Consider the following 57,671-nt stretch of genomic DNA (forward strand, 5'->3'; position numbering starts at 1 on the left):
GCCTTGATGAACCCGCGCTGGAAGTCGGTGTGGATGACACCGGCGGCCTCGGGGGCGGCCGGGGTGCGCGGCGGCTCGGGGGCGCGCTGCGGCGGCTGCTGCTCGGCCGGGCGGTTCACCTTGCCCAACTCGCTCTTGGACGGCGGCTGCCCGCCGTCGAACCCGGCCGCGATGACGGTGACGCGGACCTCGTCGCCGAGCGCGTCGTCGATCACCGCACCGAAGATGATGTTGGCCTCGGGGTGCGCGGCCTCGCTCACCAGCTGCGCGGCCTCGTTGATCTCGAACAGGCCGAGGTCCGAGCCGCCGGAGATGGACAGCAGGACGCCGCGGGCGCCGTCGATGGACGCCTCGAGCAGCGGGCTGGAGATCGCCATCTCGGCCGCCGCCACCGCGCGGTCGTCGCCGCGCGCGGAGCCGATGCCCATGAGCGCGGAACCGGCCTCCGACATCACGGACTTGACGTCCGCGAAGTCCAGGTTGATGAGGCCCGGCGTGGTGATGAGGTCGGTGATGCCCTGGACACCGGACAGCAGGACCTGGTCGGCGGAGCGGAACGCGTCGAGAACGCTGACCTGGCGGTCGGAGATCGACAGCAGACGGTCGTTCGGGATGACGATCAGGGTGTCGACCTCGTCGCGCAGCTGCGCGATGCCGTCCTCGGCCTGGTTGGCGCGGCGGCGTCCCTCGAAGGTGAACGGGCGCGTGACGACGCCGATGGTCAGGGCACCGAGGTTGCGCGCGATGTTCGCGACGACCGGTGCGCCGCCCGTACCGGTGCCGCCGCCCTCGCCCGCGGTCACGAAGACCATGTCGGCCCCCTTGAGGACCTCCTCGATCTCCTCGCGGTGGTCCTCGGCGGCCTTGCGGCCCACCTCGGGATTGGCCCCCGCGCCGAGTCCGCGCGTCAGTTCGCGGCCGACGTCGAGCTTGACGTCGGCGTCGCTCATGAGCAGCGCCTGCGCATCGGTGTTGATCGCGATGAACTCGACGCCCTTGAGACCGACCTCGATCATGCGGTTGATGGCGTTGACACCGCCACCGCCGATGCCTACGACTTTGATGACTGCGAGGTAGTTCTGGGGTGCTGCCACGCCGAAGGCCTCTCGCCTCGAGTTCCGGTCGACACGCCGTGGTGCGGCGTGCCGACATTGCCGACCAGGGGAAGTCTCGGGACTCGGCTCGTGATGAGCCCCCGAACCCTCACCCTCAGGTATAGAGTTAGGGCCTGCGCCATACGAAAACCGCGTCAACCTGGGGCTACGCAGGACACTAGGTGCCGGAAGGGCCCGGTTCAACGAACACGCCGAGCCATCCCCCCTTCTTTTTGCCGTGGTGTTTTTATCGCATCGCCGCGCCCCCGGCTCACGGCGACCCCGTATCGGGCTCACGGCCGGTCCCCCACGGACCTGCCGCCGCCCCCGAACGGACCCTTACAGCGGGGTGTTCCGAGTCGCCGGCGCCTCGGGGACGCTGACGTCGTACACCTTCGCCTTGAGCTTCATCAGGGCGACCAGCACCTCGGCCTTGCGCGGGGAGTCCCCCGCGCCGCCCCACATCACCAGGACCCCGTCGTCCAGGGTCATGACGATGTCGTCCCTCGTCCGCGCGGTGATGTCGCGGACCCGGGGGGCGACGGTGGGCGGCAGCGCGCCGATGACCTCCACGACCCCGCGCAGTGTCCTGTCGTCCACGGTGGCGGGATCCGCCTTGATCACCGGTACCCCTTGCGGCACCGCGTCCACCGTACCGAACCGTACGCCGGTTTTGTCGATCTCCGCGAAACGCCCGGAATCCGGCATCACCGCGGCGACTTGACGTTCCGTCACCCGGATCTTGACGGTGTGCGGCCAGTCGCGCGTCACGCTCACCGACGCGACGCGCGGAAGCGCCGCGACCCGCCGCTCGATCGCGCCCAGGTCGACACGCGCGAGCGGCTTGCCGACCGGGACCTTTGCCGCGTCGGTGATCTGCGCCGGGGTGAGCACCGCCGTGCCGCGGACCGACACCTTCTCGGTGTCGAACAGCGGCGAGTACATGACGGTGCCCCACACACCGCCCGCGAGCACGAGCACGACGATGATGACGATCGCCGGCCTGAGGTTCGTCCACCGGCGCCCCGTGCGGGACTTGCCCGGCCCGGCAGGCCGGGGCGGCCGGGCGGCACCGGGCGCCCGCTGCCGTCCCGGTCGTTCCACCGTGGCCTGACGGTCCCTCACGTCCTGCGTGTCTCCTCGGGCTGGGTCTCCTCGACTGCGCGCGAATGTCAGGTACGCGCCGCCGCGATCGCCTCGTGCACCATGCGCACCAGAGTCTCGTCGGCGTCCCGACGGCCGAACTCGGCCGCCGCGCGCCCCATGGCGTACAGGCGCCCGGGGTCGGTGAGCACCGGCAGCACGTTCGCGGTGATCCACTCCGGGGTCAGGTCGGCGTCGTCGACCAGGAGGCCGCCGCCCGCCTTGACCACGGGCTGGGCGTTCAGCCGCTGTTCGCCGTTGCCGATCGGCAGCGGCACGTAGGCGGCGGGCAGCCCGACGGCCGACAGCTCGGCGCAGGTCATCGCGCCCGCGCGGCACAACACCATGTCGGCCGCGGCGTACGCGAGGTCCATCCTCTCCACGTACGGCAGCACGACGTACGGCGGCGCGCCGGGCGGCGGTGTGATCGTCAGCTCGTTGTTCGGCCCCGCCGCGTGCAGCACCTGCACGCCGGACGCGAGCAGCTGCTCGGCGGTCGCGGACAGCGTCTCGTTGAGCCGCCGCGCGCCCTGCGACCCGCCGAACACCAGCAGCGTCGGACGCATCGGGTCGAGCCCGAACGCGGCACGCGCCTTCTCGCGCTCTGCCTCGCGGTCGAGCGTGGAGATCGCGCGGCGCAGCGGGATGCCGATGTAGCGGGCGTTGCGCAGCTTGCTGTCCGGGGTGCTGACCGCGACGAACTGCGTGTAGCGCGCCCCGATCTTGTTGGCCAGGCCGGGCCGCGCGTTGGCCTCGTGCACGACGATCGGGACGCCCTGGCGCTTGGCGGCGAGGTATCCCGGCAGCGCGACGTACCCGCCGAAGCCGACCACGACCGACGCGCGCGTGCGCTCCAGCACCGCGGCGGCCTCGCGGATCGTGCCGCGCAGACGACCGGGGACGGTCATCAGCTCGGGGGTTGGCTTGCGCGGCAACGGGACCGCCGGGATCAGCGCGAGCTCGTAGCCGCGGGCCGGGACGAGCTTCGTCTCCAGGCCTTTGGACGTGCCCAGCGCGGTGATGCCCACATCGGGGTTCTCGCGCCGCAACGCATCAGCGAGGGCGAGGGCCGGCTCGATGTGCCCGGCGGTTCCACCGCCGGCGAGGACGACATGCACCTGTTTCACCGCTCCCTGCGCGGCAGGATCCGCGCGAACGCACGGCGGACCGCCCCGGGACCCTGGGCCGCGAGCTGCTTCTGTGCTCCCGGTTCGGTACGGGCGAACGAGAGCAGCATTCCCACGGCGAACATGGTCGGAAGCAAGGCGGAGCCTCCGTAGGACACCAACGGCAAGGGCACACCGGCGATCGGCAGGAGACCGAGCACCGCACCGATGTTGATCGTGGCCTGGGCCGTGATCCACGCGGTGGCGCCCCCCGCGGCAAGCCGTACGAAGGGGTCCTTCGTGCGGCCTGCGACGCGGATACCCGCATAGCCTAGGGCCGCGAAGAGGGTGAGTACCGACAGCGTCCCCACCAGTCCCAGTTCCTCGCCGATGACGGCGAAGATGAAGTCGGTGTGGGCTTCGGGAAGGGTGCCCCATTTCTCATAGCTCGTCCCGATTCCGCTGCCGAACAACCCGCCGGTCGACAGCGCGTAGATGCCGTGCGCGGCCTGGAGGGTTTCACCCTGGGGATCGGAGAACGGGTCGAGGAACGAGCCGAAGCGGGCCGCCCGGTGCGGCTTCATGAGCACGAAGACGGTCGTCAACAGCGCCGCGGCACCCAGCGCGAGGACGAACAGCCGGCCGGGCGCCCCGGCCACCCACAGCAGTGCCAGCACGACCACCGTGATGATCATCGCGGTGCCCATGTCGCCGCCCATCATCACCAGGCCGAGCACCAGCAGCGCGCCGGGGAACAGCGGGATGAACAGGTGCCGCCACTGGCCCAGCAGCCGCTGCTTGCGGGTGAGCAGGTCGGCGCCCCACAGTACGAGGCCGAGCTTGGCGAACTCGGACGGCTGGATCTGGAACACGCCGCCGAGCGCGATCCAGTTGCGGTTGCCGTTGACCTCCATGCCGATCCCGGGCACCAGCACCAGGCACAGCGCACCGATCGCGCCCAGCAGCAGCGGGTACGCGAGCAAGCGGTACGCCCGCACCGGCAGCCGCGCGCCCAGCCACATCAGCGGCAGCCCGATGCCGATCGCGATCGCCTGCTTGAGGAAGACCGCGCTGAAGTCGCCGTACGTGACCCGCGAGAAGATCTGCGATGCGGACAGCACCATGACCAGGCCGAGCACCGACAGCAGCAACCCGGCGCCGAGCAGCAGGTAGTACGACGCGAGCGGCCGGTCCAGGGCCTGCCGGATGTCGCGCATCCGCGACCGCTCCGGTCCACGGCTGCCGGACCCGCGGGCGGCCGGCACGGCGGCGGCCGCGCGCGCTCTCCCCCACCACGCGGCGGGCCTCTGCGCGCTCTTGCGTGCCTCCTTCGTCGCCCCGGGCATGGTGGGCCGCCCCGTCAGGAAACGTCGCCGGAGAGCCTGTGCACCGCCTCGGCGAACGCGTCGCCGCGCGCACCGTAGTTGCTGAACATGTCCATCGAGGCACACGCCGGGGCGAGGAGCACGGTGTCCCCCGGACGGGCCAGTTCCGCCGCCTTGCGCACCACGAGATCCATGGCCCCAGTGTCGGTCGCGTCGACCTCGGAGACCGGGACATCGGGGGCGTGTCGCGCCAGTGCGTCGCGGATCACAGCGCGGTCGGCGCCCAGCAGCACGACGCCGCGCAGGTGGTCGCGGGCGCCCGCGACGAGTTCGTCGAAGGACGCGCCCTTGGCCAGGCCGCCCGCGATCCACACCGTCGACGGATACGCCGCGAGCGACGCGGCCGCCGCGTGCCCGTTGGTGGCCTTGGAGTCGTCGATGTACGTGACGTCCTCGACGGTGGCGACGTGGGCGATGCGGTGCGCGTCGGGGCGGAAGGCCCGCAGGCCCTCGCGCACCGCCTCGGGACCGACGCCGTACGCCCGGGCGAGCGCGGCGGCGGCCAGCGCGTTGGCGACATTGTGCGGCGCGGCCGGCACGACGTCGGCGACCTGGGCCAGTTCGGCGGCCTCCGTGCGGGGGTCGGCCACGAACGCCCGGTCGACGAGCAGGTCCTCCACGACACCGAAGCCGCTCGGGCCGGGTGCGCCGAGGCCGAAGCCGATCGCCCGGCAGCCTTCGGTGACGTCGGCCTCGCGGACCAGTTCCTCGGTCGCGGGGTCGGCGAGGTTGTAGACGCAGGCGACCTCCGCGCCGGCGAAGATCCGGCCCTTGTCGGCGGCGTAGGCCTCCGAAGAGCCGTGCCAGTCCAGGTGGTCCGGGGCGATGTTGAGGACGGCCGCGGCGCGCATGCGCGGGGCGCGGGAGCCCTCCTGCCACGGGCTGAGCCAGTGGAGCTGGAAGCTGGACAGTTCGAGGGCGAGGACGTCGTACGCCTGGCCGCCCCGCTCGTCGCGGGCCAGCACGGCGTCCAGCACCGGCGTCCCGACGTTGCCGACCGCCTCGGCGCGCAGCCCGGCCGCGGCCAGGATGCTCGCGAGCATGCGCACGGTGGTGGTCTTGCCGTTGGTGCCGGTGATGGCGAGCCAGGGGGCGGCGCCTTCGCGGGGGCGTACCCGCCAGGCGAGTTCGACGTCGCCCCACACCGGGATCCCGGCCTTCGCGGCGGCGGCGAACAGCGGCGCGTCCGGGCGCATGCCGGGCGACGTCACGACGACGTCGACGCCGTCGGGCAACGTCGTGTCGTCGCCGAGGCGCACGGTCGCGCCGATCGCGGTCAGGTCCGCGGCCCGGGAGCGCGCGTGCTCGTCGTCCGCGCCGTCCACCACCACGACCCGGGCGCCGAGTTCGCGCAGCGCACGGGCGGCCGAGGCGCCGGAGATCCCGGCGCCCACGACGCAGGCGGACAGCTCGCCCCACGGGGCGTCCAGGTGGTCGAACGCGCCGAGGTCGGGCGCCGTCGCACGGTGGCCCGGCACGGGGCGTTCGTCTGTCATCCGGCGGTCACCCGTCACTTGGCCGTCACCCAGCCCGCGTAGAAGATGCCGATGCCGAGGATCACGCAGAGGCCCGCGATGATCCAGAAGCGAACGACGATGAGTACTTCGGGCCAGCCTTTCAGCTCGAAGTGGTGTTGCAGCGGAGCCATGCGGAAGACACGCTTGCCGGTCATCTTGAAGAAGCCGACCTGGATGATGACGGACAGCGAGATGATCAGGAACAGGCCGCCCAGCAGCGCGGACAACAGCTCGGTCTGGGTGCAGATCGCCAGGCCCGCGAGCGCGCCGCCGAGGGCGAGGGAGCCGGTGTCGCCCATGAAGATCTTGGCGGGCGAGGTGTTCCACCACAGGAAGCCGAAGCAGGAGCCCATCATCGCGGCGGCCACGATCGCGAGGTCGAGCGGGTCGCGTACGTCGTAGCACGCGGCACTGGCCGACGCCTCGAACGCGCAGCTCTGGCCGTGCTGCCACACGCCGATGAAGGTGTACGCGCCGAACACGATCACCGACGCGCCGGTGGCGAGGCCGTCGAGGCCGTCGGTGAGGTTGACACCGTTCGAGTGGCCGGCGATCAGGATGTACGCCCACACCACGAAGAACACCGGCGTCAGGTCGAGCGCGGTGTCGGTGACGAAGGACAGGTTCGTCGACGCGGGCTCGAAGCCGCGGTCGTTGGGGAACTGCAGGGCCAGGATCGCGAACGAGATGCCGACGAACGACTGGCCCGCGAGCTTGGCCTTGGCGCGCAGGCCCAGGCTGCGCTGCTTGACGATCTTGATGAAGTCGTCGACGAAGCCGACGAGTCCGAGGCCGGCCATCAGGTAGAGCACCAGGATCGCCGACGCGGTCGGCCGTTCCAGGGTGATGGCCTTGGCCCCCGCGTACCCCAGGAGCGCGGCCAGGATGATGACCGCACCGCCCATGGTCGGGGTGCCGCGCTTGCTGTGGTGGCCCTGCGGGCCGTCGTCCCGGATCAGCTGGCCGTAGCCGCGCTTGACCAGGATGCGAATCGCGAGCGGTGTGCCGATGAGCGACAGCACCAGGGCGATTCCACCGGAGAGCAGAACCGCCCTCACCGGCGCACCTCCCCGGCGGCCGCCGCGTCGTGCACGCCGCCCGTGCCGCCTGCCCCGCCCGCGCCGTCCGCTCCGTCGTCCAGCAGGGCGAGGGCGACGCGCTCCAGCGCCGCACCGCGCGACGCCTTCACCAGCACGACGTCGCCCGCGCGCAGCTCGGACCGCAGCAGGTCGACGGCCGCCTGCGTGTCGGGTACCAACACCGACTCCTCACCCCAAGAACCCTCGTTCTTCGCCGCAATGTCCATCCATGCGGCCTCCCTGCCCCCTACCGCCACCAGGCGGCCGATGTTCAGCCGCACCGCGAGGCGGCCGATCGCGTCGTGCTCGGCCAGCGAGGCGTCCCCCAGTTCGCGCATCTCTCCGAGCACCGCCCATGTGCGGCGGCCGCCCGCCATCGCCGCGAGCGCCTTGAGCGCGGCACGCATCGAGTCGGGGTTGGCGTTGTACGCGTCGTTGACCACCGTCACGCCGTCGGCGCGCTCGGTCACTTCCATGCGCCAGCGCGACACCGATCCGGCCTCGCCGAGCGCGGTCGCGATCTCGCCGACGCCCATGCCCAACTCGCGTGCCACCGCCGCGCAGGCGAGGGCGTTGGCCACGTGGTGCTCACCGTACAGGCGCAAGATCACCGGCGCATCGCCGTCCGGTGTGCGGAGTGTGAAGGAGGCGCGTCCGGCGGGGTCGAGTCGTACGTCTTGGGCGCGGATGTCCGCACTCGCCCCTTCGCCGAAGAACACCACGCGAGCGCGCGTGCGTTCGGCCATCGCGCGCACCAGCGGGTCGTCGGCGTTGAGCACCGCGACGCCGTCGGCCGGCAGGGCCTCGACGAGTTCGCCCTTGGCCTTGGCGATCGTCGCGCGGTCGCCGAACTCGCCCAGGTGGGCGGTCCCGACGTTGAGCACGACACCGATGCGCGGCGGTACGACGCCGCACAGGTAGGCGATGTGGCCCACCCCGCGCGCACCCATCTCCAAGACCAGGTGACGGGTGGCCAGTTCGGCGGACAGCGCGGTCAGCGGCAGTCCGATCTCGTTGTTGAACGAGCCGGGCGGCGCGATGGTCTCGCCGGCGTGCGCGATCACCTGGGCGATCAGGTCCTTGGTGCTGGTCTTGCCGGACGAGCCGGTGATGCCGACCACGGCGGTCTGCGGCAGGCGGTCGGTGACGTGCCGGGCGAGGCGTCCCAGCGCCTCGACGACCGCGCCGGTCCCGTCGGCCGCGGCGTCGCCCGCGGTCTCCGCCACGATGATCGAGGGCACGCCGGTCTCGCGGGTCGCGAGCACCGCGACGGCACCGTCGCGCACCGCTGCCTCGGCGAAATCGTGGCCGTCGGCGTGCTCGCCGACCACCGCCGCGAACAACGAACCGGGGGTCACCCGGCGCGAGTCGACGACCACCTCGGCGGTGATCAGCGCCTCGGGGTCCGCGCCCCCGGCAAGCCGCCCGCCGACGGCCGCGGCGGCGTCGGCGAGTGTCGTGGCAATCACTGTTGGGTCTCCTCAAGCGGCGACACAGACGGCGCCACGGCGCGGTCGCCCGCGGCGGCGTGCGCCGCGCGATCGGTGGTCGGGGCGGAATCGGTGCGCGGTGTGCGTCCGGCGGTCGGGGCCGGGTCGGTGGTCGGAGCGTAGGTGGTCGGAGCGGCCCCGCCGGGCTGTGCCTCGCTGCGCGGGGCGGCCTCGCCGGGCGGGTCGGCGTCGATCCTCCCACCGGCCCCCGGTGCCGGATCGGGCGCCCCGGAGGCGGCACTTCCGGACGCCCCGTCGGCTGGGGCGGAAGGAGCGGCAGGATCGGCGGGACCGATGCCGGGGCGGACGCCCCCGCCGGGCCGGGGGCCGCGGTCGCGGTCGAGACGGCGGCGCAGGGCCGCCCGCAGTTCGACGCGGTCGTCGAACGGGCGCACCTCGTCGCCGATCTTCTGCCCCTGCTCGTGGCCCTTGCCGGCGACCACCACGACGTCGCCGGGGCCGGCGTGCTCCACGGCCCACGCGATCGCGGTGGCCCGGTCCGGCTCGACCACGAGTTCGCCGTGCGGCTCGGCGACCGCCGAGACGCCCTCGACCATCTCGCCGAGGATCGCCAGCGGGTTCTCCGAGCGGGGGTTGTCGCTGGTCAGGACGGCGACGTCGGCGAGGCGTACGGCGGCCGCACCCATCAGCGGACGCTTGCCGCGGTCCCGGTCGCCGCCGCAGCCGAGCACCGCGAACAGCCGGTTCGCGGTGACCTCGCGCAGCGCGCCGAGCAGCGTCTCGACGGCGTCCGGGGTGTGCGCGAAGTCGACGACGGCGGTGAACGGGGCGTCCTCGTCGACGCGTTCCATGCGGCCGGGCACACCGGGCACGCCGGCCACCCCGGCGACCGCGACGTCCAGCGGGATCCCGGCGGTGACGAGGGTGACGACCGCCAGCGCGGCGTTGGCGACGTTGAACGGGCCGGGCAGGCGTACCGACGCATCCGCCTTCACGCCGTCCGGGCCGACCAGGCGGAAGCGGCTGCCGTCCGGGCCCAGCTCGGTGTCCTCGACCCGCCAGTCCGCGCCGCGGGTGCCGGAAGGGGACACCGTCGTGATCGGGATCGCGGGCGCCTCCGCGATGCGGCGGCCGTACGCGTCGTCGACGTCGACCACGCCCGCCTTCGCCCGCCGCGGCGTGAACAGGTCGGCCTTCGCCCGGAAGTACTCCTCCATCGTGCCGTGGAAGTCCAGGTGGTCCTGCGTCAGGTTGGTGAACAGCGCGACGTCGAACACCGTGCCGTCCACGCGGCCCATCGCGAGAGCGTGGCTGGAGACCTCCATCGACGCGGCGGTCACGCCCTTCTCCGCCATGACCCCGAACAGCGCCTGGAGGTCGGGGGCCTCGGGCGTCGTCATGGAGCTGGCCACCACCGCGTCGCCGATCCGGGTCTCGACCGTGCCGATCAGGCCCGTGGTGTGGCCGCCGGCGCGCAGGCCGCCGTCGAGCAGGTAGGCGGTGGTCGTCTTGCCGTTGGTGCCGGTGACCCCGAAGAGGGTCAGCGCGCCACCCGGATGGTCGTAGACCCATGCGGCCACCTCGCCCAGCCTGGCGCGCGGATCGGCGACCACGAGCACCGGCAGGCCGGTCGCGCGGGCCCGGTCGGCGCCGTCCGGGTCGGTCAGCACGGCCGCGGCGCCGAGGCCCGCCGCCTGCGCCGCGAACTCGGCGCCGTGCGCGCGGGTGCCGGGCAGAGCCGCGTACAGGTCGCCCGGGCGTACGGCACGGGAGTCGTGCGTCACACCGGTGAGTGCGGTCTCCCCGGCCGTCCCCGCCGGGCCGGCGGCCGCCCCCAGGAGGTCGTACAGGCCGGACAGCGGTCGCGGGCGCACACGGGCGGGACGGCGGAGAACTCGATCGGGCACGGCGGTGAGGCTACCTGCTTTTGCGGCCTGTCGAAGCACGCCGGGCGCGCCCCCGGGAGCGGCGTCGGGAGCCGTCACGGCTTCCACTCCACGGGAATGTCCGGCGACTTCGTGCCGGCGGGCGGGATCTTGCGGGTCTGGAGTGCGAACGACATGACGTCCTTGAAGACGGGCGCGCACAGGGTGCCGCCCCACTTGCCGTTGACCGGTGCCTGGATGGTCACCGACACCACGATCTGCGGGTTCTCGGCGGGTGCGAAGCCGATGAACGACGAGGTGTAGCCGTTGTAGCCGCCGACCTTCGGGTCCACCCGGTTGGCCGTGCCGGTCTTGCCGGCGACGCGGTAGCCGGGGATCTGCGCCTTGTTGCCGGTGCCCTCGTCGTCGGCGACGACGGACTCCATCATGTCGGCGACCATCCGCGCGGTCTCGGGGCTGACGACCTCGGTACGCCCGGGCGCGGGCGCGGGCCGGACCTTGCCGTCGGGACCGGTGGTGCCCTTCACGAGCGTCGGGTTGATGCGTACGCCGCCGTTGGCGATGGTCTGGAACACGCTCGTGGCCTGCAGCGAGTTGAGCGAGAGGCCCTGGCCGAACGGGATCGTGTACTGCTGCGCGCCGTCCCACTTCTGCGGCGGCGGCAGCAGGCCCGCGGTCTCGCCCGGGAACCCGATCCCGCTCTTGGAGCCCATGCCGAACTTGCGCAGGTACTCGTCGAGTTTCGCGTTGGCGGCCGCCTGGTTCGGCCCGAGCTTCTCGGCGGCGAGGATCGTGCCGATGTTGCTCGACTTGGCCAGCACGCCGTTGAGCGTCAGGTACCAGGTGCCGTGGTCGACGTCGTCGTGGAAGACCCGGTCCGCGCGCGGCAGCGTGCCGGGGACGACGACCTGCGTCTCGGGGCCGGCCTTGCCCTCCTGGATGACCGCGGCCATGGTCATGACCTTGCTGGTGCTGCCGGGCTCGTAGGCCTCCTGCATCGGGCGGTTGCCCATGTCGGCGGCGTTGGCGGCACCGAGGTTGTTCGGGTCGAATCCGGGGGCGGTGGCCATCGCGAGGACTTCGCCCGACTTCACGTCCTGCACGACGACGGTGCCGCTCTCGGCGCCGGCTTCGGCGACCTTCCGCGCGATCATCTGCTCGGCGTACCACTGGATGTTCCGGTCTATGGTCAGCTGCACGGTGTCGCCGGAGACGGCGTCCTTGCCCTTCTTCCCGGCGGTGGGAATCTGCCGGCCGAGCGAGTTCTCGTACGTCACGCTGCCGTCGCGTCCGGCAAGCTGCTTGTCGAGGGCGAGTTCGAGGCCGCCGGCGCCCTTGTCGGAGGCGTTGACGAATCCGACGAGATTCGCGGCGACCGAACCCGCGGGATATACGCGCTTGCTGTGCGGGCTGGCGTAAATGCCGACGAGGTCGTCGCGCTTCTCGTCGGACAGTCTCTTCTGCGCTTCCTTGATCTTCGTCCACACGGCGGGGTCGACCTGCTTGGCGAGGACCACGTAGCGGGATTTCGGGGTGCGCAGTTGTTCCTCGATTTTGACGGGGTCGCCGGCGACGATCGGCGCGAGCGCGAGAGCCGTTGCCGTGGGGTTGTACTGCTGGACCTGGGTCGGGTCGGCGGTGATGTCGTACGCGTCGACCGATGACGCGAGGGTCACGCCGTTCGCGTCCACAATGGCTCCGCGATCGGCTGGCAACCGAACGGTTTGCATGCGCAGGCTGTTAGCGTCCGCCGCGTACGCGGAGGCGTCGAGCGCCTGCAACTGGACAATGCGGCCCACGAACAACGTGAGCACGACGCCGAGCCCGATCAGGCCGAACCGCAGGCGCCGTTTCGGGTCGCCGAGGCGCAGCGTGCGCACGCGGACGGGTCCGCGGCGGACTTCGCGCGGTACGTCGCGCTGCGACTCCCGGAGAGTTTCCCGGCGGACTTCGCGCCGCACCGGGGGACGGCGTTCGGCACCGGTCCCCGCAGCGCCGACGACACCCGGCCGTACGACGCGGCGGGGGCGGCCGTCGGGGGTTGCCGGAGGGACGCTGCGCAGCCTCGGCCGCCGGGGACCGTCGGGGGCGACCGGAGAGCCGTCACCGCGCACCACGCGCCTGCGCGCAGCGCCTTCGGCGCGAGCGGGGTCGCCGGGCGGACGCCGGAAGCCGCGGTCGTCGGCAGGGCGGCGCCCCCGCGGCCCGCCCGCGCGCCCGTCGTCGGCGAACCGGCGGCCACGCGGGTCGCCCGGCCGCCCGTCGCGGGCACGGCGTGCGTCCTCAGCCCGGGCGCGCTCACGGTCGGTCGAACGCCCGTGCTGATCAAGGTCGTCGGTGTCGGCGGCGCGGGGGTCGGCCGGGCGCCCGTCCTCTCGGCGCACAGGCGGTTCGCCGCGGCTGCCGGTCCGCCGGTCGTCCGTGCGTCCTGCGTCGGGGGGGCCGCCTTCCGGTGCGCGCCGGGGACCGCCAGGGCGCTCGCGCCGGTCGGCGCCCTCGCGCGGACCGCTCGTGCGGCCGTCGCGGGCAAACCGGCGACGCGGGTCACCCGAACGCCGCTCCTCCGGACCGCCGTTCCCGTCGCGTCCGGTCGTACCGCGGCCGTTCGCGCCGCGGGCACCTGGTGTCGGCCTGGGGGCGCCGGGCTCACGCGCCTGGCCGGCCTGCCGGTCATCCCGCGCGGCGTCGGAACCGCCTGCCCGCCTGGGGTCGTCGGGACGGCGTACCCGGGCACGGTCGTCGCGCCCATCCGGACGGCCCCCGCGACCGCCGGGCCGCCGGTCGTCCGGCAGGCGCGGACGGCCCGGCGATGCCCCACGCGGCTCGCGCTCCCCCGCGTCACGTCGGCTCTCGCGTCGCTCGGCGCCCTCACCGCGACCGCTCGTGCTCCGGCCGCGCTCCCCGTCACGGGGACGCGGTCGCCTGACCCGGCGGTCCCCGTCCCGGCGTGGGTCCCCGTCCCGGCGTGGGTCGCCGCCGCGGTCCGTCGGGAGATCCGATGGGCGGTCCGCCGAAGTGCCGGGCCGGTCACGGTCGTCGGCGGCTCCCGCGTCGCGGGACGCGCCGTCGCGCGGAAGCGGTCGCCCGCCGCGCACGCGCCTCTCGGCACCGCGATCCGTTCCGTCGGTGCCGCCGAGGAGGCGGCGTGCCCACGCCCCCGCGCCGGAGGCCGCCGGGCGGCCGCCTGCGGGGCGGGCGGGACGCCGCGGCGTGCCGTCCGGCCGACGCTCCGCGTCCCGCGCGTCACCGCGCGGCTCGTCGTCCCCGTCGCGCCCACGCCCGTCTTGCATCTCGCCTCTCCCGACCTCACCGGCAGTCCGCCACGCACCAACCAACGCCCCCGAGCCGGGCGTCCGCCACCCGACGCGCCGTCCCGCGCGCACATCTCACGCACGCCGCACGTGCGACGACGCGCGGTTGCCGCGGCGTGCCGAGCCGTCGAGGACCGTCACGCCCCGCGGCCGGACGCCGGTTCCGGGCGGGCCGCAACGTACTCCGATCGGAGCCGTACCGGCCCCGCCCCGAGCACGGGGCCGGTGGGCTCCTTCACCGCCGTGGCCCCGGGGCCACGGCGCGCATTGGGGTGGCCGCGGGTTCGTCCCGGAGCACGGTCCGAGCGCCGCGGTCTGCTGCTCTAACGAGGCGGTGGGGCCTGACCGGTGGCCCCGGCCTGCGGACCGGCGGCGGGCGCCTGGCCGGTGGCCTGCGGAGTCGTCTGCGGTGTCGCCTGCGGGACGGCGGGCGGCGCGGTCCCGGTGGCCGGCACGGCGCCCGGCGTCGTGGCCGCGGGTGCCGGACTCACGCCCGGCAGCACGGCGGGCGGCGGCACCAGGGTCGGGGTCGGCCGCGGCGACGCGGGCTTGGGCGAGCCGAGCACCTGTCCGGTCACCGGGTCGATGAAGACCGGGGTGGTGCCGGGCACCATGCCCAGTTCCTCCGCCTTGCGGGCCAACTCGCCGGGGGCGGACACCGCCTCCAGTTCGCGGCGCAGTGCCTGCTCCTCGTCGCTGAGGCGGGCGTTCTGCTTCTTGAGCCGGGACTGCTCGAACGAGCCCTGGTTGAGCGCGGTGTTGAGCAGCAGCAGGCCGAGCAGGCCGCCGCCGAGCAGCAGCACCATGAGCAGCACGAAGGGCGTACGCGACGTGGGCGCGCGCGAGGAGTCCCGTACGGCGGCGCTGTCCGCCTGGTCGCTCGTCAAGAATCCTCCCGTACACGCTCGGCGGCCCGCAGCCGCGCCGACGCCGCACGCGGGTTCTGCCGGACCTCCTCCTCGGTCGCACCTTCGGAAGCGCGGGTGAGGAGCTTCAGGGTGGGCTTCAGTTCGTCGGGCACGACCGGCAGGTCCGGCGGCGCCTTGCTGGTCGCGCCCACGGCCAGGGCCCGCTTGGTCATGCGGTCCTCGAGCGAGTGGTACGACAGCACGACGATCCGGCCGCCGACGGCCAGCGCCGCGATCGCGGCGGGCAGCGCGCGCTCCAGGACCGGGAGTTCCTCGTTGACCTCGATGCGCAGGGCCTGGAAGGTGCGCTTGGCCGGGTTGCCGCCGGTGCGCCGGGTGGCCGCCGGGATGGCGTTGCGTACCAGGTCGACCAGGCGGGCGCTGTCGGTGAACGGCTCCCGCTCGCGCTCGCGCACGACGGTGTCGGCGATCCTGCGGGCGAACCGCTCCTCGCCGTAGACCTTGAGGATCCGGGCGAGGTCCGCCGCCGGGTAGGTGTTGAGCACCTCGGCCGCGGTGATGCCCCGGGTCGGGTCCATGCGCATGTCGAGCGGGGCGTCCTGGGCGTAGGCGAACCCCCGCTCCGCCTCGTCCAGTTGCAGCGACGAGACGCCGAGGTCGAACAGGATGCCGTGGATGCGCGGCACGCCGAGCCGGGTCAGCACCGCCGGGAGCTCGTCGTACACCGCGTGCACGGGGGTGAAGCGCTCGCCGAACGGGGCGAGGCGGCGGCCCGCCCGGGCCAGGGCCTCGGGGTCGCGGTCGAGACCGATCAGCCGCGCCTCGGGGAACCGGGTGAGCAGGGCCTCGCTGTGGCCGCCCATGCCGAGCGTGGCGTCGACGACGACCGCGCCGGGCCGGTCGGCCAGCGCCGGGGCGAGCAGGTTGACGCAGCGGTCGAGGAGGACGGGGACGTGCGCGTGGCCGCCCTGGTCGGGTGCTCCCGCCGCCGTGGAGGCTCCCGTAGCTCCCGCGGCTTCCGCGGCTCCCGAAGAGGACGAGGTACCGCCGGGCGCTGCGGGAGGCTTGGCGGTCGCGTTCATCTCGACCCTTTCGGTGGTGCTGCCGCCGTCGGGGCGGCGGGCTCGGGTGCCGCCGGGCCCGGCGGCGCGCGGTCGGAGTGCCGCGGGGCAAGACTGCCACGGATGGCGCGCGGCGCCGGGGAGGTCCGGACCGTACGTACCGTCAGGTCCCCGCCCGCTCGTCTGGGGAAGTGACGTTCTGGCACCGGGGAAGGAGTGCCAGAAAGCTCGGAGCGGGTGGAGACCTCACGGCACGTCCGTCAGGACAGCACCTCCTCGGAGAGCTCGGCGAACGAGTCCTCCTGCTCTTCCAGGTAGACGCGCCACGCCTCGGCGTCCCAGATCTCCACCCGGGCGCCCGCTCCGATCACGACGCACTCGCGTCCCAGGCCCGCGTACGCACGAAGCGCCGGGGGGACCAGGACGCGGCCCTGCTTGTCCGGGACCTCGTCGGAGGCGCCCGCGAAGAACACCCGCATGTAGTCCCGGTGGGCTTTGGAGGCCAGCGGGGCTTCGCGCAGTTGCTCGGTGATGCGCTCGAACTCGGGGAGGGGCCACACATAGAGGCAGCGCTCCTGCCCCTTGGTGATCACTAGGCCCTCCGCCAATTCGTCACGGAACTTCGCCGGAAGGATCAGCCGACCCTTCTCGTCCAACCGGGGCTCGTAGGTGCCCAAGAACACAGGGCACCTCCGCACCGTTCGAGTTCTTGCTTTCTCACGGCCCCATTTCCCGCCACTCTACTCCACCAAACCCCACGGTCAACCCTCAGCGGACCCGCCACACGCCCCCCAGCGGCCACAAAAGCGCAGGTCGGAGGGGGTGGGGCAAAGTGGAGGGCGCGTACGACCGACTCACACGCGCCCCCTGCGTCCGAGTGGTGCCGGCCGCCCCTCGCCCACCCCCGCCGGTCCGGAGCGCGCGGTTCACCGCGCGGAATCGGGATCGCGCTCTTCTCGTGCGGTACCGGTAACACGGCGTCGCTAGCTTGTTGACCATGACCGACACAGACACCCCGCCGATGAACGCCGACAGCAAGCGGCGATTCAACGAGGTCGTCGACGGCCTGGTGGCCAAGAACGCCCGTTATGCCGCTGATTACACCGATCCCGGAATGTCCGCCCGGCCCGTGCAGCGGGTGGCCGTCGTCACCTGCATGGACGCCCGCCTGGACATCCACGAGCTGCTCGGCCTCGAACTCGGCGACATCCACATCATCCGCAACGCGGGCGGTGTGGTCACCGACGATGTGATCCGCTCCCTCACCATCAGCCAACGGCACCTCGGCACCCAGGCCGTCGTGCTCATCCACCACACCGGTTGCGGCATGCTCACGGTCACCGAGGATTTCCGGGTGGAGCTGGAGGTCGACACCGGCATACGCCCCTCGTGGGCGGTCGAGGCCTTCGCGGACCTCGACGGCGACGTTCGTCAGTCCATGAACCGGGTACGTACTTCACCGTTCCTTCTGTGCGCCGACAACGTGCGCGGCTTCGTGTACGACGTGCACACCGGTCTGCTGCGTGAGGTCCCCGCCGTCGCGGAAGCTCCCGACCCCGCCGCGGCGACGCCGATCGTGGCCGGGAATCCCCCCGACCTCATGTCCGGTGCCCCGAAGGTGCAACCGAACCGACCGGGATCCGACTCCTAAGCCCCGAGGCTGATTGGGTGCATTGGCCGGCCGTCCGGAAACGATCACTCGACCGAGTGACACGAACGGCCGTTCACCTGTGACAATCGGCCTGTGGTCCCGTCTCGACGGCGGGGCGTCATGGGGCAGGGAGGGCACGGGTGTCGACGTTCAACGATCAGGCCGGTCTCAAGGAGCTGGCGGCTACCGCCGCGCGCATCCGGGGGGCCATGGAGAGCGTGATCGAAGGCAAGCCCGAGGTGGTGAGGCTGGCACTGACCGTGCTGCTCGCCGAGGGCCACCTGCTGGTCGAGGACGTACCGGGTGTCGGGAAGACGATGCTCGCGAAGTCCCTGGCCCGCTCGGTCGACTGTACGGTCCGGCGCGTGCAGTTCACGCCGGACCTGCTGCCTTCGGACATCACGGGCGTCAGCGTCTACGACCAGGAGCGGCGCGAGTTCGAGTTCAAGCCGGGCGCGATCTTCGCGAACATCGTGATCGGCGACGAGATCAACCGGGCCTCGCCGAAGACCCAGTCGGCGCTGCTGGAGTCGATGGCCGAACACCAGGTGACCGTCGACGGCACGACGTACGAGCTACAGGCCCCCTTCATGGTCATCGCCACCCAGAACCCGGTGGAGATGGAGGGGACGTACCCCCTGCCCGAGGCGCAGCGGGACCGCTTCATGGCCCGCGTGTCGATGGGCTACCCGTCGCCCGAGGCCGAGCTCGAGATGCTCGGCGTGCACGGGGCCGGCTCGCCGCTCGGCGCGCTCGACCCGGTCGCCGACGCACGGGACATCGTGAAGCTGATCGAGGCCGTGCGCGAGGTGCACGTCTCCCCCGGCGTCGCGCGCTACTCGGTGGACCTGGTCAACGCCACCCGCAACTCCCCCGAACTTCGCCTGGGTGCGTCGCCGCGCGCGACCCTGCACCTGGTGCGGGCCGCCAAGGCCGCCGCGGCCCTGGACAACCGCGGGTACGTGCTGCCGGACGACCTGCAGGCGCTCGCGGTGCCGGTGCTGGCACACCGCCTCCTGCCCACCGCCGAGGCCCAGATGTCGCGGCGCTCGGCCGAGCAGGTCGTACGCGACATCGTGCGCTCGGTCCCGGTGCCCGGGGCGCCCGGCCAGTCGGCGCCCGCCGCCTCGCCCGCACCGCAGCAGCACAACCAGTACCAGCCGCAGGCGCAGTCCCAGCCGCACGGACAGCCGCAGCCCGCCCAGCAGCCCTACGGTCCCCCGCCGAGCGCGTACGCGACCCGGCAGCAGCAGTCCTACCCGGGGTCCACCCCGCAGGGCGGCCCGTACGGCGCGCCCGGCGGCCCGTTCTACGGCAACGGCCACGGCCCGGCGCGCTGACATGCGTACCGCCCTGTCCGGGCTGACCACCCGGGGACGCTCCTTCCTCGCGGCGGGCATCGCCGCGGCGGTCTGCGCGGTGGTCCTCGGCCAGCGCGACCTGCTCCGCGTGGGCTTCCTGCTGGCCGCGCTGCCGCTGGTCGCCGTCCTGGTGGTGGCGCGCACGCGGCACCTGGTCACCAGCACGCGCGGCCTCGAGCCCGCACGCGTCGCGGCGGGCCACGAGTCCCAGGTGCGGCTGCGCGTCGACAACGTGTCGCGCATCCCGACCGGGCTGCTGATGCTCGAGGACCACGTGCCCTACGTGCTGGGCTCGCGCCCCCGGTTCGTGCTCGACCGCATCGAGCCGCACGGCTACCGGCAGGTCGCCTACCGCGTCCGGTCCGATCTGCGCGGCAAGTTCACGGTCGGCCCGCTGCGGCTGCGGCTGGCCGACCCGTTCGGCATGTGCGAGCTGACGCGCTCGTTCGCGGCCCGGGACACCCTCGTGGTGACGCCGGTCGTGCAGCAGCTTCCGGCCGTCGACCTGGGCGGCGAGTGGACCGGGTACGGCGACGGCAACTCCCGCAGCCTGGCCTCGGCCGGCGAGGAGGACGTCGTCCCGCGCGAGTACCGGCACGGCGACGACGTGCGCCGCGTGCACTGGCGCTCGACCGCGCGCCGCGGCGAGCTGATGGTCCGCCGCGAGGAGCAGTCGTGGCAGAACCAGGCGACGCTGCTGCTCGACACCAGGCTGTCGGTACACCGGGGTGAGGGCCCCTCGTCGTCGTTCGAGTGGGCGGTCTCCACCGCCGCGTCGATCGGCGTGCACCTGTGCCGGCGCGGCTACACGACCCACCTGATCGCCGCCGACGGTCGCCGGCTCGCCGGGCCGCCCGAGGGACTGCGCACCGCCCCCGCCGAAACCGAGAGCTTCCTGCTGGACGCACTCGCCGTGGTCGACGCCAAGCACACCGAATCGCTGGACGGCGCCGAGATGACGCTGCGTCAGCCCGGCGGCGAGGGCATGGCGGTCGCCGTGCTGGCCAACCTGACCGAGGACGACACCCGCCGCCTCGCGCGGGCCCGCAGCACCGCCGGGCGCGGCCTGGCCATCGTCCTGGACACCGCCGCGTGGGAGTCCGTCCCGATGCCGGGCGCGCTGCCGCACGAGGTGGCGGTGGGCATGCTGCGCCAGGCCGGATGGCGCGTCCTGCCCGCCTCGGCGGCGACGCGCCTGCCGGATCTGTGGCGCGGCGCGGGCCGCTCGTCCGAATCGCCCGTACGCGGCGCCTCCTTCGGCACCTACGGTACGTCCCTGTCCGGATCGGAGTACCGCGCATGACCGGCCGCCTGCGGATGGCCGTCGCCGCCGCACTCGCCACCGCCCTCACCGCGTCGTCGCTGCTGCCCCTGGTCAACAAGGGCGAGTGGATCGGCCAGTCGATCGGCGCGATCGTCATGGTCGCGGTGACCGGGGAAGTGGTCCGGCGCCTGTCGGTGCCGCGCCCGTTCATCGGCGTGATCCAACTGGTCATGCTGATCCCGTACCTGCTGGTGGTGCTGGTCCCCGACGTCGCGGGGCCGCTGCCGACGCCCGACGCGTTGCGTGCGTACGGCGAGCTGCTCGGGACCGGCGGCGACGACATACAGAGCTTCGCGCCGCCGGTGCCCGCCACCGACGGCATCGGCGCGATCCTGGTGACGGTGGTCGCGGGCGTCGCCGTCATGGTCGACACGATCGCGGTGACGTACGCCCAGGCCGCGCCCGCCGGGCTCCCGCTGCTCGCGCTCTACAGCGTGCCCGCCGCGCTCGCCGAATCCGGCCTCGGCTGGACGGTGTTCCTGCTGTCCGGCCTCGCGTACATCATCCTGCTGCTCGCCGAGGGCCGCGAACGCCTGCTGCGCTGGGGGCGGCCCCTGGTGCCGCCGGGCATGCGCGGTCCCGAGTCCGGGTCGCCGCGGCCCTGGGCGCGCGGCGGCGGACGCATCGGCCTGGCGACCCTGGCCGTCGCCGTCGCGGTGCCCGCGATCGTGCCGATGACCGCGAACCGCCTCGCGGACCGCGACTCTGGCGGCGGCAAGGACCGGCTCACGACGATCAATCCGATCGTGGACCTGCAGGACGAACTCAACCGGCCGGAGAACGTCGACGTCCTCAGCTACACGACGAACTCGCCCAACCCCAGGGGCTTCTACCTGCGGCTGGCGGCCCTGGACATGTTCGACGGGAACGCCTGGAAACCGACCGGGCAGACGCTCACCGAAGTGCCGCGCGGGCCGTTCCCCACCCCGCAGGGGCTGAACGCAGCGATCAAGGCCGACACGGTCACCACGACCGTGAAGGTCGAGAAGAACTTCCGCCAGACCTCGCTGCCGATGCCGTACGCCGCCTCCGCGGTCGACGTCAAGGGCAAGTGGCGCTACGAGCACGAAGGCCGGCTGCTCTACGGCGACGACGGCCAGACGGTGTCGAACCTGAAGTACCAGGTCACCAGCCTGGACATCAAGCCGACCGAGGAGCAGCTGCGCAACGCGGGCGGGGCGCCTCCCTCGATGAACCGCTACCGCGACGTGCCCTCCGAGGTGGAGAACGTGCTCGGTCCGATCGCGCAGCGGGTCGCCGGGCGCGGGCAGACCGCGTTCGACAAGGCCGTGCTGCTGGAGAAGTGGTTCACGGAGTCCGGCGAGTTCACGTACGACACGAAGGTCCCGCCTGGGACCGGTGCGTTCGCCCTCGAGAACTTCATGAAGAACAAGGTCGGCTACTGCGAGCAGTTCGCGTCGGCGATGGCGGTCATGGCCCGCATCCTCGGCATCCCGGCGCGCGTCGCGGTGGGCTTCGTCCCGGGCAACTTCGTCGGCGACAACACGTACCGGGTCGGCAGCCACGACGCACACGCCTGGCCCGAGCTGTACTTCCAGGGTGCCGGCTGGGTGCGGTTCGAGCCGACGCCGGCGCGCGGCACCACGCCCGACTACTCGCGCGTGCAGCCGGCGCCGAGCGCGAGCACGCAGGCCCCCACGACCGCGCCGACCGAGAGCAGTTCCGCCCCCGCGCCCGAGCAGTCGGAGCGGTGCCGCATGGACGACTGCCCGTCCGAGTCGTCGAGTGCGGCGCCGGTGGCGGCGAAGGACGACGACAACACGTGGCTGTCCGGGCTGCTGATCGGCACCGGCATCGCCGTCGTCGTGCTGCTGGTGCTGGCCGCCCCCATGCTGCTGCGGCAACGCGTGCGCAGACGAAGGCTCACCGCGCTGAGCCGGGACGCGGCCGCCGACGGGGTGGCCCGAGAACCCGGGGACGCGGTGCTCGGGGCCTGGTACGAAGTCCTGGACACCGCACGGGACCTGGGCATCCGTACCGAGGACCACGAGACGCCGCGCCAGTTGACGGTGCGGCTGCTGGAGGCGATCCCCGAGGACGCCACGCAGGCCCGGGAGGCGCTGCCGCGCATCGCGCTCGCCGCCGAGCAGATCATGTACGCCCCGGAGGCGCCGCAGCGGACCGTCGGCCTCGCCGAGGACGTACGCGTGGTGCGGGCGACGCTGCTCGCGTCCGCGACCCGGGGCACCCGGATCCGCGCGGCGGTTCTCCCGGCCTCGGCGTTCCGCCGCCCGGAGTCCGGCCCGCTGGACCGGTTGCGCAACGGGCGGGACGCGGAGCCGGAGCCGGGCGCGGCCCCGGGGTGACGCGGTCGGCTGACGGCTGAGGATGTGTCGGAGGCGGTGTGCCGGGACCGGTATTCGGTCCCGGCACACCGCCTCTTCGCACCGGTCGGGCAGGTGCGTGCCTGGTGAGTGTCCGGTCAACGCCCTTTCCGTGCCTGGTCCGTGTCTTGCACGTGCCTTCCAGGTGTCTCCGAGGTGGCCGTGTCGGCGCCTTTTCGCCGCCGCAGCCGCGCGCCATACACCTACATTGCGGGGCATCCAGGGGTGAATTTCGGCGCCAAGCCGGGCTCTTCGCGCACCCGGCGCATGTTTCGCGTTTGGGGGAAGTCACTCACTGCTTGAGCAGTATCCCCGTACGGTGACCATGAAGGCGTAACGCAGGCGGAATCACCAGCCTCACACCGGGGGGATGCCTCGTGGCCCGCGTCTACCAGGCCGTACTCCACGGATCCGGCGAGCACTTGGGCCGGGCACTGCGCCGCAGCTTCGCGGCGGCATCCGGCGTGCCGGACGACGGCTCCACCGCGCTGCGGCACTTCGCCGACGGCGAGTCCGTCACGCTGGACGAAGGACCCACCTGCGGCCGCTACACGGTCGGCGGGCTGTCGGCGTTATGGGGCCCGTCGTCGCCCACCCCGCCCGCGGCGTCGACGCCGTCCCCGCCGACGGCTTGGGCCGTCGTCGCCGTGGACGCGGCGGCCGTCGAGGCCGCGGACCTGTCCCGGGCCGTGGCCACCGTGTCCGGACTCCTCGACGCGGAACGGGCGTTCGACGGCGCCATCCCGTTGGAGACGTCGCCGCTGGACGTGGACACCGACCACGTCGCCGAACTGCTCGGCCGACTGCTCGACCCCCGGCGCCGCGTGCCGATCGTGGTGCTGAGCACGGACGAGCACCAGGCCTCGCTGCCCGCGAGCCACGCCGCCTACCTCGCCCGCCGTCTGGCGGGAACCGCAGTGGTGGCCCGGCTCTGCGACAAGGTGGCGCAGGACCGCCTGAACGCCGCGCTGGGGCCCGGCTTCGGTGTCTACGGGGGTGCGCTGCGCACGTACCTCGCCGAGTTCGACCCCACCACGGAGGACTATCCGCAACGGCATCCGGTCCGCAGCGGATCCGCACTCCGGGACCTCGGCAGGCGCGCGCTCGACGTCGTGGTCACCGGCGTCACGGGTGACGGCGTACGCAGGCCGCTGCCACCGGACGCGCGCCGGGGCATGCGCCTGGTCCCGCAGATCCTCGACCGCGGGCTCGACTGGCCCGACGTCGTCGTCCATCCCGGAACACCACCGGGGCGCACGACTGCCGGAGCCGCGTCCAGCGCACCGACCCGCTCGGCAGCGCCGACCCCACCGCCACCCCCTGCCCTGGTGCGGCGGCACCTCGAACCGGTTGCGGATGCGGATGCGGTTGCGGATGCGGGTGCAGGTGGGGACAAGGCGGGAGGTCCGGGTACAGGGGCGGGGCCAAACCCGGGTGCCGCCTCCGCCGCCGGGACCTGCGTACCGCTCCGCCCCGGGGACCTGGCAGCCTTGGCCGCCCGGAACACCACAGCCCGCCCCACCGGCGCGACACGAGCGGCACCGGAGGCCCCGCACTCCCCGCAGACCGGGCACGGGCATCCGGGACGCCCCACGCTCCCCTCCCAAGCGGCCAAGGTGAACGGAAGTTCGGCCACGCACACGCCCCCCGGCCCCGCCCGCGCCGACGACCCACGCCCGGTTCCCGGCGAACCCGCCTCGGGGTCCGGGACGGCGGCGGTGCCCGGCCCTTCGCGGACTCCCGGTTCTCCCGTACCCGCACCGCCCGCCGCCTGGGTCGCCGAGGTGGCCCGGCAGGTGGTCGGCGAACTGGCCCAGGCCACCGAGGCCAGGAAGGCCCTCGCAGAACTCGCCGAACTCGTCCGCGACCTGCGCGGAGTCGCCGACTCACTGGGCGTGCCCCGGCGCGACGCGGCCGAGTCCGAGGCACTGGCCGCCGAGTTGGCGCGACTGCGGTACGACTACGACCTTCTCGTCCTGCAGTACGAGGAACTGGCCGAGGAGTCGCGGCGCTCCGACGACCGCATCCGCCGTCTCGACGGCCTGCTCGCGGAACGCCCCCTCGACGCGGCGCCCGTCAACGACATGTGGATACCGGAGTGCCTGGCGGACGTCCTGCTCCGCGCCCGGGCCGAACTGCCGCACGTGAGCCTCCCCCACGCGCTCGATGCGGGCGCCTCCGCCCTCGACAAGGGAGAGCCGGGGCACACCCGGGTGTGGGCGGGCGCGGCGTGGGACGCCCTGCGCGCGCTCAACGCGTACGCCGCCGCCCGGTCGGCCAACACCTTCCGCGGAGGTTTCCGCGACTGGTGCCGCAATCCACCGCACGGCGCCTACGCGCTCTCCCCCAAGAAGTTCGCGATGAAGGAGTCCGACGCGGTGGCGGGCCGCGCCAAGTTCCGCCGCGCCCGGACCTTTCCGGTGCCTCCCGAAGTCGCCCCTGAGCAGGTGGTCTTCATGGAGGCGCACGTCAAGCTCCGGGGCATCGGCAACCCGGCGCCCCGCATGCACTTCCACGACGACGCGGCGGGTGTCACCGGCCGGATCCACATCGGCTACCTCGGCCATCACCTGGACAACACCCGGACGAACTGACCCTACGGTCGGCTGCCGTACCGTCAGCGGCCCTACGGACGGCGGCTCTGCGGACGGCGGCTCTGCGGGCGGCGGCCGAGGCCCCGGGGCCACCTCGACCGCCGCCCGGACACACCCCGCTCAGTCCACCGGGCGGCCGGCGCCGGTACCGCCGGTGCCGGTACCAGCGCCGGTGCCCGCGTAGTGCTCGGCGATGTCGTCGCTCGTCGTCAGCCACACGCCTTCGTGGTTCGCCACGTACTCCAGCGCTTCGTCCAGGTACTTGTGCCGGAAGGCCTGGCCGATGACGAACGGGTGCAGCGCCAGGGCCATCACGCGTCCGCTGTCGGCCGAGTCCTCGTACAGCTGGTCCAGTTGGTCCTTGACGATCCGGACGAACTCCGGTCCGCTCGTGCTCTTTCCGACGAAGAGGCTGATGTCGTTGAGCTCCACGGAGTACGGCACGCTCAGCATCCCGGGCACGTTCAGCCGGTAGGGCTGGTCGTCGTTCGTCCAGTCCAGGACGTAGTCCAGCCCCAGTTCGGCGAGCAGTTCCGGGGTGTTGAACGTCTCGGTCAGCGCCGGTCCCATCCAACCGCGCGGCCGCCTCCCGGTGGCCCGCTCGATGGTGCCGACCACGTCGGCGAGGTAGGCGCGTTCCTCGTCCCGGGTCATGTCCGCCTGGAAGACCGAGTTGTTCTTGCCGTGCGCGAGCCACACCCAGTCCCGTTCGCGCCCGGCCTCGATGATGCGCGGATAGCGCTCCGCGACATCGGAGTTCAGCAGCACGCTCGCGCGGATCCCGTGCCGGTCGAGGCTCTGGGCCACCCGCCAGATGCCCACCCGGGGCCCGTAGTCCCGCCAGCCGTAGTTCAGCGGGTCCGGGGTCAGCCCCGCGGTCCCGGCGAACGTGCTGGTCGAAGGGCGGTCGATCCGGTAGTGCTCGACGTTGAGTCCGACATAGAAGGCGACGCGGGCACCGCCCGGCCACCGGACCGCCGCACGGTCGACCATCGCGCTGTAGTCGTAGAGCCGGTTGTCCATCGGGGCGCTCCTCACGTAGGCGACGCACCTGCCGTACGGCTGTCCGCCGGGGCCTGCGGTGCTGTTCCCTGTACGCTCGAACCATCACATCTATGTGAGGGTCAAAGCGGGACGGGCGTGAGGTGGGTCACATGCGGATCGGCGAGCTGTCGGAGCGTACCGGCACGTCGCGCCGCCTGCTGCGGTACTACGAGGAGCAGGGGCTGATCGTGGCCGACCGCGCCCCCAACGGCTACCGCGACTACGACGACCGCTACGTCGACCGGGTCGTCCAGATCAGGGGCCTGCTCGACGCCGGGCTGCCGACCCGGATCATCAAGCAGATCCTGCCCTGCCTCGACAAGCCGCGGGCCATCTACTTCCCGGACGCGACCCCGGAGATGCTGGCCACCCTGGAACACGAACTCGACCGCATGACCGAGCGGATCCGCTGCCTGTCCCGCAACCGGGACGCGGTGGCCGAGTACCTGGACGCGGTCCGCGCCTACGATCCCGCGGAAGCGGAAGCGGCACCCGACCCGGCGGGAGCGACACCGGCACCGGACCGGGCAACGGCAGTGGCCGACGGATGAGTTGACCGCCTCGGGCAGCACCAAGCCGGGCCTCCGTCCAGCGGAGAACCCGGCTTCGTGGCAGTACGTATGAGCCTGCCAGGACGGCACGTCGGACGTGCGCCCGAGCGTGTCAGGCTTGTTCGTCGCGGCGGCGCTTCCAGCGCTCCTCGATGCGGTTCATCATCTTGGCGCGGCGCGGGCGCGGTGCCCGTCCCGTGCTCCCCGAGCCGCCTTCCGCCTGCGCCTGCCCCGGCGAACGGCGCCAGCCGGTGACGGCGAGCACGGCACCCGTGAGCATCAGCAGGAAGCCGACGACACTGATCCAGATTGCCGGCAGCATGACGCCGGTCATGAGCAGAACGAGGCCGACGACGAAACCGGCGATCGCCCAGCCCGTCCGACGCCGGGTATGCGTGCGCATGCCGGCACCCTCGAGCGCTGTCGCGAACTTGGGGTCTTCGGCGTACAGCGCTCGCTCCATCTGCTCGAGCAAGCGCTGCTCGTGCTCTGAGAGCGGCACGGCGTCCTCCTTCGTCGGCCGCGAGGCGACCGGTGCGGCCCTTTCAGGATAGGCAGGTAACCGCCATCGTGAAAGCCACCCGCGAAAGACGACTCGGCCACATCTGCCGCCATGTCGACTTGCGTACGCGGGTGACGTCTCCGTCGACGACGGGTTCCCCACCTTCCCCATGCATTCCCTGTCCGGTGCGCGGTCATGTCAGATCGATACGACCGAGCGGCGGGAGCTGAACAGGGGTGCGGCGACCGGCGTACGGACACCGGCCGCTTCCAGGATGATATGCGTCCCCGACCATTCCCACACCGCTGACGAACGTGATCAGCCGCGGGTTCCCGGCGGTCGCCCGGACGATCCGCCGAGCAGGCTCGCGGGCGCCAGCGCCTGGCCGCCGAAACGGTCCCGCACGGCGTCGGCGGCGCGCTCCACCTCCGCCCAGCCCCGGGCCCGTTCGCCGAGCACCATCTGACGGGGGCGGTCGCCGTCGACCAGGTGCTCCATGCGCACCCCGACCAGGCGCAGGCGGGCGCGTTCGAGTCCGAGGCCGGCGTGCAGGGCGCATGCGGTCGTGTAGATCTCGCGGCCCACGTCGGTCGCCTCGCGCAGGGTCTTCGACCTGGTCAACGTGGTGAAGTCGGAGAAGCGCACCTTGATGGAGACGGTACGGCCGGCCAGCCCGGCGGCGCGCAGGCGGGCACCGGTGCGGGTGGCGAGGCGGAGCAGCGCGCGGCGTACGACCTCGGGGTCGTCGACGTCCGCGGGGAAGGTCTCCTCGTGGCCCATGCTGCGCTCGGGTTCGGACGGAACCACCGGGCGCTCGTCGCGTCCCCAGGCCAGCGCGTGCAGAGTGCGGCCCGCGGCTTGGCCCAGGGCCCGGCAGAGCGTCGCACGCGGGGTGTGGGCGATATCACCCACGGTGTGCAGTCCCAGGCGGGTCAGGACGGCTTCGGTGCGTTCTCCCACCCCCCACAGCCGGGAGACCGGGAGGGGGTGCAGGAAGGCGACGGCCTCATGGTCGTGGACCAGGCAGAGACCGTCCGGCTTGACGGTGGCACCGGCCAGCTTGGCGACGAACTTCGTGCCCGCGACGCCGACCGAACAGGTGATGCCCTGCTCGTCGGCGATGCGGGCGCGGATCATCTCGCCGACGCGCACCGGGTCGCCGCCGAGGCGGCGCAGCGAGCCGCCGAGGTCGAGGAACGCCTCGTCGAGGGAGAGCGGTTCGACGGTCGGGGTGATCGAGCGCAGCATCGCCATGACGTTGTCGGACACGCGCGCGTACTCGTCGTGATCGGGCGGGAGGTAGACGGCCTGCGGGCAGAGGCGACGGGCGCGGCCGACCGGCTGGCCCGCGTGCACGCCGTACGCGCGGACGTCGTGCGTCGCGGACAACACGACCCCGCGCGCGCCCAGCGCCCCGACGACGACGGGCCGCCCGGCCAGTTCGGGACGGCGGCGGATCTCGACGGACGCGTAGAAGGCGTCCATGTCGACGTGCATCACGGTGGGCGGGGTGGTGGGGTCGGAGGTCATGGGCTCACCACCCCGGGCCCGCGCTGCGCCTGGCGTCCCGCGCGTGCGGGTACCCGGCGTACCCCGGGCGCGCTACTTGTCGGCGAGCAGGTGGATCTGGGTCGCCAACGACCGGTACTCGGGCAGTTCCGCCGCGGCCCGCTCCAGGTCGAGCAGCGCGTCGAACGACGCGGGGTCGTCGACGAGCACACCCGGCACCAGGTCCGCGAAGACCCGGACCGCGTGCACCGGTCCCGGCCGCAGGCCCACCTTGGTGAGCAGCGCGGTGAGTTCGTCGACGGAGAACCTGCGCGGCAGCGCCGCCGGGTCGGCGAGCGCCGCGGCGGCCTGGGCGAAGTGCCCGGCCAGGGCCCGTGCCAGCACGGCCCCGGTGCGGTTCGCGGCGAGCAGGCTGAGCGTGCCGCCGTCGCGCAGCGACGCCGCGACGGTGCCCAGCGCATCGTCGGGCTCGTCGACGACCTCCAGGACGCCATGGCACAGCACGATGTCCGCGGCCTCCCGCTCGACCACGTCGAACAGGTTCTGGGTGTCGCCCTGGTACGCCTTGACCAGGTCGGTGACGCCGGCCTCGGCCGCCCGCCGCTCCAGCGCGGCCAGCGCGTCGGGGCTGGGGTCGACGACGGTGACCCGGTGCCCGAGCCGGGCCAGCGGCACGGCGAAGTTGCCGGTGCCGCCCCCGGTGTCGAGGACGTCGAGCACATTCCGCCCCGCGGCCCGCGCGCGGCGGTCCAGCGCGTCGCGCAGCACCTGCCACACCACAGCGGTACGCATCGAGCTGCGGCGTCGCATCTGGTCGGACACGGGAGGCCTCCTGTCGTCTGCCGGGAGCTCCACCCTAGTGCCGGATTGACGCGGATTCGCCCGGCCGCGAGCGCCGTGGACAGCGTCTTGGGCGGCGCCTCGGGCGGCTCAAGCATCGGTTCGGGCATCGGTTCGGGCATCGGTTCGGGCATCGGCTCGGGCATCGGCTCGGGCGGCTTGCCGGGCAGCACGCCGGGCGGCGCTTCGGGCGGCGTCATCCCGAACTCCCCGGGCTCGCGTGCCACAGTTTGCGCGGCGCGTCCTTGGTGGGAGTGCCCGGCGGGCGCAGGTCGGCGTACGGCGACACCTTGAACCCGCTCGCATGCACCAGCACGCGGTGCATCACCGGTCGGGTCGAACGGCTCGCCGCGGCGCCCTCGACGGCCTCCTCGGTGACCCCGGCAGTCGCGCCCGCAGCCCCGGCACCCGCCATGAGTGCGTGGACGGCTTCGGTACCGCCCTCGCACCAGGCCTCGTGCAGCGCGCCCATCTCCCAGCAGCCGGTCGCGCGCAGCGACACCCCGCGCGGGCCGGTACGCCGGAGCACGCCGCGTACGACCAGGAGCCAGGAGTGGAACAGCGTGGCGGCGTAGGGGCCCTGGGCGTCCTCGAAGAACGTCGCGTCGACCGGCCCCGTCGCGTCGTCGAGGGTCAGGAACACGACGCGGCGGCCGGACCGCACCGGCGGGGTCTGGGTGGCGACCTTGACGCCCGCGACCAGGATCTCGCTGCGCGACCGCCGGGCGAGCAGGTCGCGCGAGCGCGTCACGCCGATCGCGTCGAGGAAGTCGTCGTAGAAGCCGACCACATGCCGGTCGGCGTCCATGCCCAGGATCTCCAGTTCGGCGCGCACCCGTTCGGCGGGTGTCATCTCCGGCAGGCCGGTCACCGCGGGCGCCTCGTTGTCGGCGAGTCCGAAGGCGAGTTGGGCGGCGGACGCCCCGGAAGGCCACGTCCCGGCTCTGTTTCCGGCTCTGTTCCCGGCTTTGGTTCCGGGCCCGGGCCCGGGCGCGTTGCTGTTGCTGCTGCCGGTTTTGGTTGCGGTTCCGGTTCCGGCCGTGGCCACGGCTCCCGGCCGGCCGCCGGCCCCCGCCGCACGTCGGCCCTTGGCCGGCGCGACCTCGCGGCCGTATCGGTCCAGGTCGGTCAGTTGCAGCAGCAAGTCCCGCCGCGTCGGCCCGCCGCCGCCCGTACCGATGCCGTGCACCGCGTCGAACGCGCCGACCAGGATCAGGCGCTCGGTCACCGGCCGGGACACCCCGGTGCGGTGCCAGAAGTCGGCCAGGGAGGTGAACGGTCGTACCCCGAGGATGCGTTCGACCTCGGCCTCGCTGATGCCCTTCACCTCGGCCAGCGCGATGCGGATGCCCTCCTGTCCGCCGGCCTCCTCGACGCGGTAGACGGCGTCCGAGACGTTGACGTCGACCCCCAGCACCGGGACCCCGAACTGCCGTGCGTCGTCCAGGATCAGACGCTTCGGGTACATCCCCGGGTCGTGGGTCAGGAGACCCGCGACGAAGGCCGCCGTGTGGTGCGCCTTGAGCCACGCGGACTGGTACGTCGGCACCGCGAAGGCCGCCGCGTGCGCCTTGCAGAACCCGAACGACGCGAACGCCTTGAGGACTTCCCACACCCGTTCGACGGTGGCCCGGTCGTACCCGCGCCGGTCCGCCTCGACGCAGAACCAGTCGCGGATCGCGACCTGCCCGTCGACCGTGCCCAGCGCGCGCCGCGCGACGTCAGCCCGGGCGAAGTCGCAGCCCGTCATGGTCGCGACCATGCGGATCACCTGCTCGTGGAACACCACGACGCCCTCGGTCTCGGCGAGCGCGGGCCACAGGTCGCGGTGGATGACGTCGGGTGCGGACCAGCCCTGACGGGCGTTCAGGAACGGGGTGACCATGTCGCTCTTGACCGGCCCCGGCCGGAACAGCGAGATGTCGACGATCAGGTCCTCGAACGTCTCGGGGGCGAACTTGCCCACCAGTTCCCGCTGTCCGGGCGACTCGATCTGGAAGCAGCCGAGGGTGCGCGTCGACCGGATCAGCTCGAAGGTGTCCGGGTCGTCGAACGGCACGGCGTCCAGGTCGATCCGCCCGCCGCCGGTGCGCTCGACCTCGTCGAGGGCGTGCGCCATCGCGGACTGCATGCGTACGCCCAGCACGTCCAGCTTGAGCAGCCCCAGGTCCTCGACGTCGTCCTTGCCGAACTGGCTCATCGGGAAGTCCTGCGCGCTGGTCTCCACGGGCGTGCGGTCGAGCAGGCTGACGTCGGACAGCAACACGCCGCACGGGTGCAGCGCCAGGTGGCGCGGCAGCCGGTCGAGGCGTTCGGCGAGCGTGAGCAACGTGCCGAAGCTCCCCTCCGTGATGCCGGAGGCGCGCAGTTCGGGCAGGTCGCGCAGCGCGGCCCGGACGTCGCGGGCGCGGATATGCGGGAACGCCTTTGCCACCGCGTCGATTTCACCGGGCGGCAGGCCGAGGGCGGCACCGACGTCGCGGATCGCGTGGCGTGCCTTGTACGTCTCGGTCATCGACACCATCGCGCAGCGCTCGGCGCCGAACTTCTCGAGGATGCGCTCGTACACGTCGGTGCGGCGGGCCGATTCGACGTCGACGTCGATGTCCGGCAGTGCGGAGCGGCGGTCGGAGACGAAGCGCTCCATGATCAGGCCGTACCGCATCGGGTCCACGCCGGAGATGCCGATCAGGTGGTTGACCAGGCTGCCCGCCCCCGAGCCGCGCGCCGCGCAGCGCACGCCCATCTCACGGATGAGGTCGACGACTCCCGCGACGGTCAGGAAGTACGACGGCAGTCCGAGCCGTCCGATCAGGTCGAGTTCGTCGTCAAGGCGCTTGCGTACCTTCGCGGTCGGTTCCATCCCGCGCAGCCCGAGCCCCGCCTCGCAGCGGTGCCGCAGCTCCGCCGCGGCCTCGTGGGACGCCACTCCGACGACCTCCGGCTCCGGGTAGAACACCTTGCCCATGCCGAGGTCTTCGCGCGGATCGAGCACGAGCGACTCGGCCAGGTCGCGGGTACGGGCCAGCAGCGCGCCCGCGGTTCCGCGGTCGGCGTGCAGGGCGATCTCGGCGGCCACGCGGACCATGTCGAGGGCCGGCTTCAAGTAGCCCTCGCTGCCCACCCGGTCGAGATGGCGGTGACCGAGCGGCACCAGGCGGCGGGAGGCGTCGAGGACGTCGGCGACGGGTGCGTCGCCGCGCTCGGCGTACCGGACGGCGTTGGTCAGCACGGCCGGGACGCCGAGCGCGTCGGCCGCAAGCAGCATGCGCGCGGCGAGGGTGGTGGACATCGGACCGCCGGACGGGCCGAGGTGGCTGACCAGTTCGACGTGCAGCGCGCCGGGCGGGAGGGCGTCACGGTACGCGGTGAGCAGGTGCGCGGCGTGGGCGTCGCGCCGGGCCGCCACCGCACGGCCGAACTCGGAGTCGGGTCCGATGAGCACCACCAGGTCGCCGCGCGCGGCGTGTTCGGCGAGCGACGCACGGGTGCACGCGGGGACGGGGCGCGCGGCCGCGTCGTGGACCTGCGTCTCGCGGCCCCGGCGGTGGGCGTCGCTGATGAGTCGGCAGAGGGCGGCCCAGCCGGTGCGACCGCGGGCGAGGACGGTGACGCGGGGGTGGCGGGGGTCGACGTACGCTCCGCCGCGCGCGGGGGTCTTGCGGGTCTTGGCGCTCCCCCGGGCGCCACCGCCGAGCCCGACGCCGCCGAACCCGCCGGCGTCGGCGTATTCACCCGGCCTGCCGCCCCTGCTGCCACGGCTGTTGCGACCGCCGCGGGGGTCCGCCCCGCCGTCTTCCGGGAGCACGGCCAGATCCGCCCCGATGATCGGGCGGATGCCCGCCTTGACGCAGGCCTTCACGAACGCGACGGCGCCGTAGACGCCGTCGCGGTCGGTGAGGGCCAGCGCGTCCATGCCCTCGTCGGCGGCGCGCTCGACGAGGGTGTGCGGATGGGGCACGCCGTACCGCATCGAATACCCCGAGGCGACGTGCAGGTGGGTGAACGGAGGGGTCATGGGGTGCTCGATGGGGTCGGGGGCGGTACGTGCGGCGGCGGCTGCTCCGTCAACCGGTCGGAACGGATGGGGCCTTGCTCCCCCGAGCAATCGGATCCCGCGCGAGCGGATCCGCGGCGGACCTGATGCGGTCCTGGGGCGTACCGCCGCGGATCCGCGGTGATCCGCGCTGATCCGGCGGCGGTACGCGGTGGTCAGTCCTCCTGCGGCGGCACCACGGTCAGCGCCGGCAGGCCGAGGAGTCGGACGACGAGGCGGATGAACACCCCCACGTCCCGCACGAGATCGTCGGCCTCGCGCGCGGTGACGGCGTTCGGCAGTCCTGCCTCGGCCGCCGCGCGCTTGCGCGCTCCGCTCGCGAAGTATCCGGCCCACTCGGTCAGTTCAGGGGCCACCTGGGGCAGCAGCTGCCACGCGCTGCGGGGCGCGCGGCGGCGTCCCGGCTTCTCCTCCTCGGGGCGGGCCCGCGCGGCCAATACTGCGGCGGTCGTACGCAGCGCCGCGAGATGCGCGGCGGCGTAGCGCTCGTTGGGCGCGGTTGCCTCGGCTGCCTCCGCGAGTGCGCGGCGGGCGTGGGCGAGGAGGTCGAGAGCGCCGGGCGGCGCACTGGTCCAGCGCACGGGTGCGCGGGGTATCGACGGGAGGTGGGGTATGTCCCGGTTGTCGCGGGTACGGTCGCCCGTCTCCCCCGGTCGGCGTCGTGCTGCTGCGGATTCGGTGGCCATGATCACATCGCCGCCTTCAGTCCAGGGTCCGGGCGAGGGTCCAGGAACCTTGCGAGTCGAGCCTCAGGTCGAACACGCCGAGCGGCGCGCTGCGGCCGGCGGCTGCCTCGACGCGCCAGACCTCACGTTCGATGGCCAGGAGGGCCGTCCCCGTGCCGGCCGCCGGGGCGTCCGCGGTCACCACGCCGCTCGTACGGCTCCCCGTGCGGGCACCCGCGCCTGTGTGCGCTCCCGCGCGGTTGGTGTGACCGGCGTGCCACCACTCCTCGTTCTCCACCCAGTGGTCGAGGACGTCCCTCACCACGTACAGCTTGTCGTGCCACAGGAACCGGGCCGGTTCCCCTCCGCTGCGTACTACCTCCACCGGGTCGATGTGACGACGTGCCATGGCCTCTCCTTCACTGCGGTGACCCGGCCGGAGATGCGCTTCCCCTCGCACCCCCGGCCGGGGTCGGTTTCCGCCGGACGAACCCGAGCCCCTGTCGATCCCCGCGAGGCCGGCCCCTTCGGAGCCACCTTCGAAAATCGAACTCAAGTTCGAACCTGTGGCTTCAGTAAACCTCGCGGCTTCCACGACGTCAACGTCATAAGGCGCGAGTCGCCAGCCTTGCCGCGCTCCTGCTGTTTTCGATCTTTGTTCGATTTTTCGGCGCTCGGGAACCACCGTCGCACGAGCCACTGACACCCGGCCGTCGATGCCTATGCTGCGGCCATGGAGATCTGGCACAACCCGCGTTGTTCGAAGAGCCGTGCGGCGACCGCGTTCCTCGACGAGGCCGGCGTCGACTACGGCACCCGCCGCTACCTGGAGGACCCGCCGAGCGCGGACGAGATCCGCGACGTACTGGAGCGCCTGGGCATGGACCCCTGGGACATCACCCGAACCGGCGACCAGGCCGCCAAGGACCTGGGCGTCACGGAATGGCCCAGGACCGCCGAGGAGCGCGAGCGGTGGATCACGGCCCTCGCCGAGCACCCCGCGCTGATCCAGCGCCCGATCGTGATCGGCGACGACGGCCGCGCCGTGGTCGCCCGCACCGACCAGGCGCTGCAGTCCCTCCTCTGAATCCTCCTCTGAACCGCCCCGCCCCCGAAGACGGCGCCAAACAGGACAGCGGGCTGTGCCTCCCCCGTGGAGGCACAGCCCGCTTCGTCGTCGGCCACCACCCCCGTGACAGCAGTGACGACGGCACCCGAACCGCCGCCCCGTGTCGGCGGTGCAGATGCGACCCCCGCGTCCCGTACGCATGCACGAACGCGTTTCCCGCAAGGCCCCCCGGGCCGCCGCACCCCCGTGCGCGACAGCCCGGGGAACCCGGTCCCCGTTTCCCCCCTCGGGATCCCGCGATCCCCCCGCGAGATCCCCGTTGTCCCCCGTTCCCCCGTTCCCCCGTTCCCCCGTTCCGCGGACCGTCCGCCCCCCGACGTCCGGACCGCGGTCCTGCACTTCCCCGTTGGCGACAACTCTGCCGGTGCGAAGGCCCCCGGGTATCCGTACAGGTACTCAGATCGCAACCCGAGTAGAAAGGTCCGGACCGCTGAGCGCGTCTGAGTATGCGGCCCCTCGACCTGCGGGTTAACGTCAAGATCACGACAACTGCCGCAAACCTCACTCAGGGGGCGCGCATGGACATCGCCCCCATGGTGGTCACCAGCGGCTGGGCGAGCGGCACCAACGCGTACGCCACCGTTCTCATCCTCGGGGGCATGGGCCGCCTGGGCATCGACGACAGCACTCCCGCGATGCTCGAACGCACCGACGTCCTCGTCGTCGCCGCGATCCTCTTCGTCATCGAGTTCGTCGCCGACAAGATCCCCTACCTCGACTCCGCCTGGGACGCCGTCCACACCGTCGTACGCCCCCTCGTCGGCGCCTGGATCGGCGCCCTCTACGCGGGCGTAGGCGACGCCGACACCGCCCAACAACTCGCCGCCGCCCTCGGCGGAGGCGGCATGGCCTTCGGCAGCCACAGCGTCAAAGCCGGCTTCCGCATGGCCGTCAACACCTCCCCAGAACCCTTCACCAATTCCGTGACCTCACTCGGCGAAGACGGCGCCGTCCTCGCCGTCTTGGCCCTGACCGTCAACCACCCCTGGCTCGCCGCCGGAATCGCCCTTTTCCTCCTGGTTCTCGGCGCCGCCCTGGTCCTCTTCCTCGCCACCCGCATCCGCCGCTTCCTCCGCCGCCGCAGAAATCCCAGAAAAAATCCCAACCCGCACAACCCTCCTGGGGGTCCGTGAGTCAAACACTGCGACGACCCACTGGGGGGTGGGCCCGTGCAGCCGTGGGGAGCGGGCACGGGAAGGCGGGGCCCGAGACCGGGGGGCGGTCTCGGGCCCCGAGCCTTTTTTGGTGACGGGGACCTGGGAATTAGCCTTCCACCTGCGGTTTCCGGGGTTCAACCGATCTTCGCGACACAACTGCGGTTCTGGGCGGGAAGCCGGAGAGATGCGGGTTGTTGCGGTTTGGCCCGGGGCTGACGCCGCGTGCGGGGCATGCGCGGGGCGGCCGCAGGGGGATCTGGTCTGACGTCGTGGGGCGATTCGCGGCGGTTTGCGGCAATCCAGTGGGGTTGTCTCGACACTTCGGGGTGCGGACGGGCACGGCGGGGGTGGGGGCGTGGGCGGACGCGTCGCTGGTGGAGGATCCTTCGCGGGGCTGTCGAGGATGTCCGCGCGCTGCACGTCGATACGTGCGACTTGGCGCATCCGAGCAGTCCGTACAGCACGGTTGCGTTGCTGCGGTGCGGGGTGGATGTCGTCGAGTACTTGGTCGTGTGCGACTCGCCCATCGTTGTCGAGACCGGTGTCGGGGGTTCGCGGTGTGATCCGGGCTGCGGGATCGGGAGGAGTCGCCGTGTCCGGCGACGGGTGTTGGTTGACAGGGGTCGGCATGCGGCATGCAATATATTGCATGCCGGTTCCCCAAGCCCGTGGGCTCGTGACCAAGTCCCTACTCCGCGACAACGCGTACCGCGCGATCCGCGACGCGATCGTCGACGGCACGCTCGCGCCCGGCGAGCGGCTCAACGACATCGACCTGGCCGCGTGGCTGGGCGTCAGTCGCACTCCGGTACGCGAGGCACTCGCCCGCCTGGAGCAGGCCGGCCTGGTGCAGAGCAAGCCCGGCAGTCACACGCGAGTCAGCCCTCTCGACGTACGCGCCGCGCGGTCCGCGCAGTCGGTGACGGCCGCGATGCACGAACTGGCCGTACGCGAAGCACTCCCCAACCTCTCCGCCGCCGAACTCGGCGCCATGCGCCAGGCCAACGTGCGCTTCGCCGACGCCCTGCGCCGCAACGACGTCGACGCGGCGATCGCCGCCGACGACGACTTCCACGGGGTCGCGGTGGCTGCCTGCGCCAACCACGCCGTACGCACGGTGCTGGAGCAGTTCACGCCCGTCCTGCGGCGTCTCGAACGGCTGCGCTTTTCGTCGCTGGGCGGCCGGAGTTCGGTCGGCCAGCATGACCGCATCATCGCGTTGTGCGAGGTGGGGGACGTCGAGGGGGCCGCGGCCGCTACTCGCGCCAACTGGCAGACCCTGGCTCCGCTGCTGGACACGGGACTTCCGGACTCCGGACCGGAGGCGGAGGCCGAGCCGGAGACGGAGACGGAGACGGAGACGGGGACGGGGACGGGGACGGGCCTACGCCCGGACCGGCTTGATCCGCCGTACCACTCGTAGCCCACCCCTCAGCCACCTGCAGCGACCCGCGGCCCCGCCCACAGACCCCGGGCCGCCCGACATCCCATGGAGTCCCCATGCGCCTCGACGCGTTCCCGCGCCATCCCCTGCTCTTCGGCCCAAGTCCCGTGCACCCGCTCGACCGGCTCAGCGCGCACCTCGGCGGGGCCCGCGTCTGGGCCAAACGCGAGGACTGCAACAGCGGGCTGGCGTTCGGCGGCAACAAGACACGCAAGCTGGAGTACCTGCTCGCCGACGCGCTGGCCCAAGGCGCGGACACGCTGGTCAGCATCGGGGGCATCCAGTCCAACCACACCCGCCAGGTCGCCGCGGCGGCCGCGCACGCGGGGATGAAGGCTGTTCTGGTTCAGGAGAGTTGGGTCGACTGGCCCGACCCGGTCAACGACAAGGTCGGCAACATCCTGCTCTCCCGCGTCATGGGGGCCGATGTACGCCTGGTCCAGGCCGGGTTCGGCATCGGGTTCAAGGAGAGCTGGCACCAGGCCCTGGACGACGTACGCGCGGCCGGCGGCACACCGTACGCCATCCCCGCCGGGGCGTCCGACCACCCGCTCGGCGGCCTGGGTTTCGCCCGCTGGGCGCATGAGGTCCAGGAGCAGGAACGCGAGTTGGGTGTCTTCTTCGACACCGTCGTGGTGTGCAGTGTCACCGGCAGCACCCAGGCCGGCATGATCGCGGGCTTCGCCGGCCAGGACCGGCCCCGCCGCGTGCTGGGCATCGACGCCTCGGCGAAGATCGACGAGACCCGGACCCAGGTGGCCAAGATCGCCCGAACGACCGCCGAACTGATCGAGCTGGGACGGGATTTGCGCGAGGACGAGATCACCGTGCTGGAGGGGTGGGCCGGCGAACTGTACGGCGTACCGGTGCAGTCCACACTGGACGCCATCCGCCTCACCGGCAGCCTGGAAGGCGTCATCATCGACCCGGTCTACGAAGGCAAGTCCATGGCCGCGCTCATCGACCTGGTACGTGACGGGCACATACCCGAGGACTCCAACGTCCTGTACGCCCACCTCGGCGGCCAACCCGCGATCAACGCCTACAGCAGCCTGTTCGGGGCCTGAGACGACAGGGGCCCAACCGGGCAGCCGACCGGCAGCCGGGCAGTCAGGAGGGCAATCGGGAGTCCGACCGACCAGTCGGCCGGCCAGTCAGCCAGCCCAAGGGCTCCATCCGCCGATCGCGGCCGTCGCGGCGCGGGCGGCATCGGCCGTGGCGCGGGCCCATGCGTCGCACGTACGGGCCGGAACTCGTCGTCGGCCGACCACGACGGCGATGCCGTAGCGCTGGGCCCCGTGCCGGTCGTGCACCGGGGCGTGGATGCTCGCGACGTCCCGCGGGCCGGTCGTCTGCGGGTCCGCGTACTCGCTCCAATCCGCCTCGGGCAGATAGCCGCGCAGGGTCGCGATCACCGTCTCCGCCATGCCGGATGTGATCAGGTTGGCCAGGACTTCGTTGCGTGCGGCGGGAGTTCCGGCGAGGTGTTCGACGAGGTAGCCGCGCGTACGCGCGTCCTGCACCACGGCGTTCAGCACGCCGCGTCGCGCCGTCACCGGTACGAGCGGGGTGCGGGCCAGCCAGTCGTGCAGGACCTGGTCGCCGCTCCACAGCAACTGCGTCAGCCCGAGCGGCGGTACGGCCGGGAACCGCTCGCCGACGAGGTCCCGGGCCGCGGCCGCCCGGATCGCGCCGGCGCGGCCGACCACCACGATCTCGTCCTCTCTCATCGACGTCAGCAGGCAGCTGAGCCCCAACCGCCGGTGCAGCGCGTGCAGGTGCGGCAGCAGCGCGTCGAGCGGAGTGGTGCCGTCCTCGGAGGCGCGGCCGATGCGCCCCAGGGCCGGGCCGAGCCGGTACGCCTTGTCCGGCGTCCGGTGCGCGTACCCGGCCTCGGTGAGTGTCGTCAAGATGCCCAGGCACGTCGGCTTGCTCAGCGCGAGGCGCTGGGCGATGCGCGCCAATGTGAGCGGCTCACGCGGGTGTTCGGCGAGCAGGTTGAGCACTTGGGTGACGCGCTCGGTGGGTGGTGAATGCCGCTCGGGCACCGTGCACCCCCTCTCGCGTCGCCTCGTCGTGGCTGCCGACGCCACTGCGCCGAAAGATTTTTGAGGTGCCGTCAGGTCGAACGCCGGGCCCGCCGTTCGCCGGTGGTTCCAGCTGTGGAACGCGGTACCGCGCACGCCGCCGTGCCCGGAACGGATTGACGCGTTCCGCCGTGGATTCTGTTCCGCATATGGAACGCCTGTTCCAAACCAATCAGCACTCCCTCGGGCCGTCAACCGTTTCGGCCACCCTTGATTTCTTGTCAAAGGCAAGCATTATGGGCTGCCAGCGCCGGGACACCACCACACCGATCAGGGAGTACCGATGGCCTTTTGGCCCGCCCTCGCCGCCCGTCCCGACGATCCGAGACGCCGCCCGCGGCGCCCGCGGCCCCGGCGTACGCTCCGGCTGCCGTCCGTCGTCGCGGCGGCGGTCGCACTCGCTCTCGCCGCGACCGCATGCGGCGGCGGCTCCGACTCGTCCGGCGGCGGCTCGTCCACCGCACCGGTACGCCAGGGCGGGTCCATCACCATCCCGCTGCCCGTCGAGTCGCGCGGCCTGGACCCCTTCGTCGCCTCGTACACCGCGACCGCGGACGGCAGCCGCATGGCGGCCCTGTACGACTTCCTGATCACCCTCGACCCCAAGACCGGCGAGGTCACCCCGCGCATCGCGGAGAGCCTGGTGCCGGATGCCGCCGGCAAGGTCTGGACGCTGCGGGTGCGGCCCGGGGTGACGTTCACCGACGGCACTCCGTACGACGCGGCCGCCGTCAAGGCCAACTGGGACGCACACGCCGACCCCGCGATGAAGTCCCTGCGCCGGGGCCTCGTCACGGGCGTCACCACCGAGGTCACCGGGCCGCTCGAACTGCGCGTCACGCTGGCGACGCCCAACCTGAGCTTCAACCGAACCGTGGCGTACGGCCTTTCCTTCATCGCCTCCCCCACCGCCTTCCGCGCCGATCCGGCCGGGTTCGCCGCGAACCCGGTGGGGGCCGGTCCGTTCAAGCTCAAGGACTGGGTGCGCGGCGACCACCAGACGATGGTGCGCAACCCCGGCTACTGGAAGGCCGGCCTCCCGCACCTCGACCAGGTGACGTTCAAGACCGTGTCCGACAACCAGCAGATCCTATCCGCGATTTCCACCGGGCAGGCCGACCTGACCGTCATGTCGGACGGACAGGCGGGCGAACAGGCCGCGGACAAGAAGCTCAAGGCCGACACGATGCAGGTCGACGGCGGGCAGTTCTTCCTGTTCAACCTGAAGCGCGCGCCGTTCGACGATCCGCGCGCACGCCGCGCGATCGCGCTCGCCATCGATGCCGAGGACCTGACCAAGTCGCTGTTCAACGGCCAGGTCCAGCCCGGACGCGGGGTGTTCCGGGAGAACTCGACGCTGATCGACCCGACGGTGCCGCAACAGCCGGGGTACGACAAGGCCGAGGCACAGCGGCTGTTCGACCAGCTCGCCGCCGAGGGCAAGCCGGTGAACTTCACCTTCCTGACACAGCAGCACGCCACCGCGCGGAAGACCGCCGAGTACATGCAGAGCCGCATCAACCAATACAACAACGCGCACATGGAGATCGAGGCGCTGGAAGTCGGCGCGTACATCACCAAGGGGCTCGTCAACCGCGAGTTCCAGGCGCAGAACTACGGGATGTGGCAGGCGGATCCGGACCCCGCGTTCGACACGCTGTTCCGCTCGACCAGCACGTCGAACTACGGCGGGTACTCCAGCCCGGCGGCCGACGCCGCCCTCGACGCCGCCCGGGCGGCCGCCACGCCGGAGGCCCGCAAGCAGGCGTACACCGACCTGGTCCGGGAGATCGCCAAGGATCTGCCCGTGTGGGTGTGGCAGGAAGCGACGACGTCGACGGTCTACCGTCCCCAACTCACCGGCGTGACCCTGGTCAACGAAGGGCAACTGGCCATGGACCAGATCGGCCTGACCGGCTGATTCGACCGGCAGACCCGACCGGCACGTCGTACGCCGAGCGCCCGTCTCCCCCGCGTGTGGGGCGACGGGCGCTCGGCGTTCGCGTGCGGTCAGCCGGTCAGCCGGTCAGCCGGTCAGCCGCGAGGAGGGTCCGCCCGCGGCGTTGATGATGCCGTCGACGACGAGGCCGATGCGGCAGGCGGCGTCCTCCGGATCCGGCTGCCCGGCGTCGAGCCAGGCGATGACGGCCTCGGTCGTGATGGCGGTGACCACCGCCGCGGCCCAGGTGAGCCAGGGGCCGGGGGCGAGGACCCGGGCGAGGTGGCGGAGTGCGACTTCGGTTGACGCCGCAGCGAGTTCGTCGACGAGTTCGCGGAACTCCGGTTCGCGGGCAGCATGCCGGAACAGCAGGCGGAAGCCGTCGGGGTCGGCGGACGCCGCGCCGAGCAGCGCGCCCAGCGCCTCCGGTTGCAGGTCTTCGGTCCCGAGGGCCGACATCACCCGGGTGCACGCGCGGTCGAGGACCGAGCGGTAGAGGTCGGCCTTGGAATCGAAGTGGCGGTAGAGGAGTACGCGCGTGATGCCGGCCTCCGCCGCGACGTCGTCGAGGCCGGTCGCGGTGAAGCCCGAGCGGGCGAACGCGCGCGTGGCGGCGTCGAGGATCTGCTCGCGGCGCTCGGCGCGCGGCAGCCGGCGCACCGGCGCGGCCGAGGACGCCGAGGACGCCGCCGGGGCAAGGGACGCCGCGGTCGGGGGAACCGTCTGCCGTGCCGTCATCGCGCCCACTCTCTCTACCTGCGCTGCCTGCCTGCGGTGTCCGCGGTGCCGGCGAGGCCGAGCACGGCCGGCCGTCACCCACCCCTGCCTTGTGAACTTCAGAGTATACAAGTAGCTTTGTTTAATCGAGCGTATACAAACGCGAACGGGGAGCCGCCGTGACCGCTCAACTGCCCTTCCATGTACCGGAACCGCTGCGTACGCCGCCCGCGCTGCAAGAACTGTGCGACACGGGCGTCATCCACAAGGTCCGCACCCGGGTCGGCGACGACGCCTGGCTCGTGACCGGGTACGAGGAGGTTCGCGCGCTGCTCGACGACAACCGCCTCGGGCGCTCCCATCCCCATCCCGAACTGGCGCCCCGGACCGGGGAGTCCGCCCTCCTCGGCACCCCGGTCGGCAACCACGGGACGGAACTCGCCGACCACGCACGCATGCGGCGCATCCTCCAACCGCTGTTCTCACCACGCCGGATGCGGGCATTGCGGCCGCGCATCGCGCAGCTCACCGCCGAACTCCTGGACGATATGGAGAAGAGCGGCAGCCCGGCGGACCTCGCCCAGGCGCTCGCACTCCCCCTGCCGATCCTGGTCATCTGCGAGCTCTTGGGCGTGCCGTACGCGGACCGCGACCGCTTCCGCGCCTGGTCCGTCGCCGCCGGCGACGTCGTCGACGCCGCCCGATCCGCCGATGGGCTCACGCAACTCTACGTATACGGACGTGAGTTGGTGGAACTCAAACGCCGCGATCCAGGCGACGACGTCATCTCGGACCTGTGCGCGGCGGACGGCCTCAGCGACGCGGAGATCGCCTCGCTGTCGATGATCCTGCTGTTCGCGGGCCACGAGACAACCGTGGTGCAGATCGGGTACGGCGCACTCTTCATGCTCACCACGCCCGGCGAATGGCAGGCCCTCGTGGCGGACCCGGCCCGGGTGGAGCCGGTCGTCGAGGAGATCATGCGCGCACCGTCCGCAGGCACCGGCGGAATGCCGCGCTGGGCCAGGACCGATCTGGACATCGCCGGAGTGACGGTACGCGCGGGCGAGTTGGTGCTGCTCGACACCTTCACGGCCAACCACGACCCAGCCGTCTTCGCGGATCCCGAGCGCTTCGACCCCGACCGGACGACCACGCAGCACCTCGGCTTCGGCTACGGCGCCCGTTACTGCGTCGGGGCGCCGCTGGCCCGCATCGAACTCGCGGAGGTCTTCGGGCAGTTGGCGGCCCGCTTCCCGGACCTCCGCCTCGCGGTGCCGACCGTCGACATCCGGTTCACCCAGGACCAGTTGACCACGGCCGTGGTCGAACTTCCGGTCACCTGGTGAGGCGTCGGCAACGCTTGGGGTGGTCGGCACTCGCCGGCCGGCGGCCCGGGATCAACGCCCGAACACGGCACCCATGGCGTCGGCCACGAAGCGGTTCATCGGCAGCAGCACACGCCGGTAGGTCCACCGGAACGGCGGCACGACCACGGCCGTCCAGACCACGGCCACTCCGACCAGCACCGGCTTGAGGGCGAAGCGGTAGACGAAGCGGGACGGGACGACCACCACCGCGCCGACGATCACGGTCGCCACGCGCCAACCGAACGTCAGCACCCGGCGGAAGGCCCGCCACAGGGGCTTGAGGACCCACTTCCAGAGCGCGGCGAGCGGCCGGATCACCAGGTTGACGACGAGCGTCCAGCAGACCCAAATGAGAACCCGGGCGGTCGGGCGAACCACGTGCTTCCAGGTCAGTTGCCCGAGCGGTTTGAGGACGCGCCGCCACAGGTAGCGCTCGACCGCACGTTGGAGCGGCTTGAGGATCTGGTCGAGTAGGAACGCGAGGACGGGCGTGAGGATGATCCCCCACAGCACGGTTCGCAGCAGCCAGCCCCACAGGAAGTCCCGGAAGAACGCCCATCCCGGAACGAGGATCCAGCGGTGCACGAACCTCGCTCCGGGCACCAGCAGCTTGCGGCCGGTGAACACCAGGCCGATGAGGAGCAACCGGCCTGTCAGCTTGAGGAGTTCCCAGAGCAGGCGAAACGGGACGAGGAGGACGACGGCGATGCCGCGGGCGGCCCAGCGGCCCGCGGTGGCCGCGGCACCGGTCCGCGCCACGGGCGCCTGCGGCCCCCGATCCCGCGCGTCACGCTCCTCTGCACGCCGAACGTCGTCGCGGTCGTGATCGCGGTCGTCGTGCCGGTCCGCGTCGTCGCGGACGCCGTGGCGGTGGCCGCCCCGACCGCTGTCGCCGGCGCGGTCCCGGTCATCGCCCTCCCGGTCATCGCGGTCCCGCCGATCGCCCTCCCGCGCTTCACCGTGCCGCTCACCCCGGTCCGGCATCCCGCCTTCCGGCAACTCCCCGTCTGACACCCCGCCCTCCGGCGACTCCCGCGCCCCCGACCGCGCTTCCGGCGAAGCCCCAGGCAACTCCGGTCCCCTTGGCGGTGGTTCGTCGCGCCGTACCCCCTCCCCCGCCGCCGCACTCCCGTCGTCGCGCACAACCCCCGGCATCGTTTCTCCCCACGCTCGTCCCCCGGCTCGAACCGTAGTTGAGCAGGCATCCGGAAGACAGCGTTCAGATACTCAGATCCACCCACGAAGCGTGGTGAGTTTGTCCGGGTTGCGCATGACATCCACCGCGGTGATGCGCTGCCGGTCCACGGTGAGCGCGATGACCGACAGTGTGCCGTCCGGTTCCCGCAACACCAGGCCGGCCGTCCCGTTGACCGTCACCATCCGGATGTCCATCGGTGCGGGCGCGGAGTACGCCAGCAGCAGCCGCGCGATGCGTTCGCCGCCGCGCACGACCACGCGCTGCGCCGACACCTTGCCGCCGCCGTCGCCGCGGCAGACCGCGTCGGGGTCGAGCATCGCGACGAGCGCCGCCAGGTCGCCGCCCTGACAGGCGTCGGCGAACGCGGCGACCAGGCGGCGCTGCTCGTCCGCGGTCGGCGGGAACCGCGGCCGCGCGTCCTCGACCTCGCGGCGGGCGCGCGACGCGAGTTGCCGCACCGCCGACGGCGTGCGCCCGACGACCTCGGCCACTTCGCCGAAAGACATGCCGAAGACGTCGTGCAGCAGGAACGCGGTGCGTTGCGCCGGCGACAAGGACTCCAGGACCACCAGCAGCGCCATGCTCACCGACTCGTCCAGGGTGACGCGCTCGGCGGGGTCGGTCGCGGCGGCGGGTTCCACGAGGGGTTCGGGCAGCCAGGTCCCGACGTACCGCTCGCGGCGCGCCCGGGCGCTGCGCAGCGCGTCGAGGGCGAGGCGGCCGACCGCGGTGGTGAGCCAGGCCCGCAGGTCGCGGACCTCGGCCGGGTCGTCGAGCCGGCGCAGGCGCAGCCACGCCTCCTGGACGCAGTCCTCGGCCTCGGACGCCGAGCCGGTCGTGACGTACGCGACCTTGAGCAGGTACGGCCGCTCCGCCTCGAACGCACGCGCGAGCTCGTCCTCGTCGAAGCCACCCGAGGCGCCCGGGCCGCCCGAGCCGCCCGGGCCGCTCCCCGTCCACCTGCCGGACTCGTGCCCACCGGCCTTGCCCACACCGGTGCCGCCGACCTCTTCACCCGGGATCCCGCCGGTCATCACGCACCTCCGCCTGTCGTCCGCACACTGGCACGCAGGAAGGACGGGACAGCTCGCGGATGTGTGACATTCGGGGTCGCGGCGGTGGCGTACCCTCCTTCGACGTGGCTCGAATCGTTGTCGTCGGTGCAGGTATGGGTGGACTCGCTGTCGCGGCCAGGCTCGCGGTCAGGCGCCACGAGGTGACGCTCTGCGAACGGTCCGACGGCGTCGGGGGCATGCTCGGGTCGGTCGACCGCGACGGCTTCACCTTCACGTCCGGCGCGGCGGTGCTCACCCTTCCCGCCGTCTACCGCGATCTCTTCCTCAAGACCGGCCCGGCCCTCGAGGAGTGCGTCGACCTGGTCGGCGTCGATCCGGCGACGCGGTGCTCGTTCGAGCGCGGCGCGACGGTCGTCGACGTCCCCAATGCGACGCGTGCCGGTGCGGCCGCGGCCTTCGACGACGCGTTCGGCACCGGTGCGGGGGCCGACTGGAACCGGCTCCTCGACCGCGGCGCGGCCATGTGGGGTGTCATGCGCACCGGCTTCTTCGAGGTGGCCTCCGAGCCGGACCGGCCGCGGCGCGCGTCGGGCGGGTTCCGTGACTTCCGGACCACCACACCGTGGCGGCGCCTGCGGCCGCTGGTCCGGTCCACCGTGCGCGACCCCCGACTGCGCGCGCACGCCGAACGGTTCGCCCTGGACACGGGCCTCGACCCGCGGCGGGCCCCCGCGACGCTCGCGGTCCTCCCGTACCTTGAGCAGACCTTCGGCCTGTGGACGGTACGCGGCGGCCTGCACAAGATCGCCGAGGCCCTGCACGCCCGGTGCCTGGACCGCGGGGTGAAGTTCCGCACCGGCACGGACGTCGCGGACGTGTCGCTCGCCGGCGGGCGCGTCGACGGCGTCCTGCTCGCGGACGGCGGCCGCATCGACGCCGACGCCGTCATCTGGGCCGGGCCGTCGCAGGGCCCGCTCGCAGCCCGGGCGCAGGCGCGAACGGCGGCAGCGCCGGGTACCGGTGCGGCCACCGGCCTCGTCGAGCTGCACCTCGCGCTGCGCGGTACCACGCCCGAACAGCCCCTTCGCACCTACCTCTTCCCGGACTCGCCCGCCGACGAGGCGGAGGCGCTGTACGCCTCCGACGCCCGTCCCCCGACGGATCCGACCCTGTGCGTGCTGGCCCCGGAAGGCGGCGCACCGGACGACGACGAGGCCTGGACGGTCCAGGTACGCGTCCCCGCCCACGGCCGCGGCAAGGGTCTCGTGGACTGGGAACAGCCCGGCGTACGCGACGATTTCGCGCGCCGGCTGCTCGACCTCATGGCACAGCGCGGCCTTCCGGTCGCGGATCGCCTGCACTGGTACGAGATGCGCACGCCCGCCGATCTGGAGCGCGCCACCGGCGCACCGGGCGGCGGCGTGCCCGCGTGCCCGGTCTCCGGCGGTCAGCCGAACCGCTCGTCGGTCCCCGGCCTGTTCGCGGTGGGGGCCTCGGCCCATCCGGGCGGCGGGCTCATCGGCGCGGGGATGGGTGCGGCGGCGGTGTCCGAACTCGTCGGGAAGGGCTGAGCGGGGAACTCGCCGTAGGTGTCCGGGTGGTGCCGCGGTTCCGCGCCGTATGCGCCGGGGTCATCGCCCGCCTGCGGCCCGTAGTCGTCGGGGCGGTAGCCGTCGGGCGCGTACCCGTCAGGACCGTAGCCGTCCGACCGGTATCCGTCCGGGCCGTGTGCGGCCTGGACCGCGTAGGCGCCGCTGTCGGCGTACGTGTCGTCCTGCACGTACATCTGCTGCGTCTGCGGGTCCGAGGGGTAGCCGTCCTGAGGTCCGTACTGCCCGTGCGCGTTCGGCGCGTAGCCGGGCGGAGGCGGTGCGGCACGGTCGCCATCCTCGCCGTACAGGTAGCGGTCCGATTCGCCGGTGTCGTAGGCCGCGGCCGGTAGGTCGCTCTGCTCGTACCCGCCGTACCCGACGAAGTCCGCCGGGTCCTGGGAGTCGAACGCGTCGAAGTGCTGCGTGCTTGCACCCGCGGCGACGTCCGTCTGCGTCGGGCGGCCGTGTCGGGCGCGGCGCGCCCGCTTGCGGCCGAAACGCACCGTCCATCCGTGGTAGTAGCCCCGGCGAACCTGCCGCGTGACCAGCAACTGGCCGACGACAAAGCACACTCCGCCGGCACCGGAGACGATCGCGTTGCCCATCGCGACGCCCGCGACGACACCGCCGAAGCCGACGAGGGCGAGCACGCGGTAGCGGAACGGCGCGCCGTGCTGCCACATCGCCTCGGTGAGGAGCCACAGGCCGACCGGGACGAAAAGCGCGTACAGCACGACCATGCCAAGGCTCACCGGCACGCCCTTCTGTCGAACGGGTGAAGGTCCCTCACCCTAACGGGGCAAGGGCCGGTTTCCCCAGCGTCCGCAAAGGCCGTGGGCGCGCGGCAGGCCCGAGTGCCGTCGGGAGCGATGCCGGTCGAACCGCGCGGAAGGGCGGCGGGACGGGCTCAGGCGTCGCGGTCGCGCAGGCCGAGGTTCTCGTAGATGCGCAGCGTGGCCGACGACCGGTTGAGGGTGATGAAGTGCAGCCCCGGGGCGCCCTCGGCGAGCAGGCGTTCGCCCATCTCGGTGCCGTACTCGATGCCGACAGCCTGGACCGCCGCCGGGTCGTCGGCGACCGCGCGCACCCGGTCCGCGAGGGCGGCGGGGAAGTCGGCGTTGCTGAGCTGGGCGAACCGCTCGATCTGGCCGACGTTCGTGACCGGCATGATCTCCGGGATGATCGGCACGTCGCAGCCCGCCGCCGCGACCCGGTCGCGCAGCCGCAGGTAGTCGTCGACGTGGAAGAACATCTGGGTGATCGCGTAGTCGGCGCCGGCCCGGCACTTGCGGACGAAGTGCCGGATGTCGTCGTCCCAGTTCGTCGACCGCGGGTGCATCTCGGGGAACGCCGCCACGCCCACGCAGAAGTCGCCCGACTCGCGCAGCAGGCGGACCAGTTCCTCGGCGTACGTGAAGCCCTCCGGGTGCGCGACCCACTCGCCCTGCGGGTCGCCGGGCGGGTCGCCGCGCAGCGCCAGGACGTTGCGCACGCCCGCGTCGGCGTACTGCCCGATGATGTTGCGCAGCTCGCTGACCGAGTGCCCGACCGCGGTGAAGTGCCCGACCGGGGTCAGCGTCGTCTCGGTGGCGATGCGCTCGGTGATGTTGACCGTGCGGTCGCGGCTGGAGCCGCCCGCGCCGTACGTCACCGACACGAAGGAGGGTCCCAGCGCCTCGACGCGGCGCAGCGCGTCCCACAGGTGCCGCTCACCCGCGTCCGTCTTGGGCGGGAAGAACTCGAAGGAGAAGGTCCGCTTGCCGCTCTCCAGGAGGTCGCGGATGGCGGTGGCGCGAGCCGGGCCCAGCGGCCCTCCCGAGTTGCGGGGCGAAGCGACTCCTACAGACATAAGGGCAGGTTAACGGGACGGCCGGTTGGTGAGGAGTGGTTGTCCGCCCCCCGAGACGCCCATCCGCGCGGCCCGGGGTCGGTGGTACGCGCGACGCCCGGTTACGCTGCTCGGGCCCGGCTCTCGACGGAAGACGACCCGTGACCTCCTCCCAGCCCCACACCTCCCGCACAGTGCACCCGCTCGACCGGGACGGCCTGCGCGAACGGGTCAACGCCGCGCTGGCGGCGTTCATGGACCGGCAGGCGGAGGTGCTCGCCGAGGTCGGGGAAGGCATGGCGCCGGTCACGGCCGCGCTGCGCGACTTCCTGCTCGACGGCGGCAAGCGCCTGCGGCCCGGCTTCTGCTACTGGGGCTGGCGCGGTGCCGGCGGGGTCGACGAGGGCGCGGCCGGTGCCGCGGCGGTACGCGCGGCCACGTCGCTCGAACTGCTGCAGGCCAGCGCCCTGATCCACGACGACCTCATGGACCGCAGCGACACGCGGCGCGGCAAGCCCGCGGTGCACAAGCGCTTCGAGGGCCTGCACGCGGCGTCGGACTGGCGCGGCAGCGGGGAGGGCTTCGGTTCGGCGGCCGCGCTGCTGCTCGGCGACCTGTGCCTGACGTGGTCGGACGAGATGTTCTCCGGCAGCGGCGTGGCGCCGTCGGCGCTCGCCGCCGCGAAGCCGCTGTTCGACGTCATGCGCACCGAGGTGATGGCCGGGCAGTACCTCGACGTGCTGGAGCAGGCGATGGGCGGCGGCTCGGTCGAGCGCTCGCGCCGCGTGATCCGCTTCAAGTCCGCCAAGTACACGATCGAGAGGCCGCTGCACGTGGGGGCGGCCCTGGCCGGGGCCGGCGACGACCTACTCGCCGCCTACTCGGCGTACGGGCTCCCCCTCGGCGAGGCGTTCCAGCTGCGCGACGACGTGCTCGGGGTCTTCGGCGACCCGGCCGAGACCGGCAAGCCCGCCGGGGACGACCTGCGCGAGGGCAAGCGGACCGTGCTGCTCGCGCTCGCCGCCGAGCGCAGCTCCGGTGCGCAGGCCCGGCTGCTCGACGAGCTGGTCGGGGACCCGGCGCTCGACGACGCCGGGGTCAAGGACCTGCGGGACGTCATCCAGGGCACCGGTGCCCTGGCCGAGGTCGAGGCGATGATCGACGCGCTCACCGGCCGGGCCCTCGCCGCGCTCGACGCGGCCCCGGTCGCCGAGGACGCCCGCGCGGTGCTGCGCGGCCTCGTCGGCGCCGCGACGGTGCGCACGGTCTGAGCGGCCGGAGCGGTCGGAGGAACCGGAAGGGCCGAAGCCGTCGGAGCGGTCCGAACGGGCCGAGCCGCCCGCCAAATCGCCTGCTACGTCGCGTTCTTGGCTCCCTGCCCCGGCCGCGGACGACGCCTCTGGAGGGGCCTCGGACAGTGCCCCGCGCGGGGTCGGAGCCGGGGTCGGGACCGGGGCCTGGGCCGGCGCCCCGCTCGGGGCCGGTGCCGCGTCCTTCCGTACGCCGCCCGCGGCGAGTTCGGTGCGCCGCGCCCCCGGCACCACGGCCTCGCCGGGACCGGGAGCCTGGGGCGCGCCCGCGGGGACCGGTTTGAGGACGTCCGGCGGATAGCGCCCGATGAGCAGCAGCGCGGTCAGGAACAGGCCGAGGACGACCAGCGGCCCGAACAGGCCGGAAGGGTCGTCCCCGGAACTGCCGCCTGCGGATGCGGGCGCGGCGGGTGGCGGTGCGGGCGTCCCGCCGGGGCCCGTGCCCGTGCCGGTGCCGCGCGGTTTCGTTCCGGATGCCGCCCCCGGCTGCGGAACCGGGGGGCGGACCAGTTCGACCGTGCCGATGCGTACGCGGTCGGCGACCGCCGGCCGGCCGCGGGGCGGCGGTACCGCCGGGGGCGGTGCTGCGGCACCGGGGGTGTCGTCCGATCCGCCCTCCGCGTCGTCGTCGGAGGCGGGTCCGGTGCCCGAGTGCCCTTCGGCGGCCTGCTGCACCGGGCGCGGACCGGGCACCATCGCGTCCGTACGGACCGCTCTCGGTGCCGTGGAGGCAAGCAACACACTGTCGTAGACGGCGCCGGCCGGGCGGCGCTCGACGGAGCTGTTCATGGCCCGCAGTCTGGTCAGTTGGTCGCCGCGACCTGCCCGCGTGGCGGCGCGCCGCGAACCAATCACACCGGTGACCACTCGGATGGCGGACATTTTCGGCCGCGCCCCGGCCCATCTTGAACAGAACGGACCAGAAAACGGCCCGACGTCAGATCCGGATCAGCACCACCAGCGGACTGCCCGTGTCGCGCCAGCGGTCCGCCGCGTCGCGCAGCAGCTTCCGGGCCGTGGTCCAGTCCCCCGGGGCGCGTTCCGCAAACAGCCGCCAGCGGTCGACGACGACCAGGCGGCGTCCCTCGGCGGGCAGCAGCGTGTCGTCGCTGAGACAGTCCCAGAGCGCGTCCCAGTTGCGTCCGAAGTACGGGGGCAGCCGCAGGTCGCGCGCGCACGCCGCGAAGAAGGACGGCTTGTCCGCCGCCTCGCCCAGGTCCAGGCGTACGCCCCACCACCCGTGCGCCCGCGCCGACTCCAGCAGCCGCGGCGCCGCCGCCGCGTGCGGTACGTCGACCAGGTCGCCGGGCAGCAGCCCCGACGTCCACGGCGTCGCGTTGCGCACCTCGTGCCAAGTCCTCACGGAACGATCACCCTGAACGTCGCGTAGTGGTCGGACGTGTAATACCGCTCCCCGGACGCTCCCGCGATGATGCGACGTGCGCCCCTGTCGTCGGAGCCGGGTGTGTCCACGGTGTACTCCCGGTAGTACCCGTTCTTCTGCTTCGGCAGGCGCCCTTCGCGGTTGCCGAACACCGTGCCGTCCTTGCCATACGGAAACGGCCCGCCCGCGTCGATCAGCCGCAGCGTCTCGCGCGCCTCGGCCGGGAGTTGCCCGACCCGGACCACGGACATGCCGGGCGGCACACTCGGGGTAGCTGTTGCGGTCGCCCGCGTGGTCGCGGTGGCCGTGGTGCCGACCGTGCCGGTGGTCCCCGACGACGCCGCGGAGGCCCCCGCGGTCGCGGTCCGGGTCGCCGCCCGGTCCGGGGATCCGCCGTCGTCGTCGCCGTCACCGCGGGTGAGAAGGAACGCTACGAGGACCGCGACGACGAGGGCGACGAGCACGCCGCCGACGACCAGCCGGTTCTTGCTCGGCATTTCGGACATATCGGGATGGTGGCATGTCCGCCCCCGATGACCCGGCAATCACGGCCGACGGCCCGCGCGAGCGCCCGGGCGACGACCCGTCAGGCGACGGCCCCGCACGGCGGCCCGGGGCGACACCCGCGGGCGCGCGCCCCCGCTACGCCTTCAGGCGCCGTACGAACTCCGCGGTCGCCGCCGCCGGATCGTCCGCCTCGGTGATGGCCCGCACGACCACGACACGAGTCGCCCCCGCCTCGACCACCTCGTCGAGGTTCCCCAGGTCGATGCCGCCGATCGCGAACCACGGCCGCTCGGTGCGGCGCGCCGCCGTGTACCGGACGAGGTCCAGGCCGGGCGCGTGGCGGCCCGGCTTGGTCGGAGTAGGCCACACCGGGCCCGTGCAGAAGTAGTCGACCCCCGGCTCGGCGATCGCCGCGTCGACCTCCGCCTCGGCGTGCGTCGAGCGCCCGATGACGACGTCGTCGCCGATGATGCGGCGGGCGTACGGCACGGGCAGGTCGTCCTGGCCCAGATGCAGCACCTCCGACCCCACCGCGTGGGCGACGTCCGCGCGGTCGTTGACCGCGAGCAGCCGCCCGTGCCGCCGGGCCGCGTCCGCGAAGACCGCCAGGTGCTCCAACTCCTGCCGGGCTTCGAGGCCCTTCTGCCGCAGCTGCACGATGTCGACGCCGGCGGCCAGCACCGCGTCCAGGAACTCCGGCAGGTCGCCCTGCGCCTCGCGTGCGTCGGTGCAGAGGTAGACGCGGGCGTCCGCCAGCCTGGCGCGAGCGGTGTCCGACCCGCCGGGCTCCCGCCCTATGCCGGTCATACGGCGAGTGCCTGGGCCCGGCGGCGGACCTCGGTCTTGCGGTTGCCGCGCAGCGCCTCGACGGGGGTGCCGGGCAGCGACTCGTCGTCGGTGAAGAGCCACTCCAGCATCTCGTCGTCCGAGAAGCCCGCGTCGGTCAGCACCGTGATGGTCCCGGCCAGGCCCTTGACGGTGGCGTTGTCCTGGATGAATGCGGCAGGCACCTGGAGGCTGCGGTTGTCCCCGCGCCGGACCGCCAGGAACTGGCGCTCCTTGAGCAGTTGGCGGACCCGGGTCACCTCGACGCCGAACATGTCGGCGATCTCGGGGAGGGTCAGCCATTCGCCGACAAGCTTTTCGATGGTGGTCTCGGTCTCGCTCACGCGACCAGGATAGGAGAACGGGCCGACCTCGACGGGTCGGCCCGTTCGGTCCGGGCGCGTCGGCGGGCCGCCGCCCTGCTGCTAGCGCGTGGCGTCCTTGAGGGCGACGCCGATGTCCGCGAACTTCGCCTTGTCCACCGCGGCTCCGGTCTGTACGAGCTTGCGGCCCTGGGCCAGGTCGCGCGGCCGGGCCACGCTCAGCAGCGCCACGAGCGCGTCGCCCGCGAACCAGCCCGCGGTCCACTTGCCGTCCTCGCCGGGCCCGCGCACCACCAGCTCGTCGCCGGCGGTGTGGTGGCCGACGTACTGCACCATGCGCCCGAACTGGTCGGACCAGAAGTACGGCACCGGGTCGTACGCGGCGTCGCCGCCCATCAGGTTCGCCGCCACCGTGCGCGGTGCCTGGAGGGCGTTGTCCCAGTGCTCGACGTGCATGCGCGTGCCGTAGCGCGGCGACTGGAACACCGTGCAGTCGCCCACCGCGTACACGCCCGTCGCCGAGGTGCGCAGGTGGTCGTCGACCACGACCGCGCCGCGCTCGTCGAGGTCCACCCCGGAGTCCGCGAGCCAGCCGGTCTCCGGGGTCACGCCGATGCCGACCACGATCACGTCGGCGGGCAGGCGCGTGCCGTCGGTCAGGTGCACCGCCCCCGGTTCGAGCCGGTCCACGCGCGCGTTGAGGAGCAGTTGCACGCCCGTTTCGCCGTACCACGGCACGAAGCGCGCGCCGATCTCGTCGGGGAACGCGCCCGCGAGCGGTACGTGCAGCGCCTCGACCACCGTGGTGCGGCAGCCGAGCGCGGCCGCGGCGGTGGCGACCTCGGCGCCGATCCAGCCCGCGCCGACGATCACCACGTGTGTGTCGGGCACGAGGGCGGCGCGCAGCGAGCGGGCGTCGTCGATGGTGCGCAGCACGTGTACGCCGGGCACTTCGTCGGCACCGGGCAGGTTGACGACGCGCGATCCGGTCGCGATCACGAGCCGGTCGAACCCGATCGTCCCGGCGTCGGTGTCGACCTCGCCGCCCTCGGCCCCGTCGTGCAGGCGCAGTGCGGTGGCCGTGCGGCCGAGCAGGAGTTCGACGCCGAGAGCGTCCCAGTCGGCGTCGAACGAGGTGTCGTCGGTCTTCCCGACGAGCACTTCCTTGGACAGCGGCGGCCGGTCGTACGGTTTGTGCTCCTCGGCGCCGAGCAGGGTGATCCGGCCGGTGTACCCCTGGTCGCGCAGCCCCACGACAGTCTGCAGGCCGGCCATGCCGGCACCCACGACAAGCACGTTCTCCATGGCCGGAACCTTAGGGGGCGACACGTGTCGTGCCATCGGCCAAGAGTTTGATTGAGGCAAGGATCACGCGGAAGAGGGTTCGGCTCCCCCGCACCGCGCCCGGGCCCCGCCCCCGGCACCGGGGATCGCGCCGGGGTTCCCGCGGCGGCCGGAGGTAGGGTTGACATCTCACGGGAGCCCGGTGGGACCGGGCTGAGAGGGGAGCTGTCAGCTCCCGACCGTCCGAACCTGATCCGGGTCATGCCGGCGTAAGGGAGTGTTCAGCAACCATGGCTTTCCCAGGCCCCTCGGCCGACGCCGTCGTCATAGGCGGCGGTGTCATCGGCCTCTCCATCGCGTGGCGCGCGGCGCTGCGCGGCCTCTCCGTCACGGTCCTCGACCCCGCCCCCGGGCGCGGTGCGTCGCACGCCGCCGCCGGGATGCTCACGCCGGTCTCCGAGCTCCAGTACGGCGAGGAGTCCCTGCTCCGCCTCAACATGGCCTCCGCCGACCGCTACCCGGCGTTCGCCGCGGAACTGGCCGACGCCTCGGGCCTGCCGTCCGGGTACCGGGCGTGCGGCACCCTCGCGGTCGCGCTGGACGCCGACGACCGCGCGGTCCTGAAGGACCTGCACGCGTACCAGGAGCGCCTGGGCCTCGCGTCGACCTGGCTGACCAGCCGCGAGTGCCGCCGCCTCGAACCGATGTTGTCCCCGGCCGTCTCGGGCGGCCTGCACGTCGAGGCCGACCACCAGGTCGACAACCGGCGGCTGGTCGCCGCACTGCTCGCGGCCTGCGAGCGCGCCGGCGTCACGCTGGTCCGGGCGCGGGCCGCGGCGCTGCTCACCGACGCCGACCGGGCGACCGGCGTACGCCTGGACGACGGCACCGAACTCGCCGCCGGGCAGGTCGTGCTCGCCGCCGGGTGCTGGTCGAACGCGGTCGAGGGGCTGCCGCCCGGCACGCTGCCGCCGGTGCGCCCGGTGAAGGGCGAGATCCTGCGGCTGCGGGTTCCGGAAGTCTTCGCTCCGTTCCTGTCACGCAACGTCCGCGGCGTCGTCAAGGGCGGCAGCATGTACCTGGTGCCGCGCGAGGACGGCGAACTGGTGGTCGGCGCCACCGAACACGAACTGGGCTACGACACCGAGGTGACCGCGGGCGGCGTGTACGAACTGCTGCGCGACGCGCACGAACTCGTCCCCGGCATCACCGAACTCCCGCTCGTCGAGACCCATGCGGGCCTGCGCCCGGGGACCCCCGACAACGCCCCCGTCATCGGCGCCGCCGAACTGCCCGGCCTGGTCCTGGCAACGGGCCACTACCGCCACGGCGTGCTGCTGACCCCGGTCACCGCGGACGCGGTCGCCGAACTGCTGGCCGAGGGAACCGTCCCCGAGGTCGTACGCCCCTGGGGCCCGGGCCGCTTCACGGCGGCGCCGCGGGACGCCGCGACCCGGCCGGGCACACCGAGCGGTCCGGGCGACACGCACCAGGACCGGAGCCAGGGACCGGACCAGGAGCCGCACAAGGAGGTGTCGTACGCATGACCGTCCAGCCGACCGAACCGGTCTCCGTGAACGGCGAGCCGCGCACGCTCGCCCCCGGAACGACGGTGGCCGCCCTCGTCGCGACCATGACGACCGCGGCCAAGGGCGTCGCGGTCGCGGTGAACGAGGACGTCGTGCCGCGCAGCGCGTGGCCCGTGACCGTGCTCGGCGCGGGCGACCGCGTCGAGGTGCTGACCGCAGTCCAGGGAGGATGACGACGTGGCCACGATCCCGAACGGGACCGACGACAAGCTCGAACTGGGCGGCGAGGTCTTCACGTCGCGGCTGATCACCGGCACCGGCGGCGCCCCGAGCCTGGACATTTTGGAAGCCGCGCTGGTGGCCTCCGGGACCGAGATGACCACCGTCGCGATGCGGCGCCTCAACCCCGCCACCTCCGGGTCGGTGCTCGACCTGCTGCGCCGGCTCGGCATCCGGCCGCTGCCGAACACCGCCGGGTGCCACACGTCCGGCGAGGCCGTGCTGACCGCGCGCCTCGCCCGTGAGGCGCTGGAGACGAACTGGGTCAAGGTCGAGGTGGTCGCGGACGAGCGCACGCTGCTGCCGGACACCGTCGAACTCCTCGACGCCGCGGAGCGGCTGGTCGACGACGGCTTCACGGTCCTCGCGTACACGAACGACGACCCGGTGGTGGCGCGCCGCCTGGAG

45 protein-coding genes, 3 pseudogenes and 1 riboswitch (1 of these 49 running past the window's edge) are annotated in these 57,671 nt (G+C 72.8%); of the genes and pseudogenes, 18 read left to right on the top strand and 30 right to left on the bottom strand.

Annotation, left to right across the window (positions count from 1 at the left end; genetic code table 11):
• From ftsZ to mraZ, 12 genes and pseudogenes are all read right to left on the bottom strand, one after another.
• Nucleotides 1–1,094, bottom strand: a 1,094-nt coding sequence (gene ftsZ / locus AB0C36_RS07405) for a cell division protein FtsZ (protein WP_358350602.1), incomplete at its 3' end; no start/stop codon positions are given.
• A 339-nt stretch (nt 1,095–1,433) separates the two neighbouring features.
• Nucleotides 1,434–2,219: a cell division protein FtsQ/DivIB gene (locus AB0C36_RS07410; protein WP_358350605.1), complete on the bottom strand. Its 786-nt coding sequence runs from the start codon at nt 2,217–2,219 to the stop codon at nt 1,434–1,436.
• Nucleotides 2,220–2,266: 47 nt separating this feature from the next.
• Nucleotides 2,267–3,355: an undecaprenyldiphospho-muramoylpentapeptide beta-N-acetylglucosaminyltransferase gene (murG, locus tag AB0C36_RS07415; RefSeq protein ID WP_358350817.1), complete on the bottom strand. Its 1,089-nt coding sequence runs from the start codon at nt 3,353–3,355 to the stop codon at nt 2,267–2,269.
• A 5-nt stretch (nt 3,356–3,360) separates the two neighbouring features.
• A complete protein-coding gene (ftsW, locus tag AB0C36_RS07420; RefSeq protein ID WP_358350608.1) occupies nt 3,361–4,689 on the bottom strand; it encodes a putative lipid II flippase FtsW in 1,329 nt (442 codons plus the stop codon).
• Between the two features lie 14 nt (nt 4,690–4,703).
• Nucleotides 4,704–6,224 (bottom strand): UDP-N-acetylmuramoyl-L-alanine--D-glutamate ligase, encoded by a 1,521-nt coding sequence (gene murD / locus AB0C36_RS07425; protein ID WP_358350611.1) that lies wholly within the window; start codon nt 6,222–6,224, stop codon nt 4,704–4,706.
• 14 nt (nt 6,225–6,238) lie between these two features.
• Nucleotides 6,239–7,303: a phospho-N-acetylmuramoyl-pentapeptide-transferase gene (gene mraY, locus AB0C36_RS07430; protein WP_358350613.1), complete on the bottom strand. Its 1,065-nt coding sequence runs from the start codon at nt 7,301–7,303 to the stop codon at nt 6,239–6,241.
• The gene (locus tag AB0C36_RS07435) at nt 7,300–8,793 is read right to left on the bottom strand and encodes a UDP-N-acetylmuramoyl-tripeptide--D-alanyl-D-alanine ligase (RefSeq protein WP_358350616.1); all 1,494 of its coding nucleotides are present in this window, start codon (nt 8,791–8,793) and stop codon (nt 7,300–7,302) included. Before AB0C36_RS07435 ends, mraY begins: the two co-directional genes overlap by 4 nt.
• A gap of 353 nt (nt 8,794–9,146) precedes the next feature.
• Nucleotides 9,147–10,721, bottom strand: a pseudogene (locus AB0C36_RS07440) (UDP-N-acetylmuramoyl-L-alanyl-D-glutamate--2,6-diaminopimelate ligase); the annotation flags it as partial.
• 35 nt (nt 10,722–10,756) lie between these two features.
• A complete protein-coding gene (locus tag AB0C36_RS07445; protein WP_358350622.1) occupies nt 10,757–12,541 on the bottom strand; it encodes a peptidoglycan D,D-transpeptidase FtsI family protein in 1,785 nt (594 codons plus the stop codon).
• A 1,754-nt stretch (nt 12,542–14,295) separates the two neighbouring features.
• On the bottom strand, nt 14,296–14,859 hold the full coding sequence (gene ftsL / locus AB0C36_RS07450) for a cell division protein FtsL (RefSeq protein WP_358350624.1): 564 nt from the start codon (nt 14,857–14,859) through the stop codon (nt 14,296–14,298).
• Nucleotides 14,856–15,923 carry a 16S rRNA (cytosine(1402)-N(4))-methyltransferase RsmH gene (rsmH, locus tag AB0C36_RS07455; protein ID WP_358350627.1) on the bottom strand — a complete coding sequence of 356 codons (1,068 nt, stop codon included), beginning with the start codon at nt 15,921–15,923 and terminating at the stop codon, nt 14,856–14,858. Before rsmH ends, ftsL begins: the two co-directional genes overlap by 4 nt.
• A gap of 239 nt (nt 15,924–16,162) precedes the next feature.
• Nucleotides 16,163–16,585 (bottom strand): division/cell wall cluster transcriptional repressor MraZ, encoded by a 423-nt coding sequence (gene mraZ / locus AB0C36_RS07460; protein ID WP_358350629.1) that lies wholly within the window; start codon nt 16,583–16,585, stop codon nt 16,163–16,165.
• 314 nt (nt 16,586–16,899) lie between these two features.
• On the opposite strand from mraZ, the pseudogene AB0C36_RS07465 reads away from it, so the two are divergent.
• From AB0C36_RS07465 to AB0C36_RS07485, 5 genes and pseudogenes are all read left to right on the top strand, one after another.
• Nucleotides 16,900–17,433, top strand: a pseudogene (locus tag AB0C36_RS07465) (beta-class carbonic anhydrase); the annotation flags it as partial.
• Nucleotides 17,434–17,693: 260 nt separating this feature from the next.
• Entirely contained in the window at nt 17,694–18,893 is a 1,200-nt protein-coding gene (locus AB0C36_RS07470) for an AAA family ATPase (protein WP_358350631.1), read from the top strand.
• A gap of 1 nt (nt 18,894) precedes the next feature.
• Entirely contained in the window at nt 18,895–20,217 is a 1,323-nt protein-coding gene (locus tag AB0C36_RS07475) for a DUF58 domain-containing protein (protein ID WP_358350634.1), read from the top strand.
• On the top strand, nt 20,214–22,565 hold the full coding sequence (locus AB0C36_RS07480) for a transglutaminase TgpA family protein (RefSeq protein WP_358350637.1): 2,352 nt from the start codon (nt 20,214–20,216) through the stop codon (nt 22,563–22,565). Before AB0C36_RS07475 ends, AB0C36_RS07480 begins: the two co-directional genes overlap by 4 nt.
• A gap of 395 nt (nt 22,566–22,960) precedes the next feature.
• The gene (locus AB0C36_RS07485; protein WP_358350640.1) at nt 22,961–25,177 is read left to right on the top strand and encodes a hypothetical protein; all 2,217 of its coding nucleotides are present in this window, start codon (nt 22,961–22,963) and stop codon (nt 25,175–25,177) included.
• Nucleotides 25,178–25,297: 120 nt separating this feature from the next.
• Here the strand turns inward: AB0C36_RS07485 and AB0C36_RS07490 are convergent, their stop codons facing one another.
• Nucleotides 25,298–26,200 carry a polysaccharide deacetylase family protein gene (locus tag AB0C36_RS07490; protein ID WP_358350643.1) on the bottom strand — a complete coding sequence of 301 codons (903 nt, stop codon included), beginning with the start codon at nt 26,198–26,200 and terminating at the stop codon, nt 25,298–25,300.
• A gap of 131 nt (nt 26,201–26,331) precedes the next feature.
• Between AB0C36_RS07490 and AB0C36_RS07495 the strand changes: the two genes are divergently transcribed.
• The gene (locus AB0C36_RS07495; RefSeq protein ID WP_358350646.1) at nt 26,332–26,772 is read left to right on the top strand and encodes a MerR family transcriptional regulator; all 441 of its coding nucleotides are present in this window, start codon (nt 26,332–26,334) and stop codon (nt 26,770–26,772) included.
• A gap of 112 nt (nt 26,773–26,884) precedes the next feature.
• On the opposite strand, the gene AB0C36_RS07500 is transcribed toward AB0C36_RS07495, so the two are convergent.
• From AB0C36_RS07500 to AB0C36_RS07525, 6 genes are all read right to left on the bottom strand, one after another.
• Complete coding sequence (locus tag AB0C36_RS07500; RefSeq protein ID WP_358350649.1) at nt 26,885–27,274, bottom strand: SCO2097 family morphological protein; 390 nt, start codon at nt 27,272–27,274, stop codon at nt 26,885–26,887.
• Between the two features lie 318 nt (nt 27,275–27,592).
• Nucleotides 27,593–28,804 (bottom strand): DNA polymerase IV, encoded by a 1,212-nt coding sequence (gene dinB / locus AB0C36_RS07505; protein WP_358350652.1) that lies wholly within the window; start codon nt 28,802–28,804, stop codon nt 27,593–27,595.
• Between the two features lie 72 nt (nt 28,805–28,876).
• The gene (locus tag AB0C36_RS07510; protein ID WP_358350654.1) at nt 28,877–29,605 is read right to left on the bottom strand and encodes a methyltransferase domain-containing protein; all 729 of its coding nucleotides are present in this window, start codon (nt 29,603–29,605) and stop codon (nt 28,877–28,879) included.
• A 214-nt stretch (nt 29,606–29,819) separates the two neighbouring features.
• The gene (locus AB0C36_RS07515) at nt 29,820–33,641 is read right to left on the bottom strand and encodes a DNA polymerase III subunit alpha (protein ID WP_358350657.1); all 3,822 of its coding nucleotides are present in this window, start codon (nt 33,639–33,641) and stop codon (nt 29,820–29,822) included.
• Nucleotides 33,642–33,835: 194 nt separating this feature from the next.
• A complete protein-coding gene (locus AB0C36_RS07520; protein WP_358350660.1) occupies nt 33,836–34,366 on the bottom strand; it encodes an SAV_6107 family HEPN domain-containing protein in 531 nt (176 codons plus the stop codon).
• Nucleotides 34,367–34,382: 16 nt separating this feature from the next.
• Entirely contained in the window at nt 34,383–34,754 is a 372-nt protein-coding gene (locus AB0C36_RS07525) for a DUF6504 family protein (protein WP_358350663.1), read from the bottom strand.
• Between the two features lie 324 nt (nt 34,755–35,078).
• Between AB0C36_RS07525 and AB0C36_RS07530 the strand changes: the two genes are divergently transcribed.
• From AB0C36_RS07530 to AB0C36_RS07545, 4 genes are all read left to right on the top strand, one after another.
• Complete coding sequence (locus AB0C36_RS07530; protein ID WP_358350666.1) at nt 35,079–35,432, top strand: arsenate reductase family protein; 354 nt, start codon at nt 35,079–35,081, stop codon at nt 35,430–35,432.
• A 560-nt stretch (nt 35,433–35,992) separates the two neighbouring features.
• Entirely contained in the window at nt 35,993–36,607 is a 615-nt protein-coding gene (locus AB0C36_RS07535) for a DUF4126 domain-containing protein (RefSeq protein WP_358350668.1), read from the top strand.
• 673 nt (nt 36,608–37,280) lie between these two features.
• Nucleotides 37,281–38,054, top strand: coding sequence for a GntR family transcriptional regulator (locus AB0C36_RS07540; RefSeq protein ID WP_358350670.1), 774 nt, complete (start codon nt 37,281–37,283; stop codon nt 38,052–38,054).
• 77 nt (nt 38,055–38,131) lie between these two features.
• Nucleotides 38,132–39,142, top strand: a complete 1,011-nt coding sequence (locus AB0C36_RS07545; RefSeq protein ID WP_358350673.1) for a 1-aminocyclopropane-1-carboxylate deaminase — start codon at nt 38,132–38,134, stop codon at nt 39,140–39,142.
• Between the two features lie 87 nt (nt 39,143–39,229).
• Here the strand turns inward: AB0C36_RS07545 and AB0C36_RS07550 are convergent, their stop codons facing one another.
• Nucleotides 39,230–40,123, bottom strand: a complete 894-nt coding sequence (locus tag AB0C36_RS07550) for an IclR family transcriptional regulator (RefSeq protein ID WP_358350676.1) — start codon at nt 40,121–40,123, stop codon at nt 39,230–39,232.
• Nucleotides 40,124–40,445: 322 nt separating this feature from the next.
• Between AB0C36_RS07550 and AB0C36_RS07555 the strand changes: the two genes are divergently transcribed.
• A complete protein-coding gene (locus AB0C36_RS07555; RefSeq protein WP_358350679.1) occupies nt 40,446–42,083 on the top strand; it encodes an ABC transporter substrate-binding protein in 1,638 nt (545 codons plus the stop codon).
• A 105-nt stretch (nt 42,084–42,188) separates the two neighbouring features.
• Here AB0C36_RS07555 and AB0C36_RS07560 read toward each other — a convergent pair whose 3' ends face one another.
• Nucleotides 42,189–42,839: a TetR/AcrR family transcriptional regulator gene (locus AB0C36_RS07560; protein ID WP_358350682.1), complete on the bottom strand. Its 651-nt coding sequence runs from the start codon at nt 42,837–42,839 to the stop codon at nt 42,189–42,191.
• A gap of 158 nt (nt 42,840–42,997) precedes the next feature.
• Between AB0C36_RS07560 and AB0C36_RS07565 the strand changes: the two genes are divergently transcribed.
• Nucleotides 42,998–44,167, top strand: coding sequence for a cytochrome P450 (locus AB0C36_RS07565; RefSeq protein WP_358350685.1), 1,170 nt, complete (start codon nt 42,998–43,000; stop codon nt 44,165–44,167).
• 51 nt (nt 44,168–44,218) lie between these two features.
• Here the strand turns inward: AB0C36_RS07565 and AB0C36_RS07570 are convergent, their stop codons facing one another.
• On the bottom strand, nt 44,219–44,947 hold the full coding sequence (locus AB0C36_RS07570; protein ID WP_358350688.1) for a hypothetical protein: 729 nt from the start codon (nt 44,945–44,947) through the stop codon (nt 44,219–44,221).
• 63 nt (nt 44,948–45,010) lie between these two features.
• Between AB0C36_RS07570 and AB0C36_RS07575 the strand changes: the two genes are divergently transcribed.
• A complete protein-coding gene (locus AB0C36_RS07575; protein WP_358350690.1) occupies nt 45,011–45,199 on the top strand; it encodes a hypothetical protein in 189 nt (62 codons plus the stop codon).
• A gap of 216 nt (nt 45,200–45,415) precedes the next feature.
• On the opposite strand, the gene sigJ is transcribed toward AB0C36_RS07575, so the two are convergent.
• Nucleotides 45,416–46,420, bottom strand: a complete 1,005-nt coding sequence (gene sigJ, locus AB0C36_RS07580) for an RNA polymerase sigma factor SigJ (protein ID WP_358350693.1) — start codon at nt 46,418–46,420, stop codon at nt 45,416–45,418.
• A gap of 59 nt (nt 46,421–46,479) precedes the next feature.
• Here sigJ and AB0C36_RS07585 point away from each other — a divergent pair.
• Nucleotides 46,480–47,592: pseudogene (locus AB0C36_RS07585) on the top strand (phytoene desaturase family protein); the annotation flags it as partial.
• A gap of 257 nt (nt 47,593–47,849) precedes the next feature.
• Here the strand turns inward: AB0C36_RS07585 and AB0C36_RS07590 are convergent.
• A complete protein-coding gene (locus tag AB0C36_RS07590) occupies nt 47,850–48,746 on the bottom strand; it encodes a hypothetical protein (protein WP_358350696.1) in 897 nt (298 codons plus the stop codon).
• 155 nt (nt 48,747–48,901) lie between these two features.
• Nucleotides 48,902–49,843, bottom strand: coding sequence for a methylenetetrahydrofolate reductase [NAD(P)H] (metF, locus tag AB0C36_RS07595; protein ID WP_358350699.1), 942 nt, complete (start codon nt 49,841–49,843; stop codon nt 48,902–48,904).
• 140 nt (nt 49,844–49,983) lie between these two features.
• Here metF and AB0C36_RS07600 point away from each other — a divergent pair, with 140 nt between their 5' ends.
• Complete coding sequence (locus AB0C36_RS07600; RefSeq protein ID WP_358350702.1) at nt 49,984–51,093, top strand: polyprenyl synthetase family protein; 1,110 nt, start codon at nt 49,984–49,986, stop codon at nt 51,091–51,093.
• Nucleotides 51,094–52,069: 976 nt separating this feature from the next.
• On the opposite strand, the gene AB0C36_RS07605 is transcribed toward AB0C36_RS07600, so the two are convergent.
• The 5 genes from AB0C36_RS07605 to AB0C36_RS07625 all read right to left on the bottom strand — a co-directional run bounded on the left by AB0C36_RS07605 (nt 52,070) and on the right by AB0C36_RS07625 (nt 55,476).
• Entirely contained in the window at nt 52,070–52,495 is a 426-nt protein-coding gene (locus AB0C36_RS07605; RefSeq protein WP_358350705.1) for a barstar family protein, read from the bottom strand.
• Nucleotides 52,492–53,022, bottom strand: a complete 531-nt coding sequence (locus tag AB0C36_RS07610) for a guanyl-specific ribonuclease (protein WP_358350707.1) — start codon at nt 53,020–53,022, stop codon at nt 52,492–52,494. Before AB0C36_RS07610 ends, AB0C36_RS07605 begins: the two co-directional genes overlap by 4 nt.
• A gap of 136 nt (nt 53,023–53,158) precedes the next feature.
• Complete coding sequence (thiE, locus tag AB0C36_RS07615; RefSeq protein ID WP_358350709.1) at nt 53,159–53,830, bottom strand: thiamine phosphate synthase; 672 nt, start codon at nt 53,828–53,830, stop codon at nt 53,159–53,161.
• Complete coding sequence (locus tag AB0C36_RS07620) at nt 53,827–54,192, bottom strand: Rv2175c family DNA-binding protein (protein ID WP_358350710.1); 366 nt, start codon at nt 54,190–54,192, stop codon at nt 53,827–53,829. The genes thiE and AB0C36_RS07620 overlap by 4 nt, the downstream gene beginning before the upstream one ends.
• 81 nt (nt 54,193–54,273) lie before the next feature.
• A complete protein-coding gene (locus AB0C36_RS07625) occupies nt 54,274–55,476 on the bottom strand; it encodes an NAD(P)/FAD-dependent oxidoreductase (protein ID WP_358350713.1) in 1,203 nt (400 codons plus the stop codon).
• A 160-nt stretch (nt 55,477–55,636) separates the two neighbouring features.
• Nucleotides 55,637–55,749: riboswitch (TPP riboswitch) on the top strand.
• On the opposite strand from AB0C36_RS07625, the gene thiO reads away from it, so the two are divergent.
• From thiO to AB0C36_RS07640, 3 genes are all read left to right on the top strand, one after another.
• A complete protein-coding gene (gene thiO / locus AB0C36_RS07630) occupies nt 55,746–57,002 on the top strand; it encodes a glycine oxidase ThiO (RefSeq protein WP_358350715.1) in 1,257 nt (418 codons plus the stop codon). It overlaps the preceding riboswitch by 4 nt.
• Entirely contained in the window at nt 56,999–57,217 is a 219-nt protein-coding gene (gene thiS, locus AB0C36_RS07635; protein WP_358350718.1) for a sulfur carrier protein ThiS, read from the top strand. Before thiO ends, thiS begins: the two co-directional genes overlap by 4 nt.
• Nucleotides 57,218–57,221: 4 nt before the next feature.
• Nucleotides 57,222–57,671, top strand: the 5' portion of a protein-coding gene (locus tag AB0C36_RS07640; protein WP_435839001.1) for a thiazole synthase. Its footprint extends 351 nt past the window's final position; 450 of the gene's 801 nt are visible here — the first part of the coding sequence; its start codon is at nt 57,222–57,224; the stop codon falls past the right edge of the window.

The organism is Streptodolium elevatio (genome assembly GCF_040649515.1).
GTDB classification, from domain to species: domain Bacteria; phylum Actinomycetota; class Actinomycetes; order Streptomycetales; family Streptomycetaceae; genus Yinghuangia; species Yinghuangia elevatio.

What these genes read in the sequence shown, in the direction of transcription:
- AB0C36_RS07520 (WP_358350660.1), bottom strand. Translation starts at nt 34,366, where the DNA reads ATGGCCACCGAATCCGCAGCAGCACGACGCCGACCGGGGGAGACGGGC.
- AB0C36_RS07490 (WP_358350643.1), bottom strand. Translation starts at nt 26,200, where the DNA reads ATGGACAACCGGCTCTACGACTACAGCGCGATGGTCGACCGTGCGGCG.
- AB0C36_RS07555 (WP_358350679.1), top strand. Translation starts at nt 40,446, where the DNA reads ATGGCCTTTTGGCCCGCCCTCGCCGCCCGTCCCGACGATCCGAGACGC.
- sigJ (WP_358350693.1), bottom strand. Translation starts at nt 46,420, where the DNA reads ATGACCGGCGGGATCCCGGGTGAAGAGGTCGGCGGCACCGGTGTGGGC.
- AB0C36_RS07530 (WP_358350666.1), top strand. Translation starts at nt 35,079, where the DNA reads ATGGAGATCTGGCACAACCCGCGTTGTTCGAAGAGCCGTGCGGCGACC.
- thiS (WP_358350718.1), top strand. Translation starts at nt 56,999, where the DNA reads ATGACCGTCCAGCCGACCGAACCGGTCTCCGTGAACGGCGAGCCGCGC.
- thiE (WP_358350709.1), bottom strand. Translation starts at nt 53,830, where the DNA reads ATGACCGGCATAGGGCGGGAGCCCGGCGGGTCGGACACCGCTCGCGCC.
- AB0C36_RS07610 (WP_358350707.1), bottom strand. Translation starts at nt 53,022, where the DNA reads ATGTCCGAAATGCCGAGCAAGAACCGGCTGGTCGTCGGCGGCGTGCTC.
- AB0C36_RS07540 (WP_358350670.1), top strand. Translation starts at nt 37,281, where the DNA reads ATGCCGGTTCCCCAAGCCCGTGGGCTCGTGACCAAGTCCCTACTCCGC.
- AB0C36_RS07525 (WP_358350663.1), bottom strand. Translation starts at nt 34,754, where the DNA reads ATGGCACGTCGTCACATCGACCCGGTGGAGGTAGTACGCAGCGGAGGG.
- murD (WP_358350611.1), bottom strand. Translation starts at nt 6,224, where the DNA reads ATGACAGACGAACGCCCCGTGCCGGGCCACCGTGCGACGGCGCCCGAC.
- rsmH (WP_358350627.1), bottom strand. Translation starts at nt 15,923, where the DNA reads ATGAACGCGACCGCCAAGCCTCCCGCAGCGCCCGGCGGTACCTCGTCC.
- AB0C36_RS07495 (WP_358350646.1), top strand. Translation starts at nt 26,332, where the DNA reads ATGCGGATCGGCGAGCTGTCGGAGCGTACCGGCACGTCGCGCCGCCTG.
- AB0C36_RS07560 (WP_358350682.1), bottom strand. Translation starts at nt 42,839, where the DNA reads ATGACGGCACGGCAGACGGTTCCCCCGACCGCGGCGTCCCTTGCCCCG.
- dinB (WP_358350652.1), bottom strand. Translation starts at nt 28,804, where the DNA reads ATGACCTCCGACCCCACCACCCCGCCCACCGTGATGCACGTCGACATG.
- AB0C36_RS07625 (WP_358350713.1), bottom strand. Translation starts at nt 55,476, where the DNA reads ATGGAGAACGTGCTTGTCGTGGGTGCCGGCATGGCCGGCCTGCAGACT.
- AB0C36_RS07480 (WP_358350637.1), top strand. Translation starts at nt 20,214, where the DNA reads ATGACCGGCCGCCTGCGGATGGCCGTCGCCGCCGCACTCGCCACCGCC.
- metF (WP_358350699.1), bottom strand. Translation starts at nt 49,843, where the DNA reads ATGTCTGTAGGAGTCGCTTCGCCCCGCAACTCGGGAGGGCCGCTGGGC.
- ftsW (WP_358350608.1), bottom strand. Translation starts at nt 4,689, where the DNA reads ATGCCCGGGGCGACGAAGGAGGCACGCAAGAGCGCGCAGAGGCCCGCC.
- AB0C36_RS07475 (WP_358350634.1), top strand. Translation starts at nt 18,895, where the DNA reads ATGCGTACCGCCCTGTCCGGGCTGACCACCCGGGGACGCTCCTTCCTC.
- AB0C36_RS07545 (WP_358350673.1), top strand. Translation starts at nt 38,132, where the DNA reads ATGCGCCTCGACGCGTTCCCGCGCCATCCCCTGCTCTTCGGCCCAAGT.
- AB0C36_RS07535 (WP_358350668.1), top strand. Translation starts at nt 35,993, where the DNA reads ATGGACATCGCCCCCATGGTGGTCACCAGCGGCTGGGCGAGCGGCACC.
- thiO (WP_358350715.1), top strand. Translation starts at nt 55,746, where the DNA reads ATGGCTTTCCCAGGCCCCTCGGCCGACGCCGTCGTCATAGGCGGCGGT.
- AB0C36_RS07515 (WP_358350657.1), bottom strand. Translation starts at nt 33,641, where the DNA reads ATGACCCCTCCGTTCACCCACCTGCACGTCGCCTCGGGGTATTCGATG.